Raw genomic sequence first — 43,812 nt, 5'->3', positions numbered from 1 at the left:
GTCGAGCGCCTCGGCCTCACCGATCCCGGCGTCGCGCACGTCCGCGACGAAGCGCGCCGCGAGCGCCGCGAGGGCGGCCTCGCTCGCGTGGGCCCCGGACGCCACGGTCGTGCCGGCCCGGCGGCCGGTGACGACGAGGCCGGCGGCCTCGAGCTCCTTCACCGCGCGAGCCACGGTGTTCGCGGCGACACCCAGGTCGGTGGCGAGGCCACGCACCGTGGGCAGCCGGTCGCCGGGCAGCAGCCGCCCGGCGGCGATGAGGTCGGCGAGGCCGGAGCGCACCTGCTCGTACGGCGCGACCGCGCCCTCGTGGTCGACGCGCAGGATCCCGCCGCCGCCGCGGCCCTCGACCGTCACCGTTCGCTCGTCCACGGCCGACATCCTCCCCCAGCTGCGGCGGGTGACCCGCTTCACACGCCGGAATCACCCCTGACGCGGTGTAGTACTACACGAGGTCGTAGCATCTACTACGTCATGTAGTTCGCCAGTCCGCGTCGGGAGCCTCCATGGATGCCACAGACCTGGCCAGGTGGCAGTTCGCCATCACCACCGTCTACCACTTCCTCTTCGTGCCGGTCACCATCGGCATGTCCCTCATCGTCGCCGTCTTCCACACGCTCTGGGTGCGCACCCGCAACGAGCAGTGGCTGCGGCTCGCGAAGTTCTTCGGCAAGCTCTTCCTCATCAACTTCGCGCTCGGGCTCGTCACGGGCATCGTGCAGGAGTTCCAGTTCGGGATGAACTGGAGCGACTACTCGCGCTTCGTCGGCGACATCTTCGGCGCGCCGCTCGCCATCGAGGCCCTGCTCGCGTTCTTCCTCGAGTCGACCTTCCTCGGCCTGTGGATCTTCGGCTGGGGCCGCATCCCCGAGAAGCTGCACGCCGCGACGATGTGGCTCGTGCACATCGGCACCGTGCTGTCGGCGTACTTCATCCTCGCCGCCAACTCCTTCATGCAGCACCCGGTCGGCTACCGCTTCAACCCCGTGACGGGGCGCGCCGAGCTGACCGACTTCTTCGCCGTGCTGACGAACAAGGTCCAGCTCGTGACCTTCCCCCACGTGGTCCTCGCCGCCTACATGACCGGCGCCGGCGTCGTCATGGGCGTCGCGCTGTGGCTCATGCGCCGCGAGGCCCGAAGTGCCGCCGTCGCGAGCGCTGGTGACGCGCCCGACGCGTCGGGCGCCGTTGCGGCTGTGGGCAGCTCGGACGCACCGATGTACCGGCGCGCGGCCCGGATGGCTGCAGTGTTCTGCCTCGTGGCCTCGATCGGCGTGGCCGTGAGCGGCGACGTGCAGGGCAAGATCATGACCGAGGTGCAGCCGATGAAGATGGCCGCCGCGGAGGCGCTCTACGAGTCGGTCCCGGCCGGCGAAGGCGCGCCCTTCTCGGTGCTGTCGGTCGGCTCGCTCGACGGCTCGCACGCCAACGCCATCATCGAGATCCCCGGCCTGCTCAGCTTCCTGGCCACCGGCTCGTTCGACGGCGCGGTCAAGGGCATCAACGACCTCAAGGCCGAGTACGCGCAGACCTACGGCGCCAGCGGCAACCCGCTCGTCGCGTCCGCCACCGGCTACGCGCCGAACATCCCGACGACGTACTGGACCTTCCGCCTCATGATCGGCCTCGGGATGGCCACAGCGCTGATCGCCCTGATCGTGCTGTGGGTGACGCGCCGCGACCGCACGCCCACGCAACGCTGGCTCGTCTGGCTCGCCGTGGCCGCGCCGCTCCTGCCGGTCTTCGCCAACAGCTTCGGCTGGATCTTCACCGAGGTCGGCCGCCAGCCCTGGCTCGTCTTCGGCCTCATGACGACGGCCAACGGTGTGTCGCCGAGCGTCTCGGTCGGCGAGGTCGTCACCTCGATGGTCGTCTTCACCCTCCTCTACGGGGCCCTGGCCGTCGTCGAGATCAAGCTCTTCCTCCACTACGTCCGCAAGGGGGCCGAGCCCTTCGAGAAGCCCCAGGACCCGAGCGAGCGGGACGAGGACGCACCCCTCGTCTTCGCCTACTGAAAGGCGCGTGACCATGGACCTCGCAACCTTCTGGTTCGTCCTCCTCGGCGTCCTCTGGACCGGCTACCTCGTGCTCGAGGGCTTCGACTTCGGCGTCGGCATGCTCCTACCCGTCCTCGGGGGCAAGCGGTACGCCACCGACGCCGCCGACGCGCAGAAGCGTCGCCGCGTGCTGCTCAACACCATCGGCCCCGTCTGGGACGGCAACGAGGTGTGGGTGCTCACCGCCGGCGGCGCGACCTTCGCGGCTTTCCCGCACTGGTACGCCACGCTGTTCAGCGGCTTCTACCTGCCGCTGCTCGTCATCCTCGTCGCCCTCATCGTGCGCAACCTCGGCTTCGAGTACCGCCACAAGCGTGAGGACGCGCGGTGGAAGGCGCGGTGGGACCAGGCGATCTTCTGGGGCTCGCTCGTGCCCGCGCTGCTCTGGGGCGTCGCCCTGACCAACATCGTGCGCGGCGTGCCGATCGACGCCGAGAAGGAGTTCACCGGCAACGTCCTCACCCTCCTGAACCCGATGAGCCTGCTCGGCGGCCTCGTCTTCGTGGCCCTGTTCGTCACGCACGGCGCGATCTTCGTCGCCCTCAAGACCGACGGGCAGATCCGCCTCGAGGCGCGCCTCATCGCCCAGCGCGTCGGCGCCGTGGCCGCGGTGCTCGCCGTCGTGCTGCTGCTGTGGCTCGGCCTCACCGACGGCAAGCTCGCCTCGTGGGTCACCACGGTCGTCGCGGCGGTGGCCCTGCTCGGGGCCCTGGCGGCCAACCGCGCCGGACGCGAGGGCTGGGCGTTCATCGGCACGGCGACGACGATCGCGATGTCGGTCGCGACGTACTTCCTCGTGCTCTTCCCGAACGTCATGCCGTCGACGACGAACCCGACGTACAACCTCACGATCGACAACGCGTCGAGCACCGAGTACACGCTCAAGGTCATGACGATCGTCGCGCTCGTCTTCACCCCGATCGTCCTGCTCTACCAGGGCTGGACCTACTGGGTGTTCCGGAAGCGCCTGACCGTCAAGCACATTCCCGACGACGCCCAGCTCGTCGGCACCGGTAGCTGAGAGGACCCGCGACGTGAGGCCCTTCGACCCCAGGCTGCTCCGGGCGGTTCCCGCCGCCCGGAGGCCGGTGCTCGCCCTCGGCGCCACGGGCGTCGCGAGCGGCGCGGCGACGATCGCCACGGCCTTCGCCCTGTCGGCCGTCGTCGTCGCCGTCGTCGACGGGTCCTCGCTCGTCGGCCCGCTCACCTGGCTCGGCGCGCTGTTCGTCGTGCGCGCCGGGCTCGCCGCGGGCAACGAGTCGGTGTCGGCATGGGCCGGCGTCGCCGTGTCGTCGGCGCTGCGCTCGGCCCTGCTGCGGCACTGGGGGCGGGTCGACGCCGACGCCACCCCCGAGCCCGGCCGCGCGGTGGCGCTCGCGACCGCGGGAACGAGCGCCGTCGAGCCGTACGCCTCCCGCTTCCTCCCGACGCTGGTGACCGCGGCGTTCGTGCCCGCCGTCGCGCTCGTGACGCTCGCGGTCGTCGACTGGCCGAGCGCGCTCGTCGTCGTCCTGACGCTCCCGCTGCTCCCCCTCTTCGCGGCGCTCATCGGGCACGCCACCGCCGACTCGACGCAGCGTCGCTGGGCCGCCCTCGATGCCCTTGCCGGGCATTTCCTCGACGTCGTCCGCGGACTGCCGACGCTCGTCTCCTACGGACGCGCGCGTCGCCAGGTCGAGACGGTCCGCGAGGTCAGCGACCGGCACCGCCGCGCGACGATGCAGACCCTGCGCATCGCCTTCCTGTCCTCCGCGGCCCTCGAGCTGCTCGCGACGCTCTCGGTGGCGATCGTGGCCGTCACCGTCGGGCTGCGCCTGTCGCACGGCTCGATGGACCTGGGCCCGGCGCTCGTCGCGATCCTCCTTGCGCCCGAGGCGTACTGGCCGGTCCGACGCGTCGGGGCCGAGTACCACTCCGCCGCCGACGGCGCCGTCGCGCTCGACAGCATCCTCGGCGAGCTCTCCACCGCCACAAGCACTCCCGTGAAGCGCGCCGACGCCGGCCGACGCATCGACGAGGTGCGCGCGGCGGGGCTCGGCTACACCTACGACGCCGGCCACACCCCGGTCCTCGACGGGCTCGACCTCGTGGCCGGCCCCGGGCTGACCGCCGTCACCGGCCCCTCCGGCGTCGGCAAGTCGACGCTGCTCGACCTCCTCGCCGGGCTGCGCACCCCGACCTCCGGTGCCGTGTCGGCCCCCGCGTCGCACTACGTCACGCAGCGGCCGTTCCTGCCGACCGGCTCGGTCCGCGACGCCCTGACCATCGGGCACCCCGCCAGCGACGACCGGCTGTGGGAGGCCCTGCGCGCCGTGGGCGTCGACGGCGTGGTGGCCGGTCTTCCGGGCGGGCTGTCGGCGAGCCTCGGCGACGACGGCTTCGGACTGTCGGCCGGCCAGCGGCAGCGGCTTGCGCTGGCCCGCGCCTGGCTCGCCCCCGAGACGGTCCTGCTGCTCGACGAGCCCACCGCGCACCTCGACGCCGACGGGGCCGAGTCGGTCGCCGACCTCGTCGCCGAGCTGGCCGAGCGCCGCGTCGTCGTCGCCGTCACCCACCGCGACGAGCTGGTGCGCCGCGCCGACCAGCACGTCGTCCTCTCGCGCCCCGACCGTCCCCGGCGGGCCGACGACGCCACCGACACCGAGAGGGAGGCCCGACGGTGACCACCTCCACCAGCTCGCCCCGACCCGGCACCGGCCCGGCCGCCGGCACGACCCGCCGGCGCGGCGTCGCCTGGCCCTCGGCCGGCACGGTGCGCGGCGGCCTGCTCGGCGGCCTCGCCACGGCGTCGGGCATGGCCCTGACCGCGACCTCCGGGTGGCTCATCGTCCGCGCCGCCGAGCGGCCTGTCATCCTCACGCTGCTCACGGCCATCGTGCTCGTGCGCACCTTCGGCATCGCCCGGCCAGTCTTCCGCTACGCCGAGCGGCTCGTCAGCCACGACGCGGCGCTGCGGCTGCTCGCCGAGCGGCGCACCGCCCTCTACGCCGCCCTCGTGCCGCTGACCCCCGCGCGCCTCGGCCGGCGCCGGCGGGCCGACGTGCTCACCGGCGTCGTCGACGACCTCACCGACGCCGTCGAGGCGCAGGTGCGGGTCACCGTGCCGGTCATCTCCACGGCCCTCGCGGGCGGCATCGTCATCGCCGTCGTCGCGGCCATCGCGCTGCCCGTCGGGCTCGTGCTGCTCGCGCTCGCACTCGTCGTCGCCGCCATCTGCGCCGCAGCGCTGGCGCTCGAGTCCCGTTCCCTGCCAGACCTGCTCGCGGCCCGGGCTGAGGTGTCCCGGGTCAGCGAGCTCGTCGCCACGCAGTCGCGCGAGCTGCGCGCCGTCGGTGGCTGGGCCACCGCGCTCGGCTGGCTCGACGACGCGCACCGCACCCTCGCGCGCGTCACCCGGCGGATCAGCGTCGGGCGGTCCACGGCCGCGGCCCTGTTCCTCGTCGCCGTCGGCGCGGCCGTCGCGGCGACGGCGCTCATCGCCCGGGACCTCGACGTCGCCACCCCGGTCAAGGCGCTCCTCGTGCTGACGCCGGTCGCGGTGTCGGAGGCGATCACCCCCCTCGTGGACGCGATGCGCGCCCTGGCCCGGGCCCGCGGCAGCGAGGCCCGCATCGACGCCCTGGTCGACACCCCACCCGCCGTCGCCGACCGGGGAACGGGCGCCGGCGAGCGGGGCGAGGCCGGTCCCGCCCGTCGCGCCGAGGGCGGCGCCGCCGTCACCGTCAGCGACCTCGAGGCGTCGTGGACCGGCCGTGGCACCGACCTGGGCCCGGTCGACCTCGGCCTGCGACCCGGCAGCCGGGTCGTCGTCACCGGGCCGAACGGCGTCGGCAAGTCGACGTTGCTCGCCGTCCTCGCGCGGCACCTCGACCCCACCGGGGGCCGGTACCTGCTCGACGGCCGCGACGCGCTCGAGGAGCCGCTCGAGCAGTCCCGCGCCGGCATCGCCGTCGTCGACGACGAGCCGCACGTGTTCGCCACGACGCTGCGCGGCAACCTCACCCTCGCCCGGCCCGACGCGTCCGACGCCGACCTCGAGGCCGCGCTGCGTGCAGCCGGGCTCGGCGACCTGCTGGCCGACCTCCCCGACGGCCTCGACACCCCGCTCGGCGCGTCCGGCCGTGGGCTCTCGGGCGGCGAGCGGGCGCGCCTCGGCATCGCCCGGGCCCACGTGAGCCGCCGGCCGCTCGTGCTGCTCGACGAGCCCGTCGCCCACCTCGACCCGCCGACCGCCCGCGCCGTCCTCGCCGACCTCACGCACGCGTCCGACGGCGCCCAGACGCTCGTCATGGTGACCCACCGTGACGAGGGGACCGACCTGTTCGACCGGGTCGTCACCCTGCACCGCCCGGCATCGGGCACGATGCCACCCAGCACCGCGACCGGCGACGACGGCCGCGGGCACGGATCCGGCGACCCGCGCCGGTAGATTGGACGCACCATGCCGAACACTCCCCGCAACCGCCTCGGCGAGCTCGAGCGCGCTGTCATGGAGCACCTGTGGAGCACCGCGGAGTCGCACCCGGACGGCCTGACGGTCCGCGAGGTGCACGACGAGATCGGCGTCCAGCGCGGACTCGCCTACACGACGCTCATGACCGTCCTCGACCGGATGGCCAAGAAGGACCTCGTCAGCCGTGAGCGCGACGGCCGGGCCTGGCGGTACACGCCGGCCTCGACGCGCGAGGAGCTGACCTCCGAGTCGCTGCACCACACCCTCGGCGAGCTGGCCGGCGACACCCGCCGCAGCGCGCTGCTGCACTTCCTCGACGAGTCGACGCCCGAGGAGCTCGACGAGCTCAAGGCCGCACTCGCCGAGCTCGAGGCCCGACGCGGTCCCGGGCCGCGCGACCGAAGCGCCTGACCGATGGTCGTCGTCGGCGCGCTCGTCGTGCTCGCGGCGCTGCTCGCGTGGCCGGTGCCGCGCCTGCTGGCACGGGTCACGGTGCTGCGCCGGGCTCCCCGTGCCGCCCTCGTGCTCTGGCAGGCCACGGCCGTCGCCGCCGTCCTAGCCGCGCTGCTCGCCGCGCCGGCGGCGCTGCCCGCGCTGCTCGGTGACCGGGCCCGCCTCGCCGACACCTGGCCCGTCGTCGCCGTCGCCGGGGCGCTCAGCGCCGTCGTCGCCGGCCGCCTGCTGCTCGCCGGCGACCGCGTCGGGCGCCAGCTGCGCGCGGCCCGGCGCCGCCACCGTGACCTCGTCGACCTGCTCGGCGCGCCCGGCGAGGGCCGCGACCGCGACATGCGCGTGCTCGAGCACGCGACGCCGACCGCCTACTGCGTGCCCGGCGTCCGGCGTCGGGTCGTGCTGACACAGGGCACTCTCGCGCGTCTGGCCCCCGACGAGCTCGACGCCGTCCTCGCCCACGAGCGCGCCCACCTCGCCGCCCGCCACGACCTCGTCATGGAGTTCTTCACGGTGGTCCACGAGGCCGTGCCGCGGTTCCTGCGCTCGGACGCCGCCCTCCACGAGGTGCACCTGCTCATCGAGGTTCTCGCCGACCGCGCCGCCGTGCGCCGCACCGACCCCGTCACCACCGGCCGTGCCATTGTCGCCATGGCCGACGGTCCGAAACCCTTGGGCGCCATGGCGATCCGCGAGAGCACCCACGTGGCCAAGGCCCGCATCGAGCTGCTCGACGCCGACCGCATCGTCGGGCTGCCCGCGGGCGTCGTCGGCGTCGGCATGTACGCCGCCGGGGTACTGATCGTGGCCGCGCCGCTCGCCCTCTACGGGCTCGCCATCGCCGGGTTCGCGCTCGTCTGACCCGCTCCCGACCGGCGCCGGAACCCTCCCGGCCGCGGTCGGTAGGGTGACGGCATGCGCGTACTCGTCAGCGGCGGGGCCGGCTACATCGGCTCGCACACCGTGGTCCAGCTCGTCGCGGCGGGGCACGACGTGCTCATCGTCGACAACTTCGCCAACAGCAAGCCGACCGTCGTCAACCGGCTCGAGGCCCTCACCGACACTCACCTGCCGGTGCACTCCTTCGACCTGCGCGACCACGACAAGACCGAGCACCTCTTCGCCAACGAGCACATCGACGCCGTCATCCACTTCGCCGGGCTCAAGGCCGTCGGCGAGAGCGTCGAGCTGCCGCTCGAGTACTACGAGAACAACCTCGTCTCCACGTTCTCGCTCGTGCGGGCGATGCGCCGCCACGGCGTGACCAAGCTGGTCTTCAGCAGCTCGGCCACGGTCTACGGGCACAACGCGCCCCCGCTCACCGAGGACATGTCGACCGCGGCCACCAACCCGTACGGCTGGACGAAGGTGATGATCGAGCAGATCCTGCGCGACGTCGCCGCCGCCGACCCGGCGCTGCGCATCGCGCTGCTGCGCTACTTCAACCCCGTCGGGGCCCACGCGAGCGGCACCATCGGGGAGGACCCGTCCGGCATCCCCAACAACCTCATGCCCTACATCGCGCAGGTCGCGGTCGGCCGGCGCGAGAAGCTGCTCGTCTTCGGTGACGACTACCCGACCCCCGACGGCACGCCACTGCGCGACTACATCCACGTCGAGGACCTCGCCGCGGGCCACCTCGCCGCCCTGACGAAGCTCGGCCAGGTCGACGAGCCGGTGTCGACGTGGAACCTCGGCACCGGTCACGGCACGAGCGTCTTCGAGGTGCTGCACGCCTTCGAGCGGGCCATCGGCCGCGAGCTGCCCTACGAGGTCGTCGGCCGCCGCGCCGGTGACCTGCCCGAGTCGTTCGCCGACCCGTCGCGGGCCAACGCCGAGCTCGGCTGGCGCGCGGAGAAGACGATGGACGACATGTGCGCCGACCAGTGGCGCTGGCAGAGCGCGAACCCCACGGGCTACCCCGACTCCGACGGCTGACCCACTCCTTCCTCCACCTCCTCACCGGCGGGTCCCTCCCTCTCCCGTCGAGTGAGCACTCCGTCCCACCCGTCACACGGTGTCTCGTGCGCCACCTGCGCCCGGATCCGTGACGCCGCGGGCCGGTCCCTGCCTACCGTGGACAGGTGGATGGGCGTCACCGACGCGGTGGCCGCGCCGCCGTCCGCGTGGACCGGCTGAGCGCGAACGACCTCACGACGCTCGTCACCGACCGCGGCCCGGCCCCGATGCACATCGCCGCCGTGCTCGTCCTCGAGCCGCCGGCCCACGGCGCGTGCCCCGACCCCGACGACGTGCTCCGGCTGCTCGGGCAGCGCGCCGTTGAGGTCCCGCGCCTGCGCCAACGGCTGCACCGGGCGCCGGTCGGCCTCGGGCGGCCCTTCTGGGGCGACGACTCGTTCGACGTGCGGCGACACTGGCACGTGCACGCCGTGGAGGGCCTGCACGACCTCGACGGCCTGCTCGAGCTGGCGGCCGAGCTCGTGTGCCGGCCGCTGCCCCGCGACCGCCCGCTCTGGGCGGCGCACTGGGTGACCGGCGTCGGGTCGGGACGGTGCGCGCTCGTCGTCGTGGTCCACCACGTCGTCGCCGACGGCATCGGCGGGCTCGCGGTGCTGCAGTCGCTCGCCGACCCGGTGGTGCCGACCGGCGTCCGGACCGACGCACGCGCCCGCACGCCGTCAGTCCCGGCCCCGACGCGTGCAGCCCCGTCGCGTCGCGACCTCGCCCTCGACGCCTGGGGCACGCGGGCCGCGTCGGTCCGGGGGATGCCGCGTCGCCTCCTCCTCGCGGTGTCGGGGCTGCGCACCCTGGGTGTCGGGCGTCCGCGCCTCGTCCCGCGAACATCGCTCAACCGGCCGACCGGGCCGACGCGTCGGCTCGGGGTCGTGGACCGCCCGCTGCTGGGCGTGCGGTCGGCCGCGCACCGGCTGGGCTGCACCGTCAACGACCTCGTCGTCGCCGCGGTCGGCGGCGCCCTCGTGGACGTGCTCGAGGGGCGCGGCGAGCGCGTCGGCGAGCTGGTCGTGTCGGTGCCCTACTCCGCGCGGCGCGCGACGACGTCGCACGAGCTCGGGAACACGAGCGGCGTCGTGCCCTTCCGCGTGCCGGGCACGGGCACCGACGCGTGGGCCCGCCTCCGGCAGGTGCACGCCCAGTCCGCGGCCCAGCGGGAGCGTCCGCGGGCCGCCTCGGCGGCGCCCCTCGGCGTGGCGTTCCGGTGGCTCGCCCGGCTCGGCCTCTTCGCGTGGTTCATCGACCGCCAGCGCCTCGTCACCACGTTCGTCACCAACGTGCCCGGGCCGACCGAGCGGCTGCACCTCGCCGGCTGCGAGGTGTCGCAGGTCGTGCCGGTGGCCGTGACTCCCGGCAACACGGCGGTGACCTTCGACGTGCTGTCGTACGCGGGCCGGCTCGGCGTCACGGTCGTCGCCGACCCCGCCGTGGTGCCCGACCTCGCGCACCTGACCGAACGGGTCGGCGCCCGCCTCGATGAGCTCACCGGCTGACCGACGCGGACCGACGCGGACCGACGGCCCGACGCCCTCGGCACCGCACGGGTGCGCGGCAGCCCCGAAGGTGCGCGCTTCCGCCACGGGTGCGGGGTGCACCGCGCACTCGCAGGGGAAGCCTGCACCTCTGGCGCGGACCCGCACACCGCGACGCCGACGGCCCGACCGGCCTGCCGCGTCAGGACCCCGCGGGTCAGGGGCGCGGGTCGAGGGCGTCGTAGTCGCGGAACGATCGCACCCGGGCCACCGTGACCACGACGAGCACGACGACGAGGACGCCGCCGACGACCGGCGGCACCCACGTGGCGGTGAGCGTCGCGAGCGTGCCGGCGAACATCTGCCCGAGCCGCGGGCCGCCGGTGACGACGACGGTGAAGACGCCTTGCGTGCGGCCACGGAGGTGGTCGGGAACGGCCGACTGGAGGATCGACTGGCGGAAGATCGCGCTGACGTTGTCGGCGCCGCCGGCGACGGCGAGGCAGAGCATCGCCAGGGCGAGCGCGAGCCGGTTGACGTCGGCGAAGTCGCGCGAGGCGACGGCGTGGCCCCCGAGCGTCGTCACGGCGAGCACCAGCCCGAGCCCGAGCACGGCGAGCCCGTAGACGACGATGGCGTCGCGGATCGCCCGGCCCTGCCAGCGCAGCCCGGTGACGCGCCCCGACCCGAGGCTCGACACGATGCCGCCGACGGCGAACGACGCGAGCAGCAGTCCCGCCGTGACGGCGCCGCCGCCGATGACGACGGCGCCGATGGCCGGGAAGAGCACCATCGGCTGGCCGAACGTCATGGCGATGATGTCGACGAGGAAGCTCATGCGCACGTTCGGCGAGGAGCGCAGGTGGGTGAGCCCCTCGACGACCGAACGGAAGCCGCCGACGACGGGCCGACCCGCCTCGGGGCGGATGCGCGGGAGGGTCCACAGCCCGAAGAACCCGGCGAGGAAGAGGAGGACGTCGACGGTGTAGGTCCATGCGTACCCGGCCCGCGCCACGAGCACGCCCGCGACGCCCGGCCCCACCGTGACCATGACCCCGGCCGAGATGCCCATGAGGGCCGCGGCCTTGGGCAGCAGCTCCTTCGGCAGCAGCCGCGGCACGATGGCCTGGCGGGTGGCCGAGGCGATCGTCGCGGCCACGGCGTTGACCGTCGTGATGACGTAGAAGACCCAGACGTGCTCGAGGTGCAGCCAGGCGACGGTCGCGAGGGTGACGGTCGAGAGCCAGGCCACGGTCGAGGCCGTGATCGCCACGGTCCGCCGGTCGAAGCGGTCGGCGATCGCGCCGCCGTAGAGGCCGGCGACGATCATCGGCGCGAGGGAGAACCAGGCGACGAGGGAGACCATGAACGTCGAGCGCGTGAGGTCGTAGATGTGCAGCCCGACGGCCGTGTTCGTGACGAACGTACCGATGCCGGCGAGCGCGTTGCCGACCCACAGTCGCGCGAAGGGAGGGCTGACGCGCAGCGGCGTCAGGTCGACGAAGTGCGAGCGCCGCTGGGAGGCAGGTGACCCCGCCTCGGGTGCTCGCGTTCCCTGCTCGTCGGTGTCGTTCTCCCCCGGTCCGGCCCTCACGCGCCTGACGCTACGCCACGGACGCGTCGGGCCCGGCGACCGGGAGGCAGGCCTCGACGTCGCGCAGCCGCGAGCCGTCGCGCGTCCACACCCACGAGCCGTCGGCCTCGCGCCGGGCGACCTGGGTGCGGACCGTCCCGTCGGGCCACGTGGAGGTCGTCATCGCGAGCGCCCCGGACACGACCGCGCGGGTCGAGGAGGCACCGAGCGCGGTGTCGACGAGTGCCCCGGCCTCGAGCGCCGCGGCGTAGGCAGCGCGCACGGCGGCGCGGCCCGCGGCCTCGCGCCCACCCGGCAGGCTGACGACCGCGTCGGGCGCGTGGAGCGCGGCCACGGCGTCGAGGTCGGCGGTGGCGACGGCGGCGGCCAGGAGGGCCTCGAGGTCCTCCGGCGCGTGGGCTGCGGGGCGGGTCGTCGTCATGGGCCAACCGTGGCACCGACCACCGACAGCCCCGTCCCACCGCGAAGTTCGCGAATGTACGCACTTCGGGCACCGGCCGCGGGTCCGCGGTGTTCAATGGGGATCATGTCGTCTCGCCCCCTCCACGTCACCTTCGTGTGCAGTGGCAACATCTGCAGGTCGCCGATGGGGCACGTCATCCTGCAGTCACTCGTCTCCGACGCCGGCCTCGAGCGCGACGTCCGGGTCACCTCGAGCGGCACCGGCGACTGGCACGTCGGCGAGCACGCCGACCCGCGCACCGTCGCCGTGCTCGCCGCGCACGGCTACGACGGTTCGCGCCACCGCGCCCGCGAGTTCGACCCCGAGGAGTTCGACGACGTCGACCTCGTGCTCGCCTCCGACGAGGGGCACGTGCGCACCCTCCAGCGGCTGGCCCGCACGCCGGCCAACCGACGCAAGATCCGGCTCGTCCGCGAGTTCGACCCGTCCGCCGTCGAGGCGGGCACCCTCGAGACGAGCGACCCCTGGTACGGGGGCGAGGACCATTTCGCCAGGTGCTTCACCGAGGTCGAGGCCGCTTGCCATGGCATCCTCGACCACGTCAGGGATGCGTTGGCACTCCAGCGCACCCCCACCCCTCCCCTGACCTGAGTGCGACCTAGCGAGACCTGAGCCCCACCGTGCCCGATTACCCCTACGGGTCCCCCTGCTGGGTGGACCTGCTCACGACCGACGTGCCCCACGCCAAGCAGTTCTACGCCGACCTCTTCGGCTGGACCTGGCTGAGCGGCGACCCCGCCACCGGCGGCTACACCATGGCGCTGCTCGGCGGCCAGCCCGTCGCCGGGCTGAGCCGCAAACCGTCCACCGCCCCCGTGGCGAGCCAGTGGACGACCTACCTGCGGGTCGGCGACATCGACGCCGCCGCCACGGCCGTGCGCGCCCACGGAGGACGCGTCCTCGGCCGACCCGTGTCCATCGGCGCGCTGGCGCGCACGCTCGTGGCCGTCGACCCGGGCGGCGCGTACTTCGGCGTCTGGGAGCCGGGCGACCTGTCCGGCTCCGGCGTCCTCGACGAGCCCGGCTCGCTGACGTGGAACGAGCTGCTGACGCGCGACTACGACCGCGTCCAGCACTTCCAGCTCGGCGTCTTCGGCCACGACTTCACCGACGAGACCGAGCCCGGCGGCCCCCGCTGGGCCACGGCCCACACCGGCGACGGCAACCCGGCCTACGGGCTGTCCGAGATCGACGGCGAGTGGCCGGCCGAGATCCCGCCGCACTGGGTGGCCTCGTTCGCGACCCACAACGTCGTGTCGTCGATGGCCCGCGCGCTCGACCTGGGTGCGACGCTGCTGCAGGGACCGTTCGACGGCCCGTACGGCGTCGGGGCGGTGCTCGCCGGCCCGGAGGGCGAGGTCTTCTCGCTCCTCGTGCCCGACCTCGACTGAGGACGGGTACGGACTCCCCGCGTTCGTCGACGAAGGCGGACCCACCGACCGCAGGAGGAACACCGTGCCCGTCCACGAGGAGAGGTTCGCCCCCGGAACGCCGTGCTGGGCCGACGTCATGGTCGGCGACCTGACCCGGGCCCGCGACTTCTACGGCGCGCTCTTCGGCTGGACCTTCGAGGACCTCCCGCCCGAGGCCGGCGGCTACGTCATGGCCCGCAAGGACGGCCACGTCGTCGCCGGGCTCATGGAGCGCAGCCCCGACGACCCGGGCCAGCGCGACGTGTGGACCGTGTACCTCGCGACCGACGACGTCGACGCCACGGTCGAGGCCGCCCGGGCGGCCGGGGGCGTCTTCTTCCTCGGCCCGATGGACGTGCTCGACGTCGGGCGCATCGCGGTCGGTGCCGACCCGGCCGGCGCGGCCTACGGGCTGTGGCAGGCCCGGTCGCACACCGGCACCGACCTCGTCGGCGAGCCCGGCTCGCTGTGCTGGGCCGAGTCGATGAGCCGCGACTACACCGCGAGCCAGGCGTTCTACTCCGACGTCCTCGGCTTCCGCCTCGAGGAGATCGGCGAGAACGGGTTCAGCTACTCGGTGGCCACGCTCGCCGGCGGCGGCGCACCCGTCGCCGGCCTCGGCGCCATCCCGGCCGAGACCCCCGCCGACGTGCCGTCGCACTGGATGACCTACTTCGCCGTCCCCGACGCCGACGCCGCCGCCGACCGTGTCACGAGCCTCGGCGGCACCGTCGTGCAGCCGCCGTTCGACACCCCCTACGGCCGGATGTCCGTCGTCGCCGGCGCGCAGGGCGAGACGTTCTCGGTCCTGCAGCTGCCCGACGCGTCCGCCACCACGGACGCATCGGGCGACGACGCGTCCGCCACCACCGACGCGTCCACCACCACCGACGCGTCGGGCAACGACGCGTCGGAGCGCTGAGCCCCAGCCGGGGGCCGGCTGAGACGACGGACGGGGCACCGGTGCGGCTCTGGGAGGATGTGGGCCATGGCTTCCCTCGCTGACGCGACCCCGCCCATCGCCCTCGGCGCGCTCGACGGCCGCTACCGCGGCGCGGTCGCCCCCCTCGTCGACCACCTGTCCGAGGCTGCGCTCAACCGCCAGCGCGTCCACGTCGAGGTCGAGTGGCTGATCCACCAGACGAGCCACGGCGTCGTCCCGGGTGTCCGCGCCCTGACCGACGCCGAGGTCGCGGCGCTGCGGGCCGTCGTCGAGGGCTTCGGCCCGGACGAGGTGGCCGAGCTCGGCGAGATCGAGAGGGTCACGGTGCACGACGTCAAGGCCGTCGAGTACTTCCTCAAGAAGCGCCTCGCCGAGATCGCTCCCGCCGAGGCCGACCAGGGCCTGGCCGAGCTGATCCACTTCGGCTGCACGAGCGAGGACATCAACAACCTGTCCTACGCCCTGATGGTCAAGGGCGCCGTCGAGCAGGTCTGGCTGCCCAAGGCGCAGGCGCTCGTCGAGCAGGTCGCGACGATGGCCCGCGAGCTCAAGGACGTGCCCCTCCTCGCGCACACCCACGGCCAGCCGGCGACGCCGACGACGATGGGCAAGGAGCTCGCCGTCCTGGCCCACCGCCTCGGCCGCCAGCTGCGCCGCATCGGCGGGCAGGAGTACCTCGGCAAGTTCAACGGCGCCACCGGCACGTTCGGCGCGCACGCCCTCGCCCTGCCCGACGTCGACTGGCCCGCCGTCTCGCGCGCCTTCGTCGAGGGCCTCGGCCTGACGTGGAACCCGCTGACCACGCAGATCGAGAGCCACGACTGGCAGGCCGAGCTCTACGCCGACGTGGCCCGGTTCAACCGGATCCTGCACAACCTCTGCACCGACGTCTGGACCTACATCTCCATGGGCTACTTCGCCCAGGTGCGCGGCCAGGGCACCGTCGGCAGCAGCACGATGCCGCACAAGGTCAACCCGATCCGCTTCGAGAACGCCGAGGCCAACCTCGAGGTGAGCAACGCCCTGCTCGACGTGCTGGGCGGCACCCTCGTGCAGAGCCGCCTCCAGCGCGACCTCACCGACTCGAGCATGCAGCGCAACATCGGCACGGCCTTCGGCCACTCGATGCTCGCGCTCGACAACGTCGCCCGCGGCCTCGCCGGCCTCGACGCCGTGCCCGAGCGCATGGCGGCCGACCTCGAATCCAACTGGGAGGTGCTCGGCGAGCCGATCCAGTCGGCGATGCGGGCCCTCGGCGCGCAGGGCGTCCCGGGCATGGAGGAGCCGTACGAGCGGCTCAAGGAGCTGACCCGCGGCCGGCGCGTCGGTGGTGACGAGGTGCGCGAGTTCGTCCGCGGCCTGGGCCTGCCCGCCGACGTCGAGGAGCGCTTCGTCGCCCTGACGCCGCAGACCTACACCGCGCTGGCGAGCCGCCTCGTCGACGACTACCTGGCCTGACGCGTCGCCGGCGCCGTCACCGCGCGGCTCCGGCACCGCACGGCCCACCGGGGCTACCGTGCTGAGGCATGGCACGTTCGCGGAGGGCCCGGCTGGCCGACGTCGACGCGATCGCGCTCGCCCTGCCCGAGGTCACCCGCGAGCCCGCCGACGGCGAGCGCCCCGCGTACGCCGTCGGGGGCAAGACGTTCGCCTTCGCCCGTGGCCCGCGCAAGGACGCCTTCGACCCCGACACCGGCGAGCTGTACGCCGACGTCCTCGCCTTCCGGTGCACCGCCGAGGACAAGGAGTCGATGGTCGCCGACGCCGACTCCCCCTGGTTCACGACCCCGCACTGGAACGGCTACAACGCCGTGCTCCTGCTCGAGCGCGACCTCGGCCGGCTCACCGTCGACGAGCTGCGCGAGGTGCTGACCGACGCGTGGCTCAGCCGGGCGCCCAAGCGCCTCGCCGCCGCCTTCCTCGCCGACCCGACATGACCGGGCGGACGCGTCGGCCCGACGACCGGAATACCCCACCCGGGTACCATGGTCCCGAGAGCGAGGAGGTGACCCCGTGCCCGGATACACCGGAAGCAAGGACGACTACCTGAAGCGGCTGCGCCGCATCGAGGGACAGGTCCGCGGCATCCAGAAGATGGTCGACAGCGACACGTACTGCATCGACATCCTGACCCAGGTCAGCGCCGTCACGAAGGCGCTGCAGGCCGTCAGCCTCGGCCTGCTCGAGGACCACGTCGGCCACTGCGTCGTCGACGCCGCCCGCGAGTCCGACGAAGCCGCCCAGGAGAAGGTCCGCGAGGCGGCCGACGCCATCGCGCGCCTCGTCCGCAGCTGACCCGCCGGCGCCCCCTCACGTCCGGCGCACCACCACCGAACCACCGAACCACCGAACCACCGAACCACGAAGCAGGAGACGACCACGATGAGCCAGACCGTCACGACCGTCACCGTGTCGGGCATGACCTGCGGCCACTGCGTCGCCAGCGTCACCGAGGAGCTGTCCGAGGTCCCCGGCGTCACCGCCGTCGACGTCGACCTCCACGCCGGCTCCGACTCCCCGGTCACCATCACGAGCGAGGCACCCCTCGACCCGGCCGCCGTCGAGGCCGCCGTCGCCGAGGCGGGGTACAGCCTGCGGTGAGGCGGTGAGCCGATGAGCACCGACGAGCGCCAGTCACCCCCGTTGTCGCAGCGGCCCGAGCAGGTCCGCCTCGCGATCAGCGGGATGACGTGTGCGTCGTGCTCGGCCCGCATCGAGCGCAAGCTGGGCCGTCTCGAGGGCATCGAGTCGGCCACCGTCAACCTCGCCACCGAGAAGGCGTTCGTCACCTACGCCGCCCCGCTCACCGTCGCCGACATCGTCGCCGAGGTCGAGAAGACGGGCTACGGCGCCAGCGTCATCGGCCCCGACGCGTCCCGTACCTCCCGCTCCTCCCGCACCGACGCGTCGCGGGCGTCCCAGCGCGCCAAGGCGCCCCACGCACCCGACCCGTCCGACGCCACCGGCACGTCCGACGCGTCCGGCGCGTCAGAGGCGCCGCTCCCCGTCGCGGGCGCCCTGCTGGAGAAGCTGCGCGCCCGGGAGGAGGCCCGCCACACCCGGCCGGGTCACGCCCCGTCGACCGCGCGCCGCGGCAGTGCCGCCCCGCACGCCGCCCACGCGTCCGGGGATCCCAGCCCCGCCGTCGCCGAGGGCGAGCACCGCGAGCACACGCCCGCGACGGCCGTCATCCGTCCGCGCCTCGTCGGAGCCGCGCTGCTCACCCTCCCCGTGGTCCTGCTCGCGATGCTCGCGCCCGAGCCGGCGTGGAGCCGCTGGCTGCAGCTGGTCCTGTCGACACCGGTCGTGCTGTGGAGCGCGTGGCCGTTCCACCGCGCCGCCGCCGTCAACGCCCGGCACCTCGCCTCGACGATGGACACCCTCGTCTCGCTCGGCGTGCTCGCCGCGTGGACCTACTCGCTCGCCGCCCTCCTCACCGGCGGCGAGCACCTCTACTTCGAGGTCGCCGCGGTCGTCACGACGTTCCTGCTCACCGGGCGCTTCCTCGAGGCCCGCGCCAAGGACTCCGGCCGCCAGGCGCTCACGACGCTGCTCCACGTGGGCGCGCGTGACGCGTCGGTGCTGCGCATCGACCCGACCACCCGCACCACGAGCGAGGCCCGCATCCCCGTCGACCACCTCGTCGTCGGCGACCAGATCGTCGTGCGGCCCGGCGAGAAGATCGCCACCGACGGCGTCGTCCTCGACGGGTCGAGCGCCGTCGACGCGAGCCTCGTCACCGGCGAGTCCACGCCCGTCGACGTCGGCCCGGGCAGCGAGGTGACCGGCGGGTCGGTCAACACCACCGGGCGCCTCGTCGTGGAGGCCCGACGCGTCGGCGCCGACACGATGCTCGCCGGCATCCAGCGGCTCGTCGAGGACGCCCAGAACGGCAAGGCGCGCGTGCAACGGCTCGCCGACCGGGTGTCGGCGGTCTTCGTGCCGGTCGTGCTCGCGCTGGCCCTGGTGACCTTCGTCGGCTGGCTGCTCACCGGCCACGACCTCGGGCGCTCGCTCGGCGTCGCGGTGACGGTCCTCATCATCGCCTGCCCGTGCGCCCTCGGCCTCGCGACGCCGACCGCGCTGCTCGTCGGCACGGGCCGCGGCGCCCAGCTCGGCACGCTCATCAAGGGCCCCGAGGTGCTCGAGTCCACCCGACGCGTCGACACCGTCGTGCTCGACAAGACCGGCACCGTCACCACCGGGCGGCTGCGGCTGCGCAGCATCGCCGTGCGCGGACGCCTGTCGAAGAAGGCCGCGCTCGTCGCCGCCGCGGCCGTCGAGCAGGGCAGCGAGCACCCCATCGCCGAGGCGATCGTCGCCGGCGCCCGCCTGGCCGGGCTCGACCTGCCGCGCATCACCGACTTCGAGGCCAACCCCGGCGAGGGCGCCACCGCCCGCATCAGGGACACCGAGGTGACCGTCGGCAAGGCGCTGCTCTTCGAGGAGGTCGACCCGGCCCTCGTCGAGCACGCCGCGCGCCACGCCGGCACGACGGTCTACGTCGGCTGGGACGGCGTCGCGCAGGCCGCGCTCACGGTCGAGGACACCGTCCGCGACACCTCAGCCGCCGCCGTCGCCAGGCTCCGCGCGCTCGGCCTCACCCCGTACCTGCTCACCGGCGACGGCGCCGCCAACGCCCGCAGCGTCGCCGAGCAGGTCGGCATCGACCCCGCGCACGTGCGCGCCGACGTGCTGCCCGCCGACAAGCACGACGTCGTCACCTCGCTGCAGCGCGAGGGCAAGGTCGTCGCGATGGTCGGCGACGGCATCAACGACGCGGCGGCGGTGGCCCAGGCCGACCTCGGCCTCGCCATGGGCACCGGCACCGACGTCGCGATGGACTCGGCCGACATCGTCCTCGTGCGCCCCGACCTCTCGGCGGTCGGCGACGCCATCGGCCTCTCGCGGGCGACCCTGCGCGTCGTCAAGCAGAACCTCGCGTGGGCCTTCGGCTACAACGTCGCGGCGATCCCGCTCGCGGCGTTCGGGCTGCTCGACCCGATGATCGCCGGCGCCGCCATGGCCCTGTCCTCGGTCCTCGTCGTCAGCAACTCCCTGCGCCTGCGCCGCTTCGCCCGCTGACCCACCTCTGCACCGTCGAGAGGCCACCTTCGGCTGGCGGAGACACGACGAGAGGCCACCGTCCGCCGTGCGGAGGTGGCCTCTCGTGCGATGCGAGCCGAGCGCGTCGGGTCAGATGGTGACCTTGCCGTTCGGGGTGTCGAACGTGACCGACAGCAGCCCCGGCGTGCCGTGCGGCGCGACGAAGGTGAAGTCGATGCCGCCCTTGTCGAAGGTGTCCTCCGGGCCGAGCCACTCGCGCACGCGCTTGGGGTCGCCGGCGATCTGGAGGTTGTCGATGGAGACCTGGGTGTCGTGACCCGCGGACGGGTGGACCGTCATGTCGTCCCACTCGATGAAGTACGGGACCTGCGGGTCGGCGAGCAGGCCCTTGATGCCGAGCTGGCGCCACTTGAGCTCGGTGCCGTCGGGACGGTGCCGGTTGCCGGGAACCGACTCGCGGCCCAGGCGCTTCTCGACGACGGTGATGTCGTCGACCGCGACGACCCAGCCGAGCCAGCCGCCGCCGGCCTCGGAGCGGGCGCGGACGGCCTGGCCGAACGGGGCCTTGTCGGACGCCGGGTGGTCCAGCACCTCGACGACCTCGAGGTAGTGGTCCTTGGCCAGCGGGAAGATGATGTTGCGGGTGCCGAACCGGGGGTGGACACCGCCGTCGACGGGCGTGACGCCGATGAGCGCACTCAGCCGCTCGGCCGTGGCCTTGAGGCCACCCGCCTCGGCCGCGTAAGAGACGTGGTCAACTCGCATACAGAACATCGTGACACACCCAAAGGGGTGCTCTTGACCACCCCCTCCCCCGACAGGTAGGGGCCGCACGACGCGTAACGCAGGTTTCACACGGCCGTCACACGCGTACGCAGACCGGACGTCAGCGGCTGCGCTGGCGGACGGCCTCGTAGAGGACGACCGCGGCCGCGACGGACACGTTGAGGCTGTTGGCCCGGCCCGCCATCGGGATCCGGACCCGCGCGTCGGCGGCCTCGAGGAGCGCCGTGTCCGCCCCGTGCTTCTCGCTGCCGACGGCCACGGCGACGCGTCCGGTGTAGTCGGCGTCGGTGTGCAGCAGGTCGGTCTCGGGGGTCGTGACGACGAGCCGCACGTCGTTGGCCCGCAGCCAGGCGACGACCTCGGCGGTCGGGGCGCTGGCGACGGGCACGGCGAAGACGGTGCCCTTGCTCGCGCGCACGACGTTGGGGTTGCCCCAGTCGGTGACGGGGTCGGCGGCCACGACGGCGTCGACGCCGGCCGCGTCGGCGGTGCGGAGCATCGCGCCGAGGTTGCCGGGCTTCTCGACGCCCTGGGACAGCAGCGTCAGGTGGTCGGGCCCCTCGACGCGCAGGTCGGCGAGCGGGTGCCCGACGGCACCGACGACGGCGAGCAGCCCGTCGGGGCCCTCGCGGTAGGACACCTTCTCGAAGGCGGCCCGGCTCAGCCGCACCACCTCGACGCGGTCATCACGCAGCCGGTCGAGCAGCTCGGACTGGTGGCCGATGTGCTGCGAGCCGGCGACGCCCGCGGGGCTGAAGAGCTCCTCGCAGACGTAGACCGACGCGGGCCGGATGCCGGCCGACAGGGCCAGGCCGATCTCCTCGTAGCCATCGACGAGGGTGCGGCCGGTCTCCTCGCGGGTCCGGCGGCGGCGCAGCCCGAGGAGGGACTTGAGGCGCGGGTTGGACGGCGAGGTGATGACGAGGTCGTCTCTGGGGTGGGCACTGTCGTTCGGCATGGCAGGGCCAGCATCCCACCGCGCGTCGGGTCAGTGGTGCAGGCGGGCGCCCTTGAGGATCCGGTCGACGCCGTTCTTCGGCCCGTGCAGCGCGAGCCCGACGAGGTCGAGCGACGCAGTGGGCACGGCCGCGACGGCGGCCCGGTTGGCAGCGTCGTGACCGGTCGCGAACATCTCCCGGGTGTAGACCGCGAGGCGCGTGCCGCGGCGCAGGGCCCGCTCGTGGGCGGCGGTCAGGGTGTCGGCGGCGCCCTCGAAGACGAGCACCGGCATGCCGAGCAGGGGCAGGTAGGTCTGGCCGTCGGCATCGGCGTAGGGCTGCCCGACGAGGTCGGGGTTGGCGGCCGTGACGCCGCTGACGAGGAACGCCGTGACGTTGAGGCGCTGCCACGGCTCGAGGTCGTCGCGGACGAGGACGGCGACCTTCGTCGCGAACGGCGGGGTGAGCAGGTCTTCCATGGCCCCAGCGTGCGCCCGCCGGACGCGTCCGGTCTTGTACGTCGTTGACGCGTCGGTCAGCGACCGCGCTGGTAGCGCCCCGGCGTCGTGCCGAGGAAGGCGCGGAAGTGACGCGTCAGGTGCGCCTGGTCGTGGAAGCCGGTGGCGACGGCCACCGAGGCCGCAGGCAGGCCATCGAGCAGGAGCCGCCGCGCGAGGTCGAGGCGCCGGCCGACGACGTAGCGGTGCGGCGGCAGGCCGAACGCCGCGGCGAAGGAGCGGACGAGGTGCGGCGTCGAGACGCCGAGGGCGGTGGCGAGCGCGGCGACGCCGGGCGTGCCGACCGGGTCGGCGTCGAGCAGCTCGCGGGCGCGGCGGGCCACGACGCGCGGGGCCGGGCCCGACGCGTCGGGCGTCGGCGCCCCGGTGGTCAGGTGGCCGGTCAGGCGCTCGACGACGAGCGCGAGACGGCTCTCGGCCTCGAGGTCCTCGCCCTCGACGAGCGAGCGGTCGAGGCGCGAGACCGCCGTGCGCAGCGCGGTGTCCGCGACGAGCGGCCGGTCGACGGCGCGGCCGACGAGGTGGGCGCCGAGCACGTCCTCCTCGAGGTAGACGACGCGCTTGCGGAAGCCGCGGTCGGTGACCGCGTGGCCGTCGTGGACCACGTGGGGCGGGAGCAGCGTCACCCCGGCGCGGACCGCGGTGTGGTCGTGGCGGTCGAGGCCGTAGCCGATGACGCCGTCGTCGACGACGAGCAGCGTCCACGTGTCGTGGGTGTGCGCCGGGTAGGCGTGGTCGTGCCAGTCGGCGTGGAACACCTCGGCGACGCCGGGCACGGCCGGCCTCCACGCGACGGCCCGGTCGCGCGGCCGCTGCTCCGACGCCGGTGCGAGCCCCATCCGACGACGGTAGCCCGCGAACCCCCACGCCGTCGGTGCGGAGACCTACCGTGGGACGGGCCGGGTCGCCCGGCCACCGACATCGCCGTCACACCGTCGTACGGAGGGGACCATGACCACGCTCGAGAACCGACCCAACACCGCGCTGCTCGTCGTCGACGTCCAGAACGGCGTCGTCGGCGAGGCCTGGAACCGCGACGGCGTCGTCGCCAACATCGCCTCGCTCGTCGAGCGCGCCCGGTCCGAGCAGGTGCCCGTCGTGTGGGTGCAGCACTCCGACGAGAACATGCCGCGCGACTCCGAGGACTGGCAGTACGTGCCCGAGCTGCCGTTCGCCGCCGAGGAGCCCGTCGTGCACAAGACCTTCGGCGACTCCTTCGAGGACACCGACCTCGAGTCGGTCCTCGCGGCGCGGGGCGTCGGCCGGCTCGTCGTCGCCGGCGCGCAGACCGACGCGTGCATCCGGGCGACGCTGCACGGCGCGGTGGTCCGCGGGTACGACGCGACGCTCGTCGGCGACGCGCACACCACCGAGGACCTCCGCGAGTGGGGGCACCCGATCGGGCCCGAGGACGTCGTCGGGTTCACCAACGCGTACTGGCCGTGGTCGAGCGTGCCCGGTCGCACCGCCGACGTCGTCGACACCGCCGCCGTCACCTTCGGCCCCGCCGAGGCGCCGGAGGCAGCGCAGGCACCGGAGGCGCCGCAGGAGGCCGGCGAGTCGGCCGGGTAGTCCGCACCTAGAGTTGGCGCCATGCTCGACGCCATCGCCGCCCTGCCCTTCTGGCAGGCGTTCCTCGCGCTGTTCGCGAGCGCGATGGTCCGCTCGAACGGCACGTACTGGGTGGGGCGCGGCGCGGTCAACGGCTGGCGGCGCTACCGCGGCACCCACCGCGAGCTGACCTCGCGGGCCGAGGCGTGGCTGAGCCGGCTCGGACCGGTCGCCGTCGTGCTGTCCTACCTCACCGTCGGGTTCCAGACCGCCGTGCACCTCACCGCGGGCGTCATGCGGATGCCCCTGCGCTGGTACGTACCGGCGGCGGTCGTCGGGTCGGTCGTGTGGGCCACGCTCTACGCCACCGTCGGGCTGGCCGTCGTCGAGGCCTGGATCGCGGCGGAGGCCGGGTCGGTCTGGGCCGCCGCGGGGCTCGGCGCGTTCGTCGCGGCCGTCGTCGCGACGCTCGTGGTGCGGCGCCGGCGTCGCGCCGCCGGGGAGCCACCCGTCGTCGGACCGCTCGCGGGCGAGCCTGGTGCGGTCGAACCGGGTGCGGTCGAGGGCACCGGGGCGACGCGCGTCACCGACACGCCCTGACACGATCCTGACACCAGCGTGACGCCGCCGCGGCCGACGCGCCCTACGCTGCGAGCGTGCCCACGGCCCCGCCACCTCCGTCGTCGAGCAGCGACGCCTCCACGGCGCGCGGCCTCGTGCTCGTCGTCGAGGACGAGGTGACGATCGCCGACCTGCTGCGGCTCAACCTGCGCGCGGCGGGCTACGGCGTCGAGGTGGTCACCGACGGCGGCCGCGCCCTCGCGGCGGTGCGCGAGCTGCGGCCCTCGGCGATCGTCCTCGACATCGGGCTGCCGACGATGGACGGCATCGAGGTGTGCCGCCGGCTGCGGGCCGAGGGCGACTGGACGCCGGTCCTGTTCGTCACGGCGCGCGACGACGAGGTGGACCGGGTCCTGGGCCTCGAGCTCGGCGCCGACGACTACGTGACCAAGCCGTTCTCGCCGCGCGAGCTCGTGGCCCGCGTCGGTGGCGTGCTGCGCCGCACCCGGGGCACGGCGGGCGCGTCGACGACGCTGCGCCACGGCGCACTCCGCATCGACCTGACGAGCCACGAGGTCACCGTCGACGGTCACGAGATCGCCCTGACCGCAACGGAGTTCGACCTGCTGACCCACCTGTTGCGCCGCCCCGGTGTCGTGTTCACGCGGGAGCAGCTGCTCAGCGACGTGTGGGGCTACGCCTCGACCGCCGGCGGGCGCACCGTCGACGTCCACGTCGCCCAGGTGCGCGCCAAGCTCGGCGACGCGAGCCCGATCCGCACCGTCCGCTCCGTCGGCTACGCGGCCGAGCGCCCTCCCGTCGACGGCGCCCCCGACGCGTCCGGCGCCCCGGGCGACGCGTCGTGAGACCGCCGCGCGGCGGTTCGCTGTCGCGGCGGATCACCCTGCTCGCCGTCGGCATCGCGGTGCTCACCGCGGTGCTCGCCGGGCTCCTCGCCGTCGGCCTGACGCGGTCCTCGGCCGACGAGTCGGCGCGCCGCACCCTGGCCCGCATCGCCGACGCCGCCGCCGTCCGCGCCGACTCGGGCGAGGTGGCGCGGGTGGCGCAGAACCGGGCGGTCCGCACCCTCGGCGCGCTCGGCGTCGAGTCGGCGAGCGTCAACCGGGCCGGCGCGGTCGTGTCGACGAGCCGGCTGGCCCGCGAGGCCCTGACGCCCGCCCGCCGCGCGGCCCTGCTCGCCGGGCAGCAGGTGTCCGGCCGCGACGACCTCGACGGCACGACGGTGCTCGTCGAGGGCCGTCCGACCGACGCCGGCGGCATCGTCCTGGTCCAACGACGGTCCGACGCGACCGCCGACTCGGACAAGCTGGTGCGACGGGTGCTGCTCGCGCTCGGGATCGCCGCGCTCGTCGCCGTCGTCGTCAGCGCTGCCGTGGCCCGCCGGCTGTCGCAGCCGCTGCGGCGCACGGCCGACGCGGCCCACGCCCTCGCGGCCGGGCAGCGCGACGTCGCGGTGCCGGTCGAGGGGCCCGACGAGGTCGCCGACGTCGCGAGCGCCCTCAACACGCTCTCGGCGTCGCTGTCGCGGTCAGAGGGGCGCCAGCGCGACTTCCTCCTGTCCGTCTCGCACGACCTCCGGACGCCGCTCACCGGCATCAGCGGGTACGCCGAGTCGCTGGCCGGCGGGGTCGTGCCGCCCGAGGACGCCGCCCGCGTCGGCGCCGTCGTGCTCGGCGAGTCCCGACGCCTCGAGCGGCTCGTCGGCGACCTGCTCGACCTCGCCCGGCTGCGGGCCGACTCCCCGAGCATCCACCCGCAGCCGACCGACCTCGTGGTCCTCGGACGGGAGGTCGAGGCCGTGTGGTCGGTCCGGTGCGCGAGCGTCGGGGTCCCGTTCGCCTACGTCCCGGCCACGCCCGGCGCCCCGGTCGTCACCGACCCGGCCCGGCTGCGCCAGCTCGTCGACGGGCTGCTCGAGAACGCCCTGCGCGTCACCCCGTCGGGGCGCCCGATCGTCGTCGAGGTGCGCACCGAGGCGGTCCCCGGCCGGCCGCCGGTGCAGGTCGTCGAGGTGCGCGACGGCGGTCCCGGCCTCACCGACGACGACCTCGCCGGCGCGTTCGAGCCCTCGGTGCTGCACGAGCGCTACCGCGGCCTGCGCCCCGTCGGCACCGGGCTCGGCCTGGCCATCGTCGGGCGCCTCGCCGAGCTGCTCGGCGGCCGCATCGAGGCGGGGCACGCGGCCGAGGGCGGGGCGCGCTTCACCCTCCGCCTCCCCACCGCCGGCTGAGTCCGGCCGGGAATGACCGGAGAGCGCCTCCGGTTGACGCGGTCATGACCACCTGGGGATTCATCGGAAGCGGACACATCGGAAGCACCGTCGCGCGGCTCGCCGTCGACGCCGGCCACGACGTCGTCCTGAGCAACAGCCGCGGGCCCGAGACGCTCGCGGACCTCGTCGAGCAGCTCGGCCCGCGGGCCCGGGCCGCCACCGCCGCCGAGGCGGCCGAGGCCGGGGACGTCGTCGTCGTGACGATCCCGCTCGGGCACTACCGCGACGTGCCGGCCGAGCCGCTGCGCGGCAAGGTCGTCATCGACACCATGAACTACTACCCGCAGCGCGACGGGCGGGTCGCCGAGCTCGACGACGAGTCGACGACGACCAGCGAGCTGCTCCAGGCCCACCTGCCGGGAGCCAGCGTCGTCAAGGGCTTCAACAACATCTACTTCGAGCACCTCGCGACGCTCGGCCGCCCGTCCGGCAGCCCCGAGCGCAGCGCCCTCGCCATCGCCGGCGACGACGCGGACGCCAAGGCCACCGTGACCGGCCTCCTCGACGAGATCGGCTACGACACCCTCGACCTCGGCCCGCTCGCGGAGGGCTGGCGCACCCAGCGCGACACCGCCGCCTACGCGACGCTCTACACGAAGGACCCGGCCGACTGGGGCCTCGGCGGCAAACCCGTCGACGCCGCGGGCGTGCGCGCCGCGGCCGACGCGTCGGTGCGCTACCGCGACGAGGCCTGACCACCGGGCCCACCACGCCCTGGGCCCCACATCGGGACGTCGCGGCCGAACCTCACGTTTGGGACCGGCCGCGACGTCCCGTACCCTTGAGCCCGAGGGGAGTACTTCCCACGTCCCGATCCGGTCAGTACGGCGGCCCAGCCCGCCCCGGACGGGAGCCGGCCACGGCCGGTGAAGGAGACCTCAGACGAACCGTCACGCGTCCGTTCTGAGGAGACCACCGTGCTCACGACCCTTCTGCCGTCCGCTGCGTCGGCCCCGCCCTCGTCCATCGGGACCCCGACCCTGTGGACCGTCACGATCCTCGGCATCGTGGCCCTGTTCGCCATCGACTTCGTCATCACCCGACGACCGCACGACCCGAGCATGCGCGAGGCAGTCGGCTGGTCGGCGTTCTACATCGCGATCCCGCTCGCCTTCGGCGCCTGGCTGTGGTCGCAGTACGGCTCGCAGCAGGGACTCGAGTACTACACCGGCTACCTCGTCGAGAAGTCGCTGTCGGTCGACAACCTCTTCGTCTTCATCATCCTGCTGTCGGCGTTCGCCGTGCCCCGTGAGCTGCGCCAGCGGGTGCTGCTCATCGGCGTCGCCGGTGCGCTCGTGCTGCGCGGCATCTTCATCGCCCTAGGCGCGCAGATGATCGCCAGCTTCTCGTGGACCTTCCTGCTTTTCGGCGCGATCCTGCTCGTCACCGCGATCAAGGTCGGCCGCGACGCGCTGAGCCACGCCGACCACAGCATCGACGTCTCGAACCTCCGCAGCGTCAAGCTGATCCGCCGCTTCCACCCCGTCACCGACGACTACGACGGCACCCACCTGGCGGTGCGCCGCGAGGGCCGCCGGATGCTGACGCCGCTCGCCGTCGTGGCCGTCGCGATCCTCGGCACCGACATCGTCTTCGCCATCGACTCGGTCCCCGCCGTGTACGGCATCACCGGCGACCCGTACCTCGTCTTCGCGACGAACGCCTTCGCGCTGCTCGGCCTGCGCGCGCTCTACTTCGTCCTCGAGAACGCGCTGTCCTCGCTCGTGCACCTCGGCCACGGCCTGGCGCTCATCCTCGCCTTCATCGGCGTCAAGCTCGTCCTGCACTGGGCCCACACGGTGTGGTCGGCGGTCCCGGAGATCCCGACGCTCGCCTCGCTCGGGGTCATCGTCGGCATCCTCGCCGTCGTCACGGCCACGAGCCTCGTGGCCAAGCGGCGCGCCGACGCCTCAGAGGCCTCGGCCGACGAGAGCACCGACGCGTCGCCCGACGCGCCCGCCGACGAGAGCGTCACCTCCTGAGGCTCGCGCCCGTCCCCCGGACGTGACGGAGGCGCGTCACCCACCAGGGTGACGCGCCTCCCCCCGAACCCACCGGCGCCCCGTCAGCGGCCGGCCGAGGACTCGTCAGCTGGTCGCGCTCGGTGCCGGCGTGGCCGGCTTGGCCGGCTTGGCGGCAGTCCCACTCCGGAAGACGACGACGCGGGCCTGCGGGTTCGTCGCCCCGACGCCGGCGACGAACGCCTTGTCGCCGACGTGCAGCGCCGACATCGTCGAGTCGGCGCCCTTGCCGTTCGCGCGGGCGCGCACTCGGGTGTCGCCGATGACGGTGAACGTCATCGAGACGCCGTCCTTGGCCTTGACGGTCACCGACGTGCCGGACACCGCGGTGACCTCGCCGCGGATCGCCTGGTGGGTGACCGGGCCGTTCTTGCCCTCGGTGACCCACGTGGCGTGGAGCGCGCGCAGCAGCCGGGCCCGCAGGCCACGATGGTCACCGGCACCCAGGGGCGTGTCGGCGCCGGTTCCGGAGGTGCCGGCGGCCGGGGTCGTCAGGGCGGCGTCGACGAGGTCGACGGTGCTGGTGTCGCCGCCCGACGCGTCGGCCTGGACGGCGCCGACACCCGCGGGGGCGCCGCTCGCGGCGGGGACCTCCTTGGAGCAGGCGCCGAGGGCGAGGCCGCCGGCGAGCAGGACCGCGGCCGCGACCGCGCTCGAGGGGCGCGCGACGGCGCGGAGGGTGCCGGTCGTCCGGCGGGTCAGGTTCGTCATGGCACCCACGGTGCCGCGCGCAGGTGAAGCGTCGGTCCGGGTCGTGTTCGGGTCGTGTTCGGGCCGCGGCCGGCGGCTCAGGCGAAGATCGGGCCGACGGCCGGGTAGGCGTCGGTGAGCAGGCCACGGACCGTCGACAGCGACGGCACGTCGGCGCCGCCCTGGAAGCCGGTGTCGAGGCGCATCGGCTTGCCCCACGCGACGAGGTCCTCGATGGTCGTGCCCTCGGCGGCACCGGACAGGCTCGCGAACCAGTCCGCGCGGGCGTAGGTGACGTCGCCGCCGATGCAGACGAGCTCGACCCACGACGGGTCGGCGAGACAGACGTTCTCGTAGGGGTCCGCGTGGTGGCGCTCGAGCACGACGAGGTCGGCCGGGCGTCCCTCCGCGACCGCGCCGAGGTGCTCGTCGAGCCCGGCCACGCGCGCCGCCACCGACGTCACCATCGCGACGAGGTCGGCCGCGGGCACCGGGTGGCCCTGCTGGGCCAGCTCGCGTCGGGCGACCTTCATCTCGGCGAGCAGGCTGGTCGAGCCGGAGGGCAGCCAGTCGGCGCCGAGCGCGACGGGCATCCCGGCTGCGAGCGCCTCGCCGGCGAGCGTCGTCTCGCCGTAGAGGCGCAGGTTCGACTGCGGCGACCACACGAGCCGGCAGCCGGCGCCCGCGAGCGTGCGCAGGTCGTCGGCCGTCAGAGCGCTGCCGTGGATGACGTTCGTCGCCGGCGTCGCGCCGCCGAGGTCGAGGAAGTGCTGGAACTCCTTGGCGCTCACCGCATCTCCGCGCCGGCCCTCGGACAGGTGCAGGTAGAACGCGGTGACGTCGCCGGCCGCGATGCGCTCCATGACGCGCTGGAAGGTCGGCAGCCCGAACGAGCCCGACGGCAGGTCGACCATCGAGCGGGCCCGGTGCGCCCCGAACGCCCACTGGTCGACGTTGCGCACGAGCGGCTCGGACGTCGACGTGCTCGCCCCCGACGCGCCCTGGATGCCGGTGACCCCGCCGACGAGGGCGCGCACCTCGGCGTACCGCGTCTGCGTCTTCGGCGGCACCTGCGTCAGGAGCCGGTTCTGGGGGTCGCGGACGAGCTGCTGGTAGGGCGTCGACCGGCGCCACGCGTACCGGTTGTCGTAGAGCCTCGGCGGCTCCCAGGCGGCGAAGACGTTGAACTCCGGGTGCCCGTGCAGGTCGAGCAGGCCGGGCAGGAGGACGCCGTCGGTCTCCTGGACGGGCACGTCGGTGGGCCTGCGCCTCGACACCCGCGCGATGACGCCGTCGGCGACGGTGACGTAGCCGCTCGACCACGCGCCGTCGGGCGTGATGACGGCGCCGTGCAGCGCGAAGGGGGCCGGCGGCAGCGCCCGGCTGCGCACGGCGGGTTCGGGCAGCTCCTCGGTGATGCCCCGGGCGTACGCGGTGTCGAACGGGTCGCGGCCGCGGCGGGTCCGCGACGGGCCGGACTCCCAGTGCTCGAGGTCGGACTTGGTGCCGGTCGCGTGCCGACCGGCGCTCCGGCTCACAGTGCTGGCCACGTGCGGGCTCCTTCCGGGACGGTGACGGTGAGGGTGGCGCGCTTGGTCTGGGCGGTGTCGCCGGTGCGGGCGGCCCACGGCTCGACGTCACGCCACCACGCCGGCGTGCCTGCCGGGAGGTCCTGCTCGGGGATCGGGGCGAGGTCGCCCGGAGCCCACGCGTCGCCGTAGGGCACGAGCGTCGTCGGCTCGTCGGCCACGACGTGCTCGGCGATCCCGGGCAGCGCGGCGTTCCAGTTCGCGAGCTGCTCGGCGGTCGTCTCGGCCAGGGGCCGGCCGGTCGCACGGGCGATCGCGTCGGCGTAGGTGGGGTGCCGCACGGCGGCGAGGTGCAGGCGCTCCGACGTGTCGGGCCGGGTCTTCGCCCACACCCGGTAGGCCCGGTCCGCGAGGTCGCCGAGGGCGACGACGGCGGTGACGTCGGTCCCGACGAGCAGCGCGTCGAGCCAGCGGTGCCGGTAGGCGGCGATGGCGGCGTCCTTCGCGTGGCGGTTGCCGGCCGACTGGCCGAAGACGCTGTAGACGTAGGTGTTGACCATCGCGTAGCTCGTCGTGACGCCGACCCTGGCGAGCAGCCCCTGCACCCGCTGGCCGGCCACTCCGACGAGGATGCGGCGGGTCACCGACTCGTGGGCCGCCGGGTCCTGCCCGAGCACCACGACCCGGGCGCTGCCGTCGAGCCGGCCACGGTGGAAGATCGGGCCCCACTCGGTGCGGAAGTCGCCGGAGGGGTACACGTCCTCGCCCGGGTACTGCGCCACGAGCGTCGCGAACGGCTCGGACGCGTACCCGGTGCACGATCGGTGGACGGCCCCCACGGACGCCTCCCCACAGTCGGGACTCGGTCGACGGTCTGCCTGTGCAGGGTCTCTCGACGGTAGTCCTGATACACCGGCGTCGTCGGTGGTTTGGCAGTGACGCGAGGCGCCGCCGGCCCCGGCTCAGTCCTGGCCGGAGGCCCTGCGCTGCAGGAGGGCCCGCTCGGCCTCGTTCTGGGCCATGTCGGCGGCGCGCGCGAACTCGGCCCGCGCCTCGTCCTCGCGCCCGACCCGCAGCAGCAGGTCTCCCCGCACGCTCGGCAGCAGGTGGTAGTCGGCGAGCCCGCCTGCCGCCACGAGCCCGTCGACGACGGCGAGCGCCGCCTCGGGCCCGGACGCGTACGACAGCGCCACCGCGCGGTTGAGGTCGATGACCGGCGAGGGCCGCAGCGTCGCGAGCTGCTCGTAGAGGCCGACCATCTGGCCCCAGTCGGTGTCCTCCGGCGTACGGGCCCGCGCGTGGCAGGCGGCGATGGCGGCCTGGAGCAGGTAGGGGCCGGGCCCGGGCGGCGGAGCACCGTCGGCACCCGGTGAGCCGGCGAGGTCGAGGGCCCGGTCGAGCGCGGCGAGCGCGTGGCGGATCAGTGCCCAGTCCCACGTGGTGCGGTCCTGGTCGAGGAGCAGGACCGGCTCGCCGTCGCGGCCGATGCGGGCCCGGGTTCGCGAGGCCTGGATCTCCATGAGCGCCAGGAGGCCGTGCACCTCGGCCTCGCGCGGTGCGAGCGCCGCGAGCACGCGACCGAGCCGGATGGCCTCCTCCATGAGGTCGCCGCGCACCCAGTCGCGGCCCGACGTCGCGGCGTAGCCCTCGTTGAAGATCAGGTAGACGACCTCGAGCACCGACGCCAGCCGTGGCGCCAGCTCGGCCCCGGACGGCACCTCGACGGTGACGCCGTCCTGGCTCAGCGTCCGCTTGGCGCGCGAGATGCGCTGCCCGATCGTCGTCTCGGTGGTGAGGAAGGCCCGGGCGATCTCACGCGTGGTGAGGCCGCCGATCATCCTCAGCGTCAAGGAGATCCGAGCCTGTGCCGTGAGGGCCGGGTGGCAGGCGGCGAAGATGAGGCCGAGGACGTCGTCGTCGATGTCCTCGAGCGCGGCGTCGAAGTCGCCTTCGGCCAACTCGGCCACCCTCAGCTCCTCCATGTGTCCGACCTGCTGCAGCTTGCGCGCCAGGTTGACGTCGCGACGGATGCGGTCGACGGCCCGGCGCCGGGCCGTCTGGGTCAGCCACGCGCCGGGCTTGTCGGGGATGCCGTCGCGCGGCCACTGCTCCAGCGCCTGCACGAACGCGTCCTGGGCGAGGTCCTCGGCGAGGCCGATGTCGCCGACGACGCGGGCGACGACGGCCGCCACCTTGGCCGCCTCCATGCGCCACACCGCCTCGAGCGTCCGGCGCACCTCGTCGGGGTCGGTCTGCGTCGTCTCAGCCACGGCGCAACTCTCGCACGCCTCACCGACCACCCGCCGTCTCCTTCGGCCTGCGTCACTGCTCACTCTCACTGAGCAGTGACGTAGCAACGGGAAGGCGCCGCCTGGCGGGCCACACCTCATCTCCTACGTCAGTGCTCACTCTGACTGAGCAGTGACGCAAGGACACCGCGTCGGCCGGTTCAGCCGCGGGCGGCGGCGCGGGCGGCTTCCTCGCGCATCTGCTCCTCGCGCTCGCGCAGCTCGGCGGTGAACTCCTCGCCGAAGTCCTCGGGGGCGTAGACCTGCCGCAGCTCGAGGTGCTGGCCGGGGTCGGGGGCGCACGAGGCGGGCCACTTCTTGAGCCACTCGATCGCCTCCTCGCGCGAGGACACCTCGATGATCGTGAAGCCGGCGATGAGCTCCTTGGCCTCGGCGAACGGGCCGTCGGTGACCGACCACTCGCCGTCGGCCCACGTCACGCGGGCGCCGCGGCTCGTCGGGTGCAGACCCTGGCCGTCGACGAAGACGCCGGCCCGCAGCATCTGGTCGTTGTAGGCCTGCATGTCGGCGAACTGCTGCGTGGTCCCGGGGCGACCCCGCTCCGTGTCGGCGCTGGCCGGGACGATGATCATGAAACGCACGGTGCTCTCCTCTGGTCGGCGCAGGTGGCCCCTGCTCTCACCCGTGCGTCGAACGGCACCGCCCGGTCTCGACACGACCCCACGACTTTTCTCGCACGGCCCGCCCGGGCCGCCGGGCTCAGAGCTCCAGCCGGGCCGTGGCCGCCGACGGGATGCCCTCGCGGAACGGCACGCCGGCGCGCGCCGCCGCCGCCACGGCCTCGACGACCGGCACGAGGCCGTCCTCGTCGACGTGCCCGGTGACCTCGTCGGCGATCGCCTTGACCTCGTCGGGAGCGTTGCCCATGGCCACGCCCCAGGCGGCCCAGTGCAGCATCTCGAGGTCGTTGCGCTGGTCGCCGCACGCCACGGTGTGGATGGGCTCGACGCCGAGGTGGCGTCGGACGAGCTCGAGGGCCGAGGCCTTGGAGACGCCCTCGGGGTTGATGTCGAGCCACGCGGACCAGCCCACCGCGTAGGAGACGCCGTGGAGGCCGGCACGCTCGACCATCTCCATGAACTCCTCGGCGCTGGCCTCGGGCTGGCGCAGCGTCACGCGGGTGACGGGGTGCTCGACGAGCTCCTCCCACGACACCTCGCGGGAGGCTCCCATCAGCTCGCCGTCGGGGAAGTGCCGGCTCACCTTGAACCCGACGCCGAGCTCCTCGACGGCGATGAGCGCGTCGGGCAGGGCCACCCGCATCTTCTCCAGGACCGCGCGCGGGTCGAAGGTGACGGTGTCGATGATCCGGTACCCCTGCTCCTGGGCGGGGTCCAGCTCGAGGGTGACGGCGCCGTTGGAGCAGACCGCGTACCCGCGGCTCAGCCCGAGCTGCTCGAGCACCGGCGTCGTCGCGATGATCGACCGACCGGTGGAGACGACGACGCGGACCTCCTCGGGCAGGGCGCGGATCGCGTCGCGGACGCGCGGCGACAGCTCGCCCATGTGGTTGAGGGTCGTCCCGTCGAGGTCGAGGGCGAGCAGGCGCTGGGGCATGGCCTCACCGTAGCGCCCGCTCCGGACGGCCCAGGGTGACGGCCCAGGACGACGGCTCAGGACGACGGCTCAGGACGACGGCTCAGGACAGCCGACCGAGCGCGTCCTCGATGCCCCGGTGGAGCGTCGGGTAGGCGTAGATCATCGAGCGGAGCCGCTCGACCGGCACCTTGCCGTGGACGGCGACGGCGAGCGCGCCGAGGACCTCACCACCCGCGGGGCCGACGACCGTCGCGCCGACGAGCAGCCCGCTGTCGGCGTCGGCGACGACCTTGATGAGCCCGTCGGCCTTCGCGATCCAGCCGCGGGTCGTCTCGCCGAGGGGCGTCACCCCCACGGTCACGGCGTCGAGCTCCTCACGCGCGGTGGCCTCGGTGAGGCCGACGGACCCGACCTCGGGGTCGGTGAAGGTGACCCGCGGCAGGGCCGCGTACTCGGCGGGCGGCCCGTCGTCGCCCATGACGTCCCGGACGACGATCCCGGCCTGGTACATCGACACGTGCGTGAAGGCGCCCTTGCCGGTGATGTCGCCGATCGCCCAGACCCCGTCGGTGACCCGGCACTCGTCGTCGACGGGCGCGACGCGGGCGTCCTCGGCCACGCCGACGTGGTGCAGCCCGACGCCGGTGACGTCGGTGCGGCGGCCGGTGGCGACGAGGAGGCGGTCGGCGTCGACGTGCGTGCCGTCGGCGAGGGTGACCCGCACGCCGCCGTCGCGCGCCTCGACCTTCGAGGCCCCGACGCCGGTGCGCACCGTGATGCCCTCGGCCTCGAACACCTCGGCCACCTTCGCCGACGCCTCCGGCTCCTCGAGCGCGAGGAGCCGGTCGGCGGCCTCGACGACCGTGACGGTGGTGCCGAACCGGGACACGGCCTGGCTCAGCTCGCACCCGATCGCGCCGCCGCCGAGGACGACGAGGGAGTCGGGCAGGTCGGTGGCCTCGATGATCTCGTGGTTGGTCCAGTAGGGGACGTCGGCGAGGCCCTCGATGGGCGGGATCGCGGGGGTCGTGCCGGTGTTGACGACGATGCCTCGGGTCGCGGCGTACGCGGTGCCGTCGACGTCGACACGGCCGGGGCCGGTGATGACGCCGGTGCCGCGGACGAAGGTCGCTCCCTTGCCGGTGAGCCGGTCGACGGCGACCGTGTCGTCCCAGTCGTCGGTGGCCTCCTCGCGGATGCGCCGGGCCACGAGTCCCCAGTCGGGCGTGACGTCACCGACCGTGCCGGCGAGGCCGGGGACACGTCGGGCCTCGGCGAGCGCGTCGGCCGCGCGGATCATCATCTTCGAGGGGATGCAGCCCCAGTAGGGGCACTCGCCGCCGACGAGGCGGCGGTCGACGCCGAGGACCCGCAGTCCCCGCTCGGCGAGCGTGCCCGCGACGTGCTCACCCCCGGGGCCGAGCCCGATGACGATGACGTCGAAGGTGTGGTCTGCCTCGGGGCCGCTGCTCATGCCCCACCCTTACCCGTGGCAGGCCCCCGCGTCGACCCCTGCCCGCCGGGGCACCTCGACCGCGGCGTCCGCTCTCGTGGGCCGGGCGAGCGCCCGCGCCACCGCGTCGCGCACCGGCTGCTGCGCGGCGAGGACGCTGCCGACGACGAGGACCATGCCCGCCAGGTGCACGGCGCCGAAGTCCTCGCCGAGCACCAGGACGCCGAGCAGGACGCCGACGACCGGGTTGACGAGGCCGATGATCGAGGCGTTCGTGGGGCCGAGCAGCGACAAACCGCGGAACCACAGCACGTACGCGAGCCCGCTGCCGAGCAGCCCGAGGTAGGCGAGCGCCCCGAGGGCCGGCAGGTCGAGTGCGGGCGGGGTGCCCTCGACGACGGCCGCGAGGGGCAGGAGCACGAGACCGCCGGCGACGAGCTGCCAGGCGGTGACCGTGACGACGTGGTCGCGCGGCGCCCACCGTCGCGTCAGGACGAAGCCGGTCGAGGCCGAGACCACGGCGAGCACCCCGGCGAGCAGGCCCACGGCGTCGACGGGGCGGTCGAGCCCGCCCCGCACCACGAGCAGCCCGACACCGACGAGCCCGACGAGCCCCGCACCGACGGCGACGCGGGTCGGCCTCTCCCCCAGCAGGATCCGCGCCACGACCATGGTGACCACCGGCGCCGTCGCGACGAGCGTCGCGCCGAGGCCGCTCGGCAGGCGGTAGGCCGCGACGAAGAGCAGCGCGTAGAAGACGCCGATGTTGAGGCTGCCGAGGACGAGCGCCCGCCACCACCAGTCGCCGCGGGGCAACCGCCGCAGCCACAGCAGCATGAGCAGCCCGACGGGCAGCGCTCGCACCGTGGCGGCGAAGAGCGGGCGACCGGGCGGCAGCCACTCCTGGGTCACCGCGTAGGTCGAGCCCCAGATCGCCGCCGGGAGCGCGGTGAGGGCGACCGTCCCCCACGAACCCTTGTTATCTTCCATGGAAGATAAGTTACCTTCCGCGGAAGATATAGTCCAGACCATGAGCCGACGCACCGACCCGCCGCCGCCGGACCACGCCCAGCACGTCGTCGACCAGTGGGCGCGCGAGCGCCCCGACCTCGACGCGTCGCCGATCCTCGTCATCGGGCGCCTCCACCGCGTCGCCCTCGCCCTGACGACCGAGCTCGTCCGCGTCTACACCGGCTTCGGCCTCGGCGAGGGCGACTTCGACGTGCTCGCCACACTCCGCCGCAACGGCGCCCCCTACGAGCTGACGCCGACCGCGCTCATGGAGCAGACGATGGTGACCTCCGGCGCCGTGACCAAGCGCATCGACCGCCTCGAGGCCGCTGGGCTCGTCGAGCGACGGGTCGCGAGCGGGGACCGCCGCAGCCGCATCGTGGCGCTCACCGAGGCCGGTCGCGAGCTCATGGACCGCGCCGTGCCCGAGCACCTGGCCAACGAGGACCGCCTGCTCTCGGTCCTCGACGCGTCGGAGCGACGCACCCTCGCCGACCTGCTCGGCCGGCTCGGGGCGTCGCTCGGCGCGTGACGACTCAGGCCAGCGAGCCGTGCATCAGCTCGTCGCCGTCCGGCGTCACGACGTAGCCGGCCTTGGGCCGCGACGGGTAGCCGGTGTCGAAGTGCATGTAGTCGCGCCACGAGTCGGTGCCCGACCAGTACCAGTCGTAGGACCGGAGCACGGTCCAGGCGAGACCGCCGTAGCGGATCGCGCCCGCGGCGCTGGCCGAGGCCGGGGCGTTGGGGTCCCAGGTTCCGGTGCGCGGGTTGATGTACGGGTTCTGCACCGGGTTGAGGTCGAGCGCCCGGCCCCAGGCGTGCGGCGACGACGAGTTGGCCGAGTTCTGCTCGGAGGGCTTGCGGCAGTTGAGCGAGGTGGACACGTTGCCCTTGGACCCGAGCCACTCCCACCCACCGAACATCTCGATGCCCTCGACCCGGTGGATCCGGAACTTCTTGGCGTAGAGGGTGTTGAAGATCTTGGCCGTGCTCGAGGCGACGTCGGCGTTGACGTTGACCCACCCGCGGTGCGTCCGGCCGTCCAGCCCCCAGTAGGGCACCTCGACGCGTCGGAACGAGGTGCGATATCCGGGGCACCCGTCGCGCCACACCCCGCTGGCGCGCACCCTGGCCCACTGCTCGTCGGTCATGAGCTTGATGGCCGACGGGGCGTACGCGGCGACGGGCGGGGTGGCGGGCGCGCCGGAGCTCGTGAACCCGTAGGGCGCGGGCAGCACGGCGGGTGAGGCCGCGCTCGTGCGGGCGGTCGTCGTGTAGCCGGAGCGGCGGCCGGTCACCGTGACGGTGAGGCGCTTGCCGAGGTCGGCGGTGGTCGGCCGGTAGGCGCGGCCGGTGGCGCCCGGGATCGCGATGCCGTTGCGCCGCCACTGCACGACGACGCTCGCGGCCGGCCCCCACGTGCCCGTGGTCACCGTGACCGGCCAGCCGACGCGCCGGAAGAAGCCACCGATGTGCGGGGTGGGCGCGGTGCTGAACGGCCGCGTGATCGGCCCTCGGGCGGCACTCGTGCGCACGACGGTCAGGAAGCCGGAGCGTCGGGCCGTGACGACGACGTCGACGCGGTGACCCAGCCGGCCGGCGTCGAGGTAGAGCCACCACTTGGTCGCGCCGGCGACGGGCCGCCCGTCGATGCGCCACTGGTAGGTCAGCGTCGCACCCGGCGACCACGTGCCTGCCGCGATGCCGACCGACGACCCGATCTGCGGCGTGCCCGTGACGACCGGGGTCGGCGCAGCCGCGAACACGCCCCAGTCGACGACGGCCGTCGGCGCGGAGGTGCGCGCGACCGGCGTGAAACCGTCCCTCGACCCGGTGACCGTGACGGTGACGCGCTTGGTCCGGTCGGCTGCCCGGAGCGTGAAGGTGCGCCCGGTGGCGCCGCTGACGGCCACCCCGTCGACGCGCCACTGGTAGGTGAACGTCGCGGCCGGGGCCCAGGCGCCGGGCACCGCCGTGAGCACCCGGCCGACGCGGAGCGTGCCGGTGACCGTCGGCGTCGGGGCCGAGGTGAAGGCCCCGGGAGTGACCGGTCCGACGGGGTCGCTCGTCACCTGGTCGACGGTCGTGTCACCCCGGTGCGAGGTGACGACGACGGCGACCTGCTTGCCGAGGGCCGAGGGCGGGACGACGAGCGTCGGGTCGGTGGCGCCGGCGAGCGGGGTCGCGTCGACCGTCCACTGGTAGGTGAGCGTCAGGTCGGGGTCCCAGCCCTCGGTGGTGGCGGTCAGGGTGGCACCGACGCGGGGGGCGCCGGTGACCGTAACGGTGCCGGGTGGGGCGGCGGGCGCCGACGGCGGCGTGGGTGACGCGTCGGTGCTCGTGGCAGCCGGCGTCGGCGTGGAGGTGCCGGACGACTGCGCGGAGCGCGTCGTCGCCGCGTCGGGGGCGCTGGTGGTGCCGGACGACGGGGGTGGGCTCGGCGTGCTGGCGGCCACCGCGTCCGGGGCCACGACCAGCGACCCGAGGAGCGCGACGCCGACGAGCGCCACGACGGCACGTCGAGGGCGCCGGGCCGGGTGGTCGTGACGCGCGTGGCGCGTCGGCGACGAGGGCTGGTCGAGCGGACCGGGCACGGGCGGACCTCCGCGTCGCGGCGCCGGACTGGCGCCGGGCTGGGGCCCACATACCCGATTTGTCCGGATTGCACTCAAGTGGGCGGTTCACAGCGAGCCACACGTACGGCTGGGCCGGATGACGGGCCGCGCACAGGTCGGCTCCGGACCGTGGGGGCAATGGCAGAGCGCCAGGCAGAGAGCAAGGCAGAGAGCAAGGAGAACGCATGAACGCCAAGCGAATGGCCCTCACCGGCGCCGGCATCGTCGCCGCGGCAGGGATCGCCATCGGGGCCGCCTCCCTCGCGAGCGCGACCGGTACCGCGAACGCCGGCACCGGCTTCGCCGCGAACGCCGGCTACGGCATGGTCGGCGAGGGCGGACAGGGCATGCCCGGCGCCGGCGGCGGCTACGGCAACGGCAACACCGACCCGAGCAAGCCGATGCGCTCGGACGAGCAGCTGCTCACCGGTGACGTCGCCGCCAAGGTCACCGCGGCCGCCAAGGCCAAGGAGCCCACCGCGACGATCGAACGGGTCGAGACGGACTCGGACGGCGTCTACGAGGCTCACATGGTGCGCACGGACGGGACGCACATCATCGTGCAGGTGGACAAGAGCTACGCGGTGACCGCCGTCCAGGTCATGGGCCAGGGCGGTCCGGGCGGTCGTGGGGACGGGGACGGTGACGGTCCCCACGGCATGGGGATGGGCGGACCCAACGGCTCGAACGGCTCGAACGGCTACGGCCAGCAGGGCGGCTCGGGCTCGGGCGGCTCGGGCGGCTCGACGGGTTCGGCGACGCCGTCGTCGGCGACCTGACCCGGGGCCCGGCAGGACTCCCCGTCCCGACGCGTGGAGCCGACGATCCTGTCGGGCGTCGGGACGGGGGCTTTCCCGCGCCGGTCAGGCCCGCCCGAGCGCGGGCTCGCTGACCGACGGCCTGCCGTTCTCGAGGTGCCCGGCGAAGGCACGCAGCCAGGGCGTGCCGGGCACCGTGACCGTGAGGTCGTACCACCCGCCCGAGCGCGCCGTGTCGACGACGACCGCGCGACGACCGGCGTCCTGCTCCCGGCCGTAGGCGTCCTGCACGAGGACGCGGGTGCCGCGGGGTGCGACGGCCTTGACGGTGAGGCGCTGTGAGCGGCCCTCGCGGACGAGCTCGACGTGGACCGCGCCGTCGCGCCGGGTCGTGTCGCCGGCGTACCGGCGGTAGAACCCGTTCGGGCCGTGCACCTCGATGTCGTAGGCGCCGGTCACCGGCCACGTGGCGGTGAGCGCGTCCCCCGCCCCGATCGTGTAGCTGTGCGGTGCCCGGTCAGGCTCGAGGAGGCGGGCCTGCAGGTGCGCGCCGATGCGACCGAGGTTCTCCAGCTCGACGGTGACGGCCCCCGCCGTGGCCCGCTCGCGGTCGCGGACGTCGTAGCCCACCGGGCGCGCTGGGCGGGTGCCGGGCTCCTGCCGGGGCATGACGCCCTCGGCCGGCGGCGTCGGGCGGTAGGACGGGTGGCGCTGGTCGTCGAAGGGCTTCCAGTGCGTCGTGTCGGGAAGCGTCGGCACGACGGCCTCCTTCCGCGAGAAGTCGAAGGCCGAGGTGAGGTCGCCGCAGACGGCCCGACGCCACGGGGTGATGTTCGGCTCGTGCACCCCGAAGCGGCGCTCGAGGAAGCGGATCACCGACGTGTGGTCGAAGGTCTCGCTGGAGACCCAGCCCCCGGTGCTCCACGGCGAGACGACGAACATCGGCACGCGCGGGCCGAGGCCGTACGCGCCCGGGCCGTGCTCGCCGTCGTAGAACTCGTGGTCGGTCGGCACCGTCGACGCGCCCGGGATCACCCGGCTGTTGGTGTGCGGGGGCACGAGGTGGTCGAAGAAGCCGTCGTTCTCGTCGTAGGTGATGAACAGCGCCGTGCGCGCCCACACCTCGGGGTTGGCCGTCAGGGTGTCGAGGACCTTGCTGATGTACCAGGCGCCGTAGTTGGTCGGCCAGTTCGAGTGCTCGCTGAAGGCTTCGGGGGCGGCAATCCAGCTGACCTGCGGCAGGCTCCCGGCCTCGACGTCGCGACGCAGCTGCGCGAAGTAGTCCTCGCCGTCGCGCGCCCTCGTGCCACGACGCGCTTTCTCGTACAGGGGGCTTCCCGGTTCGGCGTTGCGGTAGGCGTTGAAGTAGAGCAGCGAGTTGTCGCCGTAGTTGCCGACGTACGGGTCGGAGGTCCAGCCCCAGGACCCCGGACCGTCGAGCCCGGTGCCCTCGTCCTGGTAGACCCGCCACGTGACGCCGGCCTTCTCGAGGCGCTCGGGGTAGGTGGTCCAGTCGTAGCCGAGCTCGTCGTTGTAGAGGACCGGTCCGCCCCCTCGGCCGTCGTTGCCGGTCCACCCGCTCCACAGGTAGTAGCGGTTCGGGTCGGTGTTGCCGATGAAGGAGCAGTAGTAGGCGTCGCACACGGTGAACGCGTCGGCGAGGGCGTGGTGGAACGCGGCGTCCTGACGGGTCAGGTAGGCCATCGTCGTCGTGCCCTTGGCAGGCACCCAGCCGTCGTACCGGCCCTTGTTGACCGCGGCCTGGCCGTCGGTCCAGCTGTGCGGCAGGCCCTCGAGGAAGGCCGCGCCGAGGTCGTCGGTGCTCGGGTGGAACGGCAGGATGTCGCGGCTGCCGTCGGACTGGTGCCACACCGACCGCCCGCTCGGCAGCGTCACCGGGTGCGGGTCACCGAAGCCGCGGACACCGCGCAGGGTGCCGAGGTAGTGCTCGAAGGACCGGTTCTCCTGCATGAGGACGACGACGTGCTCGACGTCCTTGATCGAGCCGGTCGCCCGGTTGGCGGGGATCGACGCGGCCCGGGCAATGCTCTGGTCGAGCACCGAGGCCGCGGCCGCACCGCCCGCGATCTGGAGGAAGCGTCGACGGTCGAGGTTGACCATGGGGTGCACTCCTGGAGGGTGGCGGATCAGTCGCACCACCCTCGCGGGCGCAGGCGAACGCACCCCGGCGCGCGGGTGACCGCCGCACGAAGAGTCGGTCAGCCGTTGGTCAGGTGGGGTTGTCTTGGAGCGCGCTCGAAGTCCTAGCGTCGAGAGGGTGAGTGACACCTCCGTACCGACCACACCGTCCACCGACCCGACCGACCGCCAGGCCGGCGGCGCGGGCACCTACCCGCTCGGCGACCGCGAGGTCCGACGCGTGGGCTACGGCGCGATGCAGCTGCCCGGCCCCGGCGTCTTCGGCCCGCCCCGCGACCGCGACGAGGCCCTGCGGGTGCTGCGCCGCGCCGTCGAGCTCGGCGTCGACCACATCGACACGGCCCAGTTCTACGGCCCGCGGGTCAGCAACGAGCTGATCCGCGAGGCCCTGCACCCGTACGGCGACCACCTCGCCCTCGTCTCGAAGGTCGGCGCCACGCGCGACGACACCGGCGCCTGGCTGCCGGCCCAGCGACCCGAGCAGCTGCGCACCGACGTCGAGGACAACCTGCGCACGCTCGGCGTCGACCACCTCACGGCCGTCAACCTGCGTCGCACCGACGAGCACACCGAGGGCGTCCAGGACGAGCCCGCTCACGTCTCCGACGTCCCGCTCGAGGAGCAGCTGGGCGAGCTCGTCGCCCTGCGCGACGAGGGGAAGATCGCCGGCATCGGCCTGTCGACCGTGACTGCTGCCCAGCTGGCCACGGCTCGGTCGATGACCGAGATCGTCTGCGTGCAGAACCCGTTCAGCCTCGTCGACCAGAAGGACGCCGAGGTGCTCGAGGCCTGCACGGCCGCCAGCATCGCCTACGTACCGTACTTCCCGCTCGGCTCGGCCTTCCCCCACCTGCCGAAGGTCGTCGACCAGCCGGCCGTGAAGGCCGTCGCCGCCCTATACGACGTGCCAGCGGCGCGCGTGGGCCTGGCCTGGCTGCTGGCCCGGGCCGACAACATCCTGCTCATCCCGGGCACGTCGTCGGTGGCGCACCTCGAGGAGAACCTCGCGGCCGGTGACCTCGAGCTGAGCGACGACGACCTCGCCGAGCTGTCGGGCGCTGTTCTCGCGAGCCGCGAATAGAACACTTCTTCGCATGCCCGGCCTTTCCGAAAAGGGGTCGGGTATGCGAAAGAGGCCCGGCCCGGGTTTGCTGCCCGGGCGGGCCTCTTTCGTAAATGTGTGTCCGGCTGCGTC

General features: G+C 74.0%; 42 protein-coding genes. 25 read left to right on the top strand and 17 right to left on the bottom strand.

All coding sequences use genetic code 11. From position 1 onward, the window contains the following. On the bottom strand, positions 1 to 372 hold a 372-nt coding region (locus BIV28_RS12585), incomplete at its 3' end, for a GntR family transcriptional regulator (protein WP_076262332.1). Between the two features lie 134 nt (positions 373 to 506). Here BIV28_RS12585 and BIV28_RS12580 point away from each other — a divergent pair. The 8 genes from BIV28_RS12580 (at position 507) to BIV28_RS12545 (ending at position 10,427) form a co-directional block, all read left to right on the top strand. Beyond that, positions 507 to 2,015 (top strand): cytochrome ubiquinol oxidase subunit I, encoded by a 1,509-nt coding sequence (locus tag BIV28_RS12580; protein ID WP_076262330.1) that lies wholly within the window; start codon positions 507 to 509, stop codon positions 2,013 to 2,015. 13 nt (positions 2,016 to 2,028) lie between these two features. Then, positions 2,029 to 3,078, top strand: coding sequence for a cytochrome d ubiquinol oxidase subunit II (gene cydB / locus BIV28_RS12575; RefSeq protein ID WP_076262343.1), 1,050 nt, complete (start codon positions 2,029 to 2,031; stop codon positions 3,076 to 3,078). Between the two features lie 13 nt (positions 3,079 to 3,091). After that, positions 3,092 to 4,720, top strand: a complete 1,629-nt coding sequence (gene cydD / locus BIV28_RS12570) for a thiol reductant ABC exporter subunit CydD (RefSeq protein WP_076262328.1) — start codon at positions 3,092 to 3,094, stop codon at positions 4,718 to 4,720. Next, complete coding sequence (gene cydC / locus BIV28_RS12565) at positions 4,717 to 6,486, top strand: thiol reductant ABC exporter subunit CydC (protein ID WP_076262326.1); 1,770 nt, start codon at positions 4,717 to 4,719, stop codon at positions 6,484 to 6,486. Before cydD ends, cydC begins: the two co-directional genes overlap by 4 nt. 12 nt (positions 6,487 to 6,498) lie before the next feature. Beyond that, the gene (locus BIV28_RS12560) at positions 6,499 to 6,921 is read left to right on the top strand and encodes a BlaI/MecI/CopY family transcriptional regulator (RefSeq protein ID WP_076262324.1); all 423 of its coding nucleotides are present in this window, start codon (positions 6,499 to 6,501) and stop codon (positions 6,919 to 6,921) included. A gap of 3 nt (positions 6,922 to 6,924) precedes the next feature. Continuing rightward, complete coding sequence (locus BIV28_RS12555) at positions 6,925 to 7,821, top strand: M56 family metallopeptidase (RefSeq protein ID WP_076262322.1); 897 nt, start codon at positions 6,925 to 6,927, stop codon at positions 7,819 to 7,821. Positions 7,822 to 7,875: 54 nt separating this feature from the next. Further along, complete coding sequence (gene galE, locus BIV28_RS12550) at positions 7,876 to 8,898, top strand: UDP-glucose 4-epimerase GalE (protein WP_076262320.1); 1,023 nt, start codon at positions 7,876 to 7,878, stop codon at positions 8,896 to 8,898. A gap of 146 nt (positions 8,899 to 9,044) precedes the next feature. Then, entirely contained in the window at positions 9,045 to 10,427 is a 1,383-nt protein-coding gene (locus BIV28_RS12545; protein WP_076262318.1) for a wax ester/triacylglycerol synthase domain-containing protein, read from the top strand. A gap of 196 nt (positions 10,428 to 10,623) precedes the next feature. Here BIV28_RS12545 and BIV28_RS12540 read toward each other — a convergent pair whose 3' ends face one another. Together BIV28_RS12540 and BIV28_RS12535 are read right to left on the bottom strand one after the other, a co-directional pair. Beyond that, a complete protein-coding gene (locus BIV28_RS12540) occupies positions 10,624 to 12,000 on the bottom strand; it encodes an MFS transporter (RefSeq protein WP_207555957.1) in 1,377 nt (458 codons plus the stop codon). Positions 12,001 to 12,010: 10 nt separating this feature from the next. Beyond that, a complete protein-coding gene (locus BIV28_RS12535; protein ID WP_076262316.1) occupies positions 12,011 to 12,421 on the bottom strand; it encodes a DUF4440 domain-containing protein in 411 nt (136 codons plus the stop codon). Positions 12,422 to 12,526: 105 nt separating this feature from the next. Here BIV28_RS12535 and BIV28_RS12530 point away from each other — a divergent pair, with 105 nt between their 5' ends. The 8 genes from BIV28_RS12530 (at position 12,527) to BIV28_RS12495 (ending at position 19,903) form a co-directional block, all read left to right on the top strand. Then, positions 12,527 to 13,054, top strand: a complete 528-nt coding sequence (locus BIV28_RS12530; RefSeq protein ID WP_076262340.1) for a low molecular weight protein-tyrosine-phosphatase — start codon at positions 12,527 to 12,529, stop codon at positions 13,052 to 13,054. Positions 13,055 to 13,116: 62 nt separating this feature from the next. Beyond that, entirely contained in the window at positions 13,117 to 13,854 is a 738-nt protein-coding gene (locus BIV28_RS12525; RefSeq protein WP_242652967.1) for a VOC family protein, read from the top strand. Positions 13,855 to 13,918: 64 nt separating this feature from the next. Then, positions 13,919 to 14,797, top strand: a complete 879-nt coding sequence (locus tag BIV28_RS12520; protein WP_076262312.1) for a VOC family protein — start codon at positions 13,919 to 13,921, stop codon at positions 14,795 to 14,797. Between the two features lie 66 nt (positions 14,798 to 14,863). After that, a complete protein-coding gene (purB, locus tag BIV28_RS12515) occupies positions 14,864 to 16,276 on the top strand; it encodes an adenylosuccinate lyase (protein ID WP_076262310.1) in 1,413 nt (470 codons plus the stop codon). Between the two features lie 68 nt (positions 16,277 to 16,344). Further along, positions 16,345 to 16,755, top strand: a complete 411-nt coding sequence (locus BIV28_RS12510) for an MmcQ/YjbR family DNA-binding protein (protein WP_076262308.1) — start codon at positions 16,345 to 16,347, stop codon at positions 16,753 to 16,755. 76 nt (positions 16,756 to 16,831) lie between these two features. After that, on the top strand, positions 16,832 to 17,113 hold the full coding sequence (locus tag BIV28_RS12505) for a metal-sensitive transcriptional regulator (protein WP_076262306.1): 282 nt from the start codon (positions 16,832 to 16,834) through the stop codon (positions 17,111 to 17,113). A gap of 87 nt (positions 17,114 to 17,200) precedes the next feature. Then, positions 17,201 to 17,419: a heavy-metal-associated domain-containing protein gene (locus tag BIV28_RS12500; RefSeq protein ID WP_076262304.1), complete on the top strand. Its 219-nt coding sequence runs from the start codon at positions 17,201 to 17,203 to the stop codon at positions 17,417 to 17,419. A gap of 12 nt (positions 17,420 to 17,431) precedes the next feature. Beyond that, positions 17,432 to 19,903 (top strand): heavy metal translocating P-type ATPase, encoded by a 2,472-nt coding sequence (locus BIV28_RS12495; protein ID WP_076262302.1) that lies wholly within the window; start codon positions 17,432 to 17,434, stop codon positions 19,901 to 19,903. A 111-nt stretch (positions 19,904 to 20,014) separates the two neighbouring features. Here BIV28_RS12495 and BIV28_RS12490 read toward each other — a convergent pair whose 3' ends face one another. From BIV28_RS12490 to BIV28_RS12475, 4 genes are all read right to left on the bottom strand, one after another. Further along, entirely contained in the window at positions 20,015 to 20,650 is a 636-nt protein-coding gene (locus tag BIV28_RS12490) for a VOC family protein (RefSeq protein WP_076262300.1), read from the bottom strand. Positions 20,651 to 20,771: 121 nt separating this feature from the next. After that, entirely contained in the window at positions 20,772 to 21,629 is an 858-nt protein-coding gene (locus BIV28_RS12485) for an RNA methyltransferase (RefSeq protein ID WP_076262299.1), read from the bottom strand. A 30-nt stretch (positions 21,630 to 21,659) separates the two neighbouring features. Next, entirely contained in the window at positions 21,660 to 22,088 is a 429-nt protein-coding gene (locus BIV28_RS12480; protein ID WP_076262297.1) for a DUF2000 domain-containing protein, read from the bottom strand. 56 nt (positions 22,089 to 22,144) lie between these two features. Then, on the bottom strand, positions 22,145 to 22,966 hold the full coding sequence (locus BIV28_RS12475) for an AraC family transcriptional regulator (RefSeq protein WP_076262295.1): 822 nt from the start codon (positions 22,964 to 22,966) through the stop codon (positions 22,145 to 22,147). A 112-nt stretch (positions 22,967 to 23,078) separates the two neighbouring features. On the opposite strand from BIV28_RS12475, the gene BIV28_RS12470 reads away from it, so the two are divergent. From BIV28_RS12470 to BIV28_RS12445, 6 genes are all read left to right on the top strand, one after another. Continuing rightward, complete coding sequence (locus BIV28_RS12470; RefSeq protein WP_076262293.1) at positions 23,079 to 23,699, top strand: isochorismatase family protein; 621 nt, start codon at positions 23,079 to 23,081, stop codon at positions 23,697 to 23,699. A gap of 21 nt (positions 23,700 to 23,720) precedes the next feature. Next, entirely contained in the window at positions 23,721 to 24,278 is a 558-nt protein-coding gene (locus tag BIV28_RS12465; RefSeq protein ID WP_083707308.1) for a DedA family protein, read from the top strand. Positions 24,279 to 24,334: 56 nt separating this feature from the next. Then, positions 24,335 to 25,105 carry a response regulator transcription factor gene (locus tag BIV28_RS12460; RefSeq protein WP_076262291.1) on the top strand — a complete coding sequence of 257 codons (771 nt, stop codon included), beginning with the start codon at positions 24,335 to 24,337 and terminating at the stop codon, positions 25,103 to 25,105. Continuing rightward, positions 25,102 to 26,490 (top strand): HAMP domain-containing sensor histidine kinase, encoded by a 1,389-nt coding sequence (locus tag BIV28_RS12455; RefSeq protein ID WP_076262289.1) that lies wholly within the window; start codon positions 25,102 to 25,104, stop codon positions 26,488 to 26,490. Before BIV28_RS12460 ends, BIV28_RS12455 begins: the two co-directional genes overlap by 4 nt. Before the next feature lie 44 nt (positions 26,491 to 26,534). Beyond that, entirely contained in the window at positions 26,535 to 27,227 is a 693-nt protein-coding gene (locus BIV28_RS12450) for an NADPH-dependent F420 reductase (protein WP_076262287.1), read from the top strand. A 222-nt stretch (positions 27,228 to 27,449) separates the two neighbouring features. Next, complete coding sequence (locus BIV28_RS12445; RefSeq protein WP_083707307.1) at positions 27,450 to 28,514, top strand: TerC family protein; 1,065 nt, start codon at positions 27,450 to 27,452, stop codon at positions 28,512 to 28,514. Between the two features lie 105 nt (positions 28,515 to 28,619). On the opposite strand, the gene BIV28_RS12440 is transcribed toward BIV28_RS12445, so the two are convergent. The 8 genes from BIV28_RS12440 to BIV28_RS12405 all read right to left on the bottom strand — a co-directional run bounded on the left by BIV28_RS12440 (position 28,620) and on the right by BIV28_RS12405 (position 37,063). After that, positions 28,620 to 29,264 (bottom strand): hypothetical protein, encoded by a 645-nt coding sequence (locus BIV28_RS12440; protein ID WP_076262285.1) that lies wholly within the window; start codon positions 29,262 to 29,264, stop codon positions 28,620 to 28,622. Positions 29,265 to 29,341: 77 nt separating this feature from the next. Beyond that, positions 29,342 to 30,793, bottom strand: coding sequence for an amidohydrolase family protein (locus BIV28_RS12435; protein WP_242652966.1), 1,452 nt, complete (start codon positions 30,791 to 30,793; stop codon positions 29,342 to 29,344). Beyond that, positions 30,778 to 31,611, bottom strand: a complete 834-nt coding sequence (locus BIV28_RS12430) for a uracil-DNA glycosylase family protein (protein WP_076262281.1) — start codon at positions 31,609 to 31,611, stop codon at positions 30,778 to 30,780. The genes BIV28_RS12435 and BIV28_RS12430 overlap by 16 nt, the downstream gene beginning before the upstream one ends. A 123-nt stretch (positions 31,612 to 31,734) precedes the next feature. Further along, entirely contained in the window at positions 31,735 to 32,979 is a 1,245-nt protein-coding gene (locus BIV28_RS12425) for an RNA polymerase sigma factor (RefSeq protein WP_207555959.1), read from the bottom strand. Between the two features lie 242 nt (positions 32,980 to 33,221). After that, the gene (locus BIV28_RS12420; protein WP_207555958.1) at positions 33,222 to 33,653 is read right to left on the bottom strand and encodes a YciI family protein; all 432 of its coding nucleotides are present in this window, start codon (positions 33,651 to 33,653) and stop codon (positions 33,222 to 33,224) included. 127 nt (positions 33,654 to 33,780) lie between these two features. Continuing rightward, positions 33,781 to 34,638, bottom strand: coding sequence for an HAD family hydrolase (locus tag BIV28_RS12415; RefSeq protein WP_076262277.1), 858 nt, complete (start codon positions 34,636 to 34,638; stop codon positions 33,781 to 33,783). A gap of 82 nt (positions 34,639 to 34,720) precedes the next feature. Then, positions 34,721 to 36,094, bottom strand: coding sequence for a dihydrolipoyl dehydrogenase family protein (locus BIV28_RS12410; RefSeq protein ID WP_076262275.1), 1,374 nt, complete (start codon positions 36,092 to 36,094; stop codon positions 34,721 to 34,723). 9 nt (positions 36,095 to 36,103) lie between these two features. Continuing rightward, a complete protein-coding gene (locus BIV28_RS12405; protein WP_076262273.1) occupies positions 36,104 to 37,063 on the bottom strand; it encodes an EamA family transporter in 960 nt (319 codons plus the stop codon). A gap of 40 nt (positions 37,064 to 37,103) precedes the next feature. Between BIV28_RS12405 and BIV28_RS12400 the strand changes: the two genes are divergently transcribed. Beyond that, the gene (locus tag BIV28_RS12400; protein ID WP_076262271.1) at positions 37,104 to 37,616 is read left to right on the top strand and encodes a MarR family winged helix-turn-helix transcriptional regulator; all 513 of its coding nucleotides are present in this window, start codon (positions 37,104 to 37,106) and stop codon (positions 37,614 to 37,616) included. Positions 37,617 to 37,620: 4 nt separating this feature from the next. Here the strand turns inward: BIV28_RS12400 and BIV28_RS12395 are convergent, their stop codons facing one another. Continuing rightward, complete coding sequence (locus BIV28_RS12395) at positions 37,621 to 39,678, bottom strand: M15 family metallopeptidase (RefSeq protein ID WP_076262269.1); 2,058 nt, start codon at positions 39,676 to 39,678, stop codon at positions 37,621 to 37,623. Positions 39,679 to 39,884: 206 nt separating this feature from the next. Between BIV28_RS12395 and BIV28_RS12390 the strand changes: the two genes are divergently transcribed. Further along, complete coding sequence (locus BIV28_RS12390) at positions 39,885 to 40,478, top strand: hypothetical protein (protein ID WP_076262267.1); 594 nt, start codon at positions 39,885 to 39,887, stop codon at positions 40,476 to 40,478. 84 nt (positions 40,479 to 40,562) lie between these two features. On the opposite strand, the gene BIV28_RS12385 is transcribed toward BIV28_RS12390, so the two are convergent. Continuing rightward, on the bottom strand, positions 40,563 to 42,578 hold the full coding sequence (locus BIV28_RS12385) for a phosphocholine-specific phospholipase C (RefSeq protein WP_076262265.1): 2,016 nt from the start codon (positions 42,576 to 42,578) through the stop codon (positions 40,563 to 40,565). Between the two features lie 157 nt (positions 42,579 to 42,735). Between BIV28_RS12385 and BIV28_RS12380 the strand changes: the two genes are divergently transcribed. Next, entirely contained in the window at positions 42,736 to 43,698 is a 963-nt protein-coding gene (locus BIV28_RS12380) for an oxidoreductase (protein ID WP_083707305.1), read from the top strand. The last annotated feature ends 114 nt before the right edge of the window (positions 43,699 to 43,812 follow it).

Origin of the sequence: Intrasporangium flavum (assembly GCF_001956915.1) — a bacterium.
Classification (GTDB): domain Bacteria; phylum Actinomycetota; class Actinomycetes; order Actinomycetales; family Dermatophilaceae; genus Monashia; species Monashia flava.
The sequence above is the reverse complement of the archived record's forward strand: the minus strand, read 5'-3'. Positions and strand labels throughout refer to the sequence as shown.

What these genes read in the sequence shown, in the direction of transcription:
- BIV28_RS12485 (WP_076262299.1), bottom strand. Translation starts at nt 21,629, where the DNA reads ATGCCGAACGACAGTGCCCACCCCAGAGACGACCTCGTCATCACCTCG.
- BIV28_RS12410 (WP_076262275.1), bottom strand. Translation starts at nt 36,094, where the DNA reads ATGAGCAGCGGCCCCGAGGCAGACCACACCTTCGACGTCATCGTCATC.
- BIV28_RS12530 (WP_076262340.1), top strand. Translation starts at nt 12,527, where the DNA reads ATGTCGTCTCGCCCCCTCCACGTCACCTTCGTGTGCAGTGGCAACATC.
- BIV28_RS12405 (WP_076262273.1), bottom strand. Translation starts at nt 37,063, where the DNA reads ATGGAAGATAACAAGGGTTCGTGGGGGACGGTCGCCCTCACCGCGCTC.
- BIV28_RS12420 (WP_207555958.1), bottom strand. Translation starts at nt 33,653, where the DNA reads ATGATCATCGTCCCGGCCAGCGCCGACACGGAGCGGGGTCGCCCCGGG.
- BIV28_RS12415 (WP_076262277.1), bottom strand. Translation starts at nt 34,638, where the DNA reads ATGCCCCAGCGCCTGCTCGCCCTCGACCTCGACGGGACGACCCTCAAC.
- BIV28_RS12385 (WP_076262265.1), bottom strand. Translation starts at nt 42,578, where the DNA reads ATGGTCAACCTCGACCGTCGACGCTTCCTCCAGATCGCGGGCGGTGCG.
- BIV28_RS12490 (WP_076262300.1), bottom strand. Translation starts at nt 20,650, where the DNA reads ATGCGAGTTGACCACGTCTCTTACGCGGCCGAGGCGGGTGGCCTCAAG.
- BIV28_RS12450 (WP_076262287.1), top strand. Translation starts at nt 26,535, where the DNA reads ATGACCACCTGGGGATTCATCGGAAGCGGACACATCGGAAGCACCGTC.
- BIV28_RS12440 (WP_076262285.1), bottom strand. Translation starts at nt 29,264, where the DNA reads ATGACGAACCTGACCCGCCGGACGACCGGCACCCTCCGCGCCGTCGCG.
- BIV28_RS12560 (WP_076262324.1), top strand. Translation starts at nt 6,499, where the DNA reads ATGCCGAACACTCCCCGCAACCGCCTCGGCGAGCTCGAGCGCGCTGTC.
- BIV28_RS12555 (WP_076262322.1), top strand. Translation starts at nt 6,925, where the DNA reads ATGGTCGTCGTCGGCGCGCTCGTCGTGCTCGCGGCGCTGCTCGCGTGG.
- purB (WP_076262310.1), top strand. Translation starts at nt 14,864, where the DNA reads ATGGCTTCCCTCGCTGACGCGACCCCGCCCATCGCCCTCGGCGCGCTC.
- BIV28_RS12500 (WP_076262304.1), top strand. Translation starts at nt 17,201, where the DNA reads ATGAGCCAGACCGTCACGACCGTCACCGTGTCGGGCATGACCTGCGGC.
- BIV28_RS12390 (WP_076262267.1), top strand. Translation starts at nt 39,885, where the DNA reads ATGAACGCCAAGCGAATGGCCCTCACCGGCGCCGGCATCGTCGCCGCG.
- BIV28_RS12470 (WP_076262293.1), top strand. Translation starts at nt 23,079, where the DNA reads ATGACCACGCTCGAGAACCGACCCAACACCGCGCTGCTCGTCGTCGAC.
- BIV28_RS12510 (WP_076262308.1), top strand. Translation starts at nt 16,345, where the DNA reads ATGGCACGTTCGCGGAGGGCCCGGCTGGCCGACGTCGACGCGATCGCG.
- BIV28_RS12495 (WP_076262302.1), top strand. Translation starts at nt 17,432, where the DNA reads ATGAGCACCGACGAGCGCCAGTCACCCCCGTTGTCGCAGCGGCCCGAG.
- BIV28_RS12425 (WP_207555959.1), bottom strand. Translation starts at nt 32,979, where the DNA reads ATGGAGGCGGCCAAGGTGGCGGCCGTCGTCGCCCGCGTCGTCGGCGAC.
- galE (WP_076262320.1), top strand. Translation starts at nt 7,876, where the DNA reads ATGCGCGTACTCGTCAGCGGCGGGGCCGGCTACATCGGCTCGCACACC.
- BIV28_RS12465 (WP_083707308.1), top strand. Translation starts at nt 23,721, where the DNA reads ATGCTCGACGCCATCGCCGCCCTGCCCTTCTGGCAGGCGTTCCTCGCG.
- BIV28_RS12480 (WP_076262297.1), bottom strand. Translation starts at nt 22,088, where the DNA reads ATGGAAGACCTGCTCACCCCGCCGTTCGCGACGAAGGTCGCCGTCCTC.
- BIV28_RS12475 (WP_076262295.1), bottom strand. Translation starts at nt 22,966, where the DNA reads ATGGGGCTCGCACCGGCGTCGGAGCAGCGGCCGCGCGACCGGGCCGTC.
- BIV28_RS12535 (WP_076262316.1), bottom strand. Translation starts at nt 12,421, where the DNA reads ATGACGACGACCCGCCCCGCAGCCCACGCGCCGGAGGACCTCGAGGCC.
- BIV28_RS12400 (WP_076262271.1), top strand. Translation starts at nt 37,104, where the DNA reads ATGAGCCGACGCACCGACCCGCCGCCGCCGGACCACGCCCAGCACGTC.
- BIV28_RS12580 (WP_076262330.1), top strand. Translation starts at nt 507, where the DNA reads ATGGATGCCACAGACCTGGCCAGGTGGCAGTTCGCCATCACCACCGTC.
- cydB (WP_076262343.1), top strand. Translation starts at nt 2,029, where the DNA reads ATGGACCTCGCAACCTTCTGGTTCGTCCTCCTCGGCGTCCTCTGGACC.